Raw genomic sequence first — 57671 nt, forward strand, 5'->3', positions numbered from 1 at the left:
GCCACTGCGAGTCAGTAAGGGGTTGGTAGCCATCAACCATAATGCCCGTGGAAGCCTAGGAACTCCCCGCGCAACTTACTGACTCGTTTCTTTTTAGCCCCTACCTAATTCCCAAACACGCTCTAAGGGTTTTTTCATCGAAATGATGCAAAAAGGTGGATGGTATGTATTTGGGAGGAAAAAACGTTAGTATGAGAATTCTAAAATTAAGGCCGGATCATTGAAACTATTCAACTCAATGGCAAATAAATATGTCATTTCTGGCTGAATGTATCTTTTTTCCGGATGAAGGGGGCTATTTGCCGGATATAGAATAAAGTGAAAAATGGATGAAATCTTCATTCAGAAGGCTTCAGGCCAATAAATAGGTACAAGGTAGTCAGGGCACCCGAATGACGGCTACGGCCGCGTATGGGGCATTGGTGAGGGCCCCTTGAATTTTGCCTCCATCCAAGGGAGTCAGTACAATCCGGCGGCCATCTGTTAGTACGTACTCGAAAGTGAAGACAATTTCGTCCCGTTGCACGAAGAAATTGGGCTGAAACGGCACTTGGGTAGTTTGACCATTCGTAGTAACCGTGCGCGTCAGGTTCTGCAGCACCTCGGAGAAGGGAATGGTCAGGGTAGCAGGAAAGGAGGAAACCGTTTTGTACAGAATGCGGGGTTCCACGCTGGTACCACGCCGGAATGTTTTGTACACCTCAATGGAGGCCAACTGAATGTCGCGCTGGTTACCGGGGTCCAGAGTAAACTCGAATACCGGGTTAGCGCCACTCCTGACTTGGTTGTAGTCGTAAAATGACTTGCTGGCGGCAATAGAAGGAAAAATAACAGGCAGACTTTCTACCTCCGGATAGGGGTCCTTGTCATCGTTCCGGCAACCCGACACGAAAAGGAACCCGAAGAGAAGCAACAGAGCAGAGAAGTATTTCATGATGAACGTGTTGGCAGTGCTACAGATGAAGAGTGCCCCGGTTTAGTTGGGGTCCCAGAAGATACGGTCGGTGGCTACGTTCACCTGGGCCGGGGCATTGGGGTTGGCCAGCAGGTCCGACTGTCGGTAGGGTAGGCGCAACGGGAAGGGACCGGTGGCCACCGTCTGGGCATCGTTGTCGTCATCGGCACTTATGATAACCGGGGCGAGGTTGGTGCGGCGGTAGTCGGTGTACAGGTCCAACCCCGAGCCGAAGCTGGCAATGTACTTTTCCGTCATAATCTGCCGCAGCTTGTCGGTATCGGTGGCGGCGTTGGTGTAGCGGGTGAGGGCCGCCGTTACATAGGTACTGATGCTGGTGGCCGAAATAACGGGGCTGCCATCCGCCGTGGCAATGGCATTCACCTTGTCGAAGGCGGCTCGAATGCCCTCTTCGTAGGCTTGCCGCGCGGCCGTGGGGTTGCTCAGTACCATCAGCTGTAGCTCCGCCTCAATGAACTTGCGCGAGAAAAACGGTAGAAAACGCTGCGCTACTACCCCTTTGCCCGAAGACTGCGTGGCCAGGCCGCCCGCATTGTTGTCGTACTTGCCACCAATAGGGTACAGGCCCTGCAGGGTGCGCAGGCTGGAGTTGTTGGTGGCAGCATTGGGGCCTACACTGCCGAAGCGCGTGGAAATAAATTTTCCATCCTGAAAATCCACGGTTTGCGCCACCGTAGAGGTAACCTGATTGTAGAAGTAATACGGAATGCGCGGATCGGTTCGAGACTTCATCAGCTGAAAAAACCGCGGATTGATGCTGTTTTCCCGGCCGCTGTTGGCATAGTCGCCAATGAAGCCCAGGTTACGGTTGTCGGGCTGGGTGCTGGCCCCGTACCGGAACTCGAAGTCGCCCCCGCTGGGTAGCAGGTCGCCGGCTGTCAGTAGGGCAGCTACGGGCTGCTGCACGTTGCGCACCAGCCGCACCTGGTTGTACAGCTTCAGCTTAATCGTAGAGGCCAGCTGGCGCCACCGCGTGAGGTTGCCATTGTAAATCAGGTCGCCGCTGATGGTACTATTGGGGGCTTTGGCCAGGTTGGCAATACCTTCATCCAGCAGCCGAAACAGGTCGTCGTAAATCTGCGCGTCGTCGTCGTAGCGCGGGGCGCGGTTGGCGGCGCCCTGCAGAGCCTCTGAGTACGGAATGTCGCCCCACATATCCACCATCTGACTGAACATGTAGGCTTTCTGGATCTGGGCAATGCCTACGTAGGCCCACTGCTGGCTGGCCGTGCTCTGGCGGATGATTTGCTCGTTATTCGAAAGGGCGTCGGTATATAAGCCGGCCCATTCATTCTCGAACGACTGACCGGTGAGGGTGTAGGAGCCGATACGGGTGTTTACCAACTGCTGCATGATGGCCGAGGTAGGCTGGCTCAGCCCATTCACGCTCTGGCCCAGGTAGGTGCTCATGGCAGCCTGAGAGGCGGCCAGCAGTAAGGGGCTTTCTACCTGCGTGGGATTCAGCGGGTCGGTATTGACGTCCAAAAAATCGTTACAACCGGTGCCCAGCGCCAATAAGCCGAGCAGGCTTAAGGTGGGCAAAGTTTTGCGGAAAAGCATATGCAAGAAAGGAAGTCGGGGTTAGAAAGTAACGCGCAAGTTCATGCCATAGCGGCGGGCCGTGGGGGCATTGGTATACTCAAAGCCTTGGGCGTTGGAGTTGCTGAACGAGCTGGTTTCGGGGTCGAAGTTGGTGTACTTGGGCAGGTTGGGGGAGTACCAGTATAGGTTGCGGCCCGAGAAAGAAACCGTGAGGGCGCCAATTTTAGCCTTCTCTACCCACTTGGTGGGTACTGCAAAAGCCAGCGTTACTTCCCGCAGGCGCACCGTGGTGGCCTCAAAAATGGAGTACTCGTCGGGGCTGTTGAGGGCAATGGAGCCGCCGGCCGACTGGAAGTACAAATCGTTGACGGATATAGCCCGGTTGTTGGGAATGGTGCTGCCGTCGGAGTTACGCTGGGGTTGCTGCAGGTTGTTGGGGTCGGCCAGCACACCCTTAATTAGCACCAGCCGCTCCCGGTCCTCCGTGTCCTTGGTTACGCCCCGCCCAATCAACGACTGAATGGTGGTGGAATACAGGTCGCCGCCGTAGCGGTAGTCCACCACGGTGTTCAGCGTAATCCATTTCCAGCGGAAGGAGTTGGTAAAGCCCATCTGAAATTTAGGGTTCGGATTTCCGATTACCTTAAATTCGGTGGCTTCAATAAGGGCCCCGGTTTTGGGATTAATTAACAAGTTGCCATTGTCATCCCGGGCCGCTACCGAGCCATAAATCAGTCCGTACTGGTACTTCTTGCCATCTTTTGGGGCGAAGTGAATGGCCTGTGGCCCGCCGGCAAAAGCCGGAGCATTCAGAGGCAGCTGGTCCAAACCCGGTGCCAGTTCCTCAATCAGGTTAAGGTTGTGAGCAAAGGTTGTATAACTATTCCAGCCGAAGTTTTCCGTCTGTACCGGTACCAGCGTCAGGCCCAGCTCCACACCTTTATTGGAAACTTCCCCAAAGTTGGTGAGATACTGGCTGAAGCCGGTAGAAGTCGGAATCTGGATGGGCGAAATCTGATTGGTGGTATGCCGGTTATAGTACGTGGCTTCCAACGCAACGCGGTCCTTCAGGAAACCCAGGTCAAGCCCGACCTCCGTGCTGGTGGTAAATTCCGGCGTCAGGTTGGGGTTGCCAATAGTACCGGCAAAGCTGGCGCCCGGAGTGAGGAAGGATACGCCATCGGCCCGGAAGGGAAAATCCGTGCTGCCGGCGTTATTGCCGTAAGAGGGGTTGATGGTGTACTGGGTAGAAAGAGAATACGGGTCGGCGTCGTTACCAGTCCGGGAAATACTGGCGCGCACCTTGCCCAGGTTTAGCCAGTTGTATTTTAGGTCGAAGGCATCCGTAAATACAAACGACACCCCGGCGCTGGGATAAAAGAAGCTCCGGTTGCTGGTGGGTAGGGTAGAAGACCAGTCATTACGGCCCGTCAGGTTCAGATAGGCCCAGTCCTTATACCCCAGCGTCACGTCGCCCAATACCCCAAACAGTCGGCGCTTACTGTAGCCAGCACCGTTCGTGAATATTTCCTGGGTATTACTAATGTTGTCAATCCCGAATACGGTAATCTTGTTGCCGCTGAACGAGGTGCTTTCGTACTGACGCTGGTTGATGTTATGGCCCAGCACGGCCCGCAGCGAAATATCTTCGTTCAGGTTTCGGTCGGCCGTCAGCAGCAGCGTCTGCTCCAGCTCGGTGTTGCGGATGTTGTCCTCCAGAATGTTGCCCACGCCCCCAGCGCCCACCGAACCCGGCCGGATGGTCGTCCGGCGGGCTTCCGTGTACGTATTCACGCCCCCCACGTAACTCAGGCTCAGCCAGCTGTTGATATCGTAGCCCAACGACACGTTGCTGATAACCCGGTCAACCTGGGAAGTATAGCGGTTATTTTCTACCGACCACAGCGGATTGTCAGCCTGGCCCGTCAGCCAGCCGTACACCGAGCCTTTCGTAAGGGGGTTAGTCGTGGGCAGCCCCATCAAATCCATGTTGCGGGGCTGGAACAGAATGCGGGCGAAGGCCGAAGCATTGCCAATGGCATTATTGGCGCCCAGCTGTGGCCCCTGCTGGTTACTGTTTGTATAGGTAACGCTGCCCCCAATCCGGAGCTTGTTGAATTGAGAAGAGCCCCCGGCACTGATGCTGTTGCGGATAAAATTCGATTCCGGAATCATACCCTGCTGGTCGGCCCGCGACACCACGCTGGTAAAGGTGGCATTGTCCGTAGCACCCGTCAGCGTTATCGAGTTTTCGAATAGCCGGCCGGTATCGAAAAAGTCCTTGACGTTGTCGGGATAAGCCTTGTAGTCGTACGTCTGATCTACATACTCCGGAAAAGCGGTCTGCAGCTCAGGTAAGGTGGCCAGGGGGTGCTGCACCGGCGCAATAGTGCCGAACCGGGGGCCCCAGCTGCCGTTAGTGGTGCCATAGGCAAAGTTGGCTCCCGACCCGTACGAGTTCTGGTACTGGGGCAGGTTGGCAATTTTTTCCAAAGAGTACGCCGAGCTGTAATCCACTTTCACGCCTTTTTGCGCGCGTTTCTTACTGCCGGTTTTAGTGGTAATTACAATCACCCCGTTTGCCCCGCGTGAGCCGTACAATGCCGCCGCCGCGCCCCCTTTCAGCACGTTCATGCTTTCAATGTTGTTGGGGTCCAGATCGGCAGCCCGGTTCGAGTAGCCGGCTCCCCGCACCAAGGGGTTATCAGAGTTCAGCTGGTCATTGTTGAAGGGAATACCATCCACAATAAACAGCGGCTGGTTGTTGCGCTGCAACGAGGAGTTGCCCCGGATGGTAATTCGTGTGGAGGAGCCGGGTACCCCGCTGGCGCTGGTGATATTCACGCCCGGAATCTTGCCCTGCAGCGTCCGGAGCACATCCGGCTCCGACTTCTGCACCACCTGCTCATTCTTGATTTCACTAACGGCATAGCCCAATGCCCGCTTCTCGCGCTGGATACCGGCAGCCGTAACAATTACTTCGCTGAGCTGCTCCGTATTCACGGCCAGTGTAACGTCCAGCACGGCATTGCTGCCAATGCTGACTTCCTGCGTACTAAACCCCAGTTGCTTCACAACAAGCGTGGTGGCCGATGCCGGAATATTGAGCGTGTACTGGCCTTCGGCGTTAGTAGCAGTACCAATAGTAGAGCCCTTCACAATCACGCTGACGCCCGGCAAGCCCTCTTTGGTAGTTGCGTCCAGTACTCGGCCGCTAATAGTTCGCGTCTGCGCCTGCCCATGTCCCATAACGGACAAGGCCAGGAGCAGAGCCCCCAGCAAGTAGTGGTGTTTCATGAAAAAAAAGTAGAGTTAGGACAATAGGAAAGAAATGAGCGTGAGACCTGCGTAGCTAAAGTAGTTTTTTTGCACGGAATACTGGCATATATAGATTCTTATTGAAATTAGTAGGGGATAAAGGGCCAAACACTGGTCAAATCATCAAACCGGCAGCCTCTTAGCTAGGTGGTTACCACAGCTGGCTACTATTTAGTGTAGCAGGGCTGAGAAAACACAACCTGCCCTATCAGTAAGGGGCAGACCTCATGTGTTGGTGATAGGGACATACAGCCATTTGTTCTGTACTACTATTATATATGGCCCGAAATGAGGATGCGGAAGCCAAGGAGGCTACTGCAGGAATACGATTGTGTAGGCAACAACTACTACAATTGATAATGAACTAATTCAATATTGAATAGTACTAAAATGTTGGTATTTATTCCTAATATCTTATCAGCAACCCTATTGTAGTAGTTGTTGCAATAAATGTTCGAACAGTTGATTACTTTTAGCGAAGAATGAGAGCAGGGTTTAAAACTTTTCAGTTTTAGACATCAAATCCTAACTTGGAGCTCAGTTTAACTCACCAAACCTTTTTCACTCACATGCGGAAAATTTTATTGACGGCGGCTCTGGCCGCGCCCGTACTGTTGCAGCAGGCGGCCGCGCAGAACCGGCAAATCTCTGGGCGGGTTACCGACCGTTCGACTGGTCAAGGCCTTCCGGGAGTTACGGTACTCGTTAAGGGTACCACTATTGGTGTTTCCACCAATTCCGATGGTACCTATACCATTAGCGCACCTGCAACTGCTACCACCCTGTCGTTCACCTCTATCGGCTTCGTAGCCGTTGAGCGTACTATCGGTGATGCTTCCACAATTGACATTGGGCTGGCTACTGACTCCAAGCAACTGGGCGAAGTAATCGTAACGGCTCAGAACGTAGAGCGTACCCGCAACTCGCTGCCCTACTCGGCAACGCAGGTAGAGGGTGACAACATCACGAAGGCCCGTAACCCTAACTTTATCAACGGTCTGTCGGGTAAAGTAGCCGGTGTGCAGATCCGCCAGAGCAACACGCTCGGTGGTTCCACCAACGTGCTGATCCGGGGTACCAAGTCGCTGTTCGGGAACAACCAGCCTTTGTTCGTAGTAGACGGCGTTCCAATCAGCAACGCCAACACTAACTCTGCTGATCAGCAGACGGGTCGTGGTGGATACGACTACGGCAACGCTGCTGCTGACATCAACCCCGATGATATTGCTTCAACGACTATCCTGAAGGGTGCTGCCGCAACGGCCCTGTACGGGGAGCGTGCAGCCAACGGCGTAATCCTGATTACGACCAAGAAAGGCCGTAAGGGCCTGGGCGTAACTATTAACCTGGGTGCCACCGCCGGCCGCATCGACAAGAAAACCTTCATTAAGTATCAGAATGAGTACGGTGCTGGTTATGGCCGCTACTACGAAGATGCTTCCGGTTTCTTCCTGTCGCGTGACATCAACGGCGACGGTGTGGATGATCTGGTAACTCCTTTGTCGGAAGATGCTTCCTACGGTGCCAGATTCGATCCAAATCTGCGCGTCTACCAGTGGGATTCGTTTGATCCTACCTCGCCTACCTACAAGCAGGCCACACCCTGGGTAGCAGCTGAAAACGGTCCGGAGTCCTTCTTTAAGACGGCCTTCACCCTCAACAACAGCATTTCCATTGATGGTGGCAACGACAATGGCTACTTCAAGCTGGGCTACAACAACATCCGCGACAAGGGTGTGCTGGAGAACTCCGAAGTAAACAAGAACATTGTCAACTTCGCTGGATCCCTGAACCTGACGCCTAAGCTGACTACCACGGCGGCTATTAACTACACCCGCGTAGATGGCAAAGGCCGTTACGGTACAGGTTATGGTGATGGTAACGTCATGACCAACTTCCGTCAGTGGTGGCAGACCAACGTAGATCTGAAGCAGCAGAAAGCCGCTTTCGAGCGTACCGGCCGCAACGCTACCTGGAACTACTCTGACCCCAGCGACCTGTCGCCCATCTACTGGAACAACCCCTACTGGGTTCGGTACAAGAACTACGAAACCGACCAGCGTAACCGCTTCTTCGGCAACGTAGCTGCCACGTATAAAGTAACTGACTGGTTCAACATCCTGGGTCGCGTAACAGCTGACTCCTACGATGAGATTCAGGAGGAGCGGAACGCCGTGGGCAGCGTAGGTTTGTCCAGCTATGACCGCTACAACCGGACCTCGCGGGAGTATAACTACGACCTGATCGGTAACTTCTCGAAGAATGTTACCGACAATTTCAGCATCAAGGGGCTGATTGGCGCTAACCTGCGTCGTCAGTACATCAGCACTATTTCCGCTGGTACCAACGGTGGTCTGGTTGTGCCGGATCTGTACTCCTTGTCGAACTCGGCCAGCGACCCGCTGCCCCCGAATGAAAACGAACAAAAAATTGCTGTAGACGGTATTTTCGCCAGCGCTACGCTTGGTTTCCGTGAGATGCTCTTCCTGGATCTGACGGCCCGTCGTGACAAATCGACTACGCTGCCCAGCAAGAACAACACGTTTGTGTATCCTTCGGTAGCAGCTGGTTTTGTTTTCTCGGAGCTGATGAAGGATGTATCGTGGTTGTCCTACGGTAAAATCCGCGCTAACTACGCCGAGGTTGGCCAGGGTGCTTCGGCATTAGCAGTAAACGATATCTACTCGAAGATTTCGACTTTCAATGGCAACCCCCTGTTCTCGGTTCCAAGCACCAAGAACAACCCCGACCTGAAGCCTGAGCGCACGAAGAGCGCCGAAGGTGGTCTGGAAATGAATTTCCTCTCCAACCGGGTAGGCTTCGACTTCACGGTATACCAGCAGAACACGGTTAACCAGATCATTCCGGTTACCCTCTCGACGGCCACTGGCTACAGCAACCGCTTCGTAAACTCGGGTGAAGTGCGTAACCGTGGTATCGAGCTGACGGCTTTTGTAACGCCGGTTAAAACCGCTGATTTCTCCTGGACGCTGAACGCCAACTGGACGCGCAACCGCAACGAGGTTCTCTCGCTGTATCAGGATGTGCAGAACATTGTACTGGCTACCTACCAGGGCGGTGTTAGCTCCAACGCTACCGTAGGTGAGCCCTTCGGCTCAATCCGTGGCTCAAACTACGTGTACAAAGACGGGCAGAAAGTAGTTAGCGCTACAACTGGTTATTACCAGCAGTCGGCTACTTCGAACGAAGTAATCGGTAACCCCAACCCTGACTGGACCGGTGGTGTTTCCAACACCCTGAACTACAAAGGTCTGGCGCTGTACTTCCTGGTAGACATCCGCCAGGGTGGTGATATCTTCTCCCTGGACCGCTACTATGGTCTGGCAACCGGTATGACCCCAGAAACGGCTGGTTTGAATGACCTGGGTAACCCTTCGCGTAACACAATTGCCAATGGTGGTGGTGTTATCCTGCCCGGTGTGCTGGCTGATGGTACGCCAAACACCCGCCGCGTAAGCAACACCAACTACGGTCTGTATGGCTACCTGCGCAACCCTGCTGCCGGCTTCGTGTACGATGCCAGCTTCGTGAAGCTGCGCGAAGTATCCCTGACTTACTCGCTGCCAACCTCCATCACGTCGAAACTGGGTGGTGTGAAGGGTATCGACTTCTCCGTAGTAGGTCGTAACCTCTGGATTATCTCCAAGAATCTGCCGGATGCTGACCCTGAAGATGCACTGAGCTCAGGAAACTTGGGTCAGGGTTATTCTTCGGGATCTTTCCCTGCTGTTCGCACGTTTGGTGGTAACATCCGCTTAAGCTTCTAAGGAAAATTACAAATGAAAAAATCACTTCTCCTCATCCTGCCGGCGCTGGTACTTGCTACTTCCTGCGTTGACACCCTGGATGACTATAACATTGACCCAAAGCGCCCGAGCAGCGTTCCTGCCACCTCTCTGGTTTCGAATGCCGAGCTTAGCCTGACGCGCACCCTGGTTAGCCCCAGCGTAAACCTGAATCCTTTCCGTCTGTACGTTCAGCATTGGGCTGAAACCACGTACTACGATGAAAGTATTTACGACATCAGAACCCGTAACATCAACGGTGGCTTCTGGACTGCCATCTACCGTGACGTGCTGCGTGATTTGAAAGAAGCAAAAGCCATTATCACGGCTGATGGCACGCTGGATCCGGCCGTTAAGGCTAACCAGCTGGCTTCTATTGAGGTGCTGGAGGTGTATGCCTGGACGACGCTGGTAGACGTATTCGGTAACGTGCCGTACTCGCAAGCGCTGGACTTCAACAATCCGCAGCCGAAGTATGACGATGCCAAGACCATCTACACGGATCTGTTCGCACGTCTGAACGCGGCCATTGCTAAGTTTGACCCCACGGCCGAAGGCCTGGGCAGTGCCGACCTGATTTATGATGGTGACGTGGCGGAGTTTGCAAAGTTTGCCAACTCGCTGAAGCTGCGGATGGCCCTGACCATCTCCGACGACGACGCGGCCACTGCCAAAACGCAGGCAGAAGCCACCCGTGGTAAAACCATTGCTTCGAACAGCGAAAACGCTGATCTGGCTTTCCAGACCTCGAACCCCAACACCAATCCGTTGTTCGAGCAGTTGGTACAGAGCGGTCGTAACGACTTTGTTGCTGCCAACACGTTCGTTACGGTGCTGAACAACCTGAGCGACCCCCGCGCAACTCAATTCTTCAAGTTGAAGAATGGCGCTATCCGTGGTGGTGTATATGGTGCCAGCAACAACTACGCTTCCTTCTCGGCTCCTGGTGTTAACCAGGAAGATCCGACGCACCCTGGCGTACTGCTTTCCTATGCCCAAGTAGAGTTCCTGCTTGCTGAGGCGGTGGAGCGTGGTTTCAACGTGGGTGGTACGGCTAAGTCGCACTACGATGCCGGCGTTACAGCCTCCATCCAGCAGTGGGGTGGCTCGGCAACGGATGCCGCTGCGTACCTGTTGAAGCCTGCGGTTAACTACCTCACGGCTACGGGCAACTACAAGCAGAAAATCGGTACTCAGGCGTGGATTGCCCTGTACGACCAGCCCGTTGATGGCTATCGGGAATACCGTCGCCTGGACTACCCGGCTCTGGTGAAGCCTGCTCAGGCGCTGTCTAACATTCCGCGTCGTTTCTTCTACCCAGTAGTAGAGCAGAACCTCAACACAGCTAACAACAGCGCGGCTGCTACCGCTATTGGTGGCGACAACGTTGACACGCGAATCTTCTGGGACAAATTCTAATTTGTGCTGGAGTGATAAAAAAAGGGCCGCCAACTTGGCGGCCCTTTTTGTTTTCAGGGTTTGCAACAAACCCAGGTTGCTGTGCTGCGAGAGAGTAACATCTGCGTCCTTTGTTGTGACACAGGGTGCGCAGATAATTTTTTGTAAGAGTACTGTGCCGCTAGCTCTGCATCAGGAACCCCTTGATATATTCTTCCAGGTCACCATCCAGTACGTTTTGCACATCGGTTCGCTCGATACCCGTACGAAGGTCTTTTACGAGCTTATAGGGGTGTAACACGTAGTTGCGGATCTGGGAACCAAAGTCGATGCGCTTTTTGCCGGCTTCTACCACCGCCCGGGCTTCGTTACGCTTATCCAACTCCAACTGGTAGAGGCGGGATTTAAGCATCCGGAGGGCATGCTCCTTGTTCATGAGTTGGCTCCGCTCAATCTGGCACTCAATGACAATGCCGGAGGGAGCGTGCTTAAGCCGTACGGCCGTTTCTACCTTGTTCACGTTTTGTCCGCCGGCACCACCGGCCCGATACGTGTCCCAGGTAATATCGCCGGGGTTGATCTGGATGTCGATGGTATCGTCGACTACTGGGTAAGCAAAGACCGAAGCAAACGACGTATGCCGTCGGCCGCTGCTGTCAAAGGGGGAAATACGTACTAGCCGGTGTACTCCGATTTCACTTTTGAGGTAGCCATAAGCAAACTGCCCCTCTATTTCCAGGGATGCGGACTTGATGCCGGCCCCTTCGCCGGGCTGGTAGCTGACCTGCCGGACCGTGAAGCCCTGCTTTTCACCCCACATGATGTACATGCGCATGAGCATCTCGGCCCAATCCTGGCTTTCGGTGCCGCCGGCCCCGGGGTTTATTTCCAGGATAGCCGAAAGCTGGTCTTCTTCGTCGGAGAGCATTCGTTTGAACTCCAGGCGCTCCACTGCCTGCTGGGCAGCGGCAAACTCGCGCTGCATTTCGTCCTCGGCTACGTCGCCTTCCCGGTAGAAGTCATAGAGGACTTCCACGTCGCCGAGGCTTTTCTCCACGGCTTCGTAATCATCCGTCCAGACTTTTACAGCTTTGATTTCCTTCATGACAGCCTCCGCCTTTTTGGAATCATCCCAGAAGCCGGGGGTAGTGGTTTGCTGCTCAGTTTCTAGTACCTGGGCTTTGCGGGCATCGTAGTCAAAGATACCTCCTCAGGGCCTCAGCGCGGCCCTTCAACTCCTTCACCTGATCTTGGGTCATGGAAAAAAATGCGTGAATGAATAAAAAATGCGGGTTGGCTTCTGTCTGATTGCGCAGGTAAAGTGGCCCGAAGTTCGGGATAAATTAGCCAGCGGCCGAAAACAAATGCGGAGCGCATCCCGGCTGGGCACGCTCCGCACTGGTAAAGCAAAACAACTCGGTAGCTTACACCCGCACCATCCAATTGTGCGTATCAGCCGCCTCGCCACTCCGAATGGCGGTCAAGGCACCTGACACCCGGTTAGAGAAGGCATCGGTGGGCACAGTGGGCAGCGTGTAATCCTGACCTTGGTAGCCAATAACGGCAATGGGGGCAATGGTGGCGGCAGTGCCCACTCCAAATGCTTCCTGCAGCGTACCTTGAGCATGAGCGTCCAGAATTTCCAGCGCCGATACTTTACGCTCCTCCACAGGCATGCCCCAGTCGCGAGCTAGTTGTAGCACACTGCGGCGCGTGATGCCATCCAGAATAGAAGTGCTGAGCGCCGGCGTTACGAGGTGGCCGTTGATAACGAACATGGCGTTCATGGTGCCGGATTCCTCTACGTATTTATGCTCCGATGCATCGGTCCAGATAAGCTGGTTGTAGCCTTCCTGCTGGGCCAGCTTGGTGGGGTACATAGCGGCACCGTAGTTGCCGGCATTCTTGGCAAATCCGGCTCCCCCTTCAGCCGAGCGAACATACTTCTCCTCGAAGCGGACGCGCAACGGCTTGTTATAGTACAGGCCAACGGGGCAGGTGATAATCATGAAGCGGTACGAATCGGAGGGACGTACGCCCAGTAGACCATCGGTGGCAAACATGAAGGGGCGGATATAAAGGGCACTGCCGGTAAAGCTTGGTACCCACTCCGCGTCCAGCTGAATGAGCTGCCGCAGCCCTTGCATGAAGATTTCTTCCGGAATGCTGGGCATACACATCCGCTCGGCCGAGGCGTTGAGGCGGTGCAGGTTATCGGCGGGACGGAAGATGTAGATGTCGCCTTCCTTGTTTTTGTACGCTTTCATTCCCTCGAAAATAGCCTGTCCGTAGTGCAGGGCCGAGTTGGCCGGGCTAATGGACATGTCGCCGTAGGGTACGATTTGAGGCTCCTGCCACTCGCCGTCGTGGTAGTCGACTACCAGCATGTGGTCGGAGAACGTCTTGCCGAATTCCAAGTTATCAAAATCCACTTCGGGCAGGCGCGACGCCGCGGTGCGGGTGGCGGAAATGGTCAGCGTGTCAATCATGAGGAGTGGGGTGGGAGGGTAAAGGTGAAAGCACGCCAACGGTACCGCTGCCAGAGCCAAGCAGTGTACGCTAACTGTGCCGGGGTGGGTGGGAAAATGGGGGTGAACGAGAAGTAAAGGTGCGGAATTTCTTCCGAACACTTGTTAGTCTGGCTTGGTGCCAATCACTACATGCGGGGCTCCCACTTCACCTCTTCCGCCTGTAGCTCGTGGGCCATCTGGCGGCTAAGTACGAAGAGAAAATCGGAGAGGCGGTTCAGGTACATTACCACCAAATTAGCCACGAATGAGTCTTCCTGGAGCTGGATGACCAGCCGCTCGGCGCGGCGGCAGACACAGCGGGCCACATGGGCAAACGATACGGACTGGTGGCCCCCGGGCAGCACAAACACCCGCAGCTCCGGCAGGACCTCATTCATGCGGTCCATTTCCTGCTCCAACAAAGCAATATCCTCGGCGTGCAGGTCCGGAATCTTCATCTTCGACTTGTCAGGATCGGAGGCCAGGGAGGCGCCAACCGTGAACAGCCGGTCCTGGATTTCTTTCAGCAGCGGACGGCGGCTCGCATTTACCTCTTGGTCGCGCACTAAGCCGATGTAGGAATTCAGCTCATCTACGGTGCCGTAGCACTCGATACGCAGACTGGATTTTGGGACCCGGGTACCGCCGATAAGGGAGGTAAGGCCCTTATCACCAGTTTTGGTATAGATTTTCAAACGAATAGGCGAAAAAACGGTGGATGGCAAACTGGTAACCCGCAACCTCCGCAACTGTTGGTGCGGGCCGCTTAATGTCCGGCCAGCTGCGCGGCGGCAACACCCTGGTTTGCCACATCGGACTCAACGAGGCCGTCGCGCAGGCGGACGATGCGGTGCGCATGGCGGGCAATGTCCTCTTCGTGGGTAACCATGATGATGGTGTTGCCGCGCACATACAGGGCCTCAAACAGCTCCATAATCTCGTGGCTGGTGCGCGTGTCAAGGGCCCCGGTGGGCTCGTCGGCCAGAATGATGCTGGGGCTGTTGACGAGGGCCCGGGCAATGGCTACCCGTTGGCGCTGGCCCCCCGACAGCTCGTTGGGTTTGTGCAGGGCCCGCTCGCCCAGCCCTACGCTACGTAGTGCTTCCCGGGCCATTTCCTGCCGCTCACTTTTACCATAGCCGGCGTAAATCAGGGGCAGAGCTACATTATCGAGGGCGGTGGCCCGGGGCAGAAGGTTGAACGACTGGAAGACGAAGCCGATTTCTTTGTTGCGCACATCGGCCAGCTGATTGTCCGTCATGTTGCTGACGTCCTTGCCGTTGAGGATATACTGCCCGCCCGAGGGAGTATCGAGGCAGCCCACGATGTTCATGAGCGTGGATTTGCCGGAACCCGAAGGCCCCATAAAGGCCACATACTCGCCGCGCTGAATGGTAATGGATACGGATTGCAACGCATGAATTTCCTCCGTCCCCATCCGGTAGACTTTGGAAATATCTGTGGTTTGGATGACGGGAGGCAGCATAACCAGAGGGCCAGGGGTTAGTTCCAGGGGGCAGCAGCAGCAGCACGGGCCGCACGGCGCGCCTCGTACTCTGTACGAAAGGTAGCGTAATCTGCGGGGGAAAGCAATGTGCCCAGGCGGTAGAGCGGAGACTGGGCATATTCGGTAAGGCCGACGGGTACAGACGCCAGCACGTAGGCTTGCAGCAGCACCACCGAGCCGGGGTTGTACTCGACCCCGCGCAGGAGCACATTGTAGGCCTGCTCAAACTGGTTGCGGCGGGTATAGAAACGCGCTGCCGCCACCAGCCCGTTTTCGGCGAAAGGTGCCTCGCGGGCCACCTGCTGGTAAAGGCGGGCCGCCTCGGCGGGCTGGTTATCCGCTTCCGCCAAAGCTGCCCGGAAGTACAGCCGCTGAAACGTATCGAAACCCTCGAAGCGCCCGTTCCGCAGTAGCTGCCGCAACTCGGGCCACTGTTTGCCCCGGGTGTATACTTCACCCCGCAACACGTTCCAGGCCGAAGCATCGGGCGCATTGATGGCCGGAGCGGTTTGCCGGAGCGTTTGCTGCACCGCCGCCAACTCATTGTGCTGCAGAGCGCGCGGCAGCTGGGCCAGCAAGGCCACCCTCCGTAGCGCGGGGGAAGCAATGGTAGTTGCTGCCGACAGCGTTTCGGTGGTGGGCAGCTCGTCGCCGCGTACTACCAAGTACTGGGCTTTTACAGAATCCGACGCCGAGGCAAACTCTGTTCGGAAGTCGAGGTCGAGAACCGTAAGCAACTGCCGGGCTCCTGGCTGTAGCGGCTGTTCGGGGCCCATGAGGGCCCGCCGGGCCACCTGTCTGGCCGAATCGGGCTGGCTGGATAAAGCCAGGGCGTAGGCTTCGGGTAGAGCAGCAGCGGTAGCTCCGTTCTGGCGGGCTTCGTTGAGGCGGGTGGCCGCCGGAGCGGGCAGGCGCTGGTCCAGCAGCCACAGCCCCTGCAACTGCTGATAGTACGCCGTAGCCGCGCTGGAGCCGGTAGCCAAAGGCGTTATCGTTGCCTGAGCCGCTACCGGCCGGCCGCCGTAGTGCTGGGTGAAGGCCCGCAGAAACGTCAGCTGGTCCAGGTAGGCCGCGTTGGCGGGCCGGGCCAGCAGGCGGGGCAGCCGGACCAGCAGAGTGGTATCGTGCCGCAGCGCCAACTGCAAACCCTGGTGGTAGAGTCGAGCGAAAGAGGCGGGCGAAAGAACCGTAGTGGTATCCGGGGAAGCGCCAAGGCCGGCCGGCTTGCCGGTAAGCTGGGCAAGCAGCAAAGCATTGCTCTGGAGGGCATCATCGGGACTATTGGCGGTGGCAGCGGCCACGGTTTCGGCCTCCGCCCAGCGCTGTTGCCTGATGTAGTAGGCTAGCTCGTTGGCCAGCAAAATGGGGTTGTCGGGCGCGGCGGCCGTGGCACGGCTTTGGTATAGCGCCGCCGAATCGGAGAGGGTGGAGCGGGAGAAAAGCTGGGCCATGTCGCCGTTGAGGGCGGCGCTGCCGGGAGTAGCCTTCAGGGCGTCGCGCAACACGGCCAGCCGGTCAAAAAAGTCCGTGGGCTCGTTGTAAAGGGCTGCCAGTCGCAAGGAAATTTTCTCGGAAGGCCGCCGGGCCAGGGCGCGGCGCAGGATGTTGATTTCATTCTGCCGCTGCTGACGGAAGCGGTACAAAGCCGCCCGCCCAAGGCTGGCCTTGTGGTTATGCTGGTCGAGCACGTCGCTTTCGGCGTAATATCGCTCAGCCAGCAGGGCCTGGGCCATATCGTCGGGCCGGTACTCGCTTTCCAGTCGGGACAAGTCGCCCAGGTTGTTGAAGGTAGCGGCCTGGACCTGGTCGAGCAGGAAGAAGTTGTTGCGCATAGTAACAACTGCCACAGCCGCAATACCCAGGATGTACATAGCGTAGAACGGGAAGCGGCGCGGCTCATACACCACGCGGTACACGGGCAGCTTGCGGCGCAGCAGCGGCGCGAAGTTCAGCAGGACATACAGCAAGAAAGCCCCGCCTACCCCCAGAAACGCCAGTACCGTAAAGTCGCGGCCGGCTTGCAGCATGGGGTCGTTGGCAGTAGCCAGGGCGTAACCCAGTACCGCCGCGGCCAGCAGCACCAGTACCCCGTAAAGCACCCGCGCCGCCTCCGGATACGGAATCCAGTCCTGGAAGGTAGCGGCGCGGCGGTCCAGGCTCAGCCAGCCCGTCAGCACGGCCGGTACCAACAAAATGTAGGGGTCGAGGTGCAGGCCGGGCAGAACCAGCAGCTCACTCTGGTTGAGGTAGTACAGCAGCAGCATACCCAGATACAGGCCGCTGGCCAGCAGAAAAGCCCACAGCCCGTACCGGCCGCTGGGGGTATCAGCCTGGGTGTTGAGCCACAGCAGGCCGTGGATGTTCTCGAAAGCAACCCACAGCACCAGCAAGGCAAAAGCCACGGCGCCGCTGGTCGTGAAAAAGGCGCTGAGGTGCAGGGCCGTTACTTCGGCTGGGTTGGGATTGTGCAGAAACAGCACGGCCCCCAAAGCCGCCACCAGCGCCGCGAAAGTGCCCAGCCGCACCGGAAACGAAGTATCGGGCCGGAAAGCGTGGAAGTAGTAGGCCGGCAGCCCCAGGCCAGCCAGGGCCAGCAGCAGGAAATACTGTTGCTGCCCGTTGATAACGTCCAGCAGATCCGCATTCAGCGACATCAGCAGGAAAATCACCAGGGCCATGCCGGCCACAAACGCCGGGCGGACCAGGCTGCTCACGGCCGCCAGAAAGTACACCAGCGCTACGCCCAGCAGGGCAATCAGCACTTGAGCGGCGCCGGGCTGCAAAAACGGGCCCGCTACGTCGTAGGTCTGGGTGACGAGGTAGGTGTTGGCCTGCACCGGCACTTGCTGAACCCCCACTGCCACCCGGGCAACGGTAGTAGGAACGGGCGTAAGCTGGGTGACCGGCTGGATGGGCAGAACGGCATCGTCGGCGGTGGCGTAGTGCCAGCCAACCAGGGCCACGGTCAAGGCAACGCACAGGGCCAGAAATACCAAAGGCGCCCGCCAGTGAAGGGGGCGCGTGGAGGCAGCGGGGAGCAGGGGAGTGGGCACTAGGAGCTAGTCCAGTACTTTGGGTACGCGGAAATAATCGGAGTCCTTGCGGGGCGCATTGCTCAGGCCAGCCTGGTGGCTCACCGTGTTGTGGGCCTCGTCGGGGCGCAGCACGTTTATCTCCTGGGAGAGGTGCACCAGCGGCTCCACATCATCCGTATTCAGCTGCCGCAGCTGGTCAACCCAGTCCAGAATCTTATTCAGGTCGCCCAGCATCTGCTGCTCTTTGGTGGCGTCGAATTCGAGGCGGGCCAAGTGGGCCAGGCCCCGGAGGGTGTTCAGGTCGGTACTCACAATACAGAAAAATAGAGTCGGGAGAAAGGCAAAAGTACAAAGTCCGGGGCGGGAGTTATGGCTCAGGCCGACGTCCGCTCCCGAACGGGCGGAGGGGCGGCCGTTACGGGGGCGCGGCGCCAGGTGCTGGCTTCCGGAATACCGCCGGCTTCGGGCCGCAGGGCACTGGCAATTATATCGTAGGCCTGCTGTTTGAGCGCCGGCGCATCGGCCACCGTGAGGCCCGTGGTAAAGAGGGGCGCGTGGACAATAATGGCCAGGGGTGAATAGCGTACCCGCAGGCCTGGAACATCGGGCATGAAGCGGTGGTTCAGGGGCATCGTAATTGGCACAACCGGCACCCCGGTGGCAATGGCCAGCTGAAAAGCGCCCTCCTTGAACTCATCCAGCTGCTGGCCGGGGTGCTTGCCAATGCGGCCTTCCGGGAAAATAACCACCGAGCGGCCGGCTTCCAGCGTACGGCGGGCCTGCACCATAGCCCGGCCCCGGCTCACGGCACTGTCCCGGTCGACGGTGATGTACACGCTGCCGAAAATTGGTCCCCAGAGCGGCACCGTTGCCAGGGAGCTTTTGCCGATGATGTTCAACCAGCCGGGAATGGTACGGAACAGCAGCAGAATATCGATGTAGGAGCTGTGGTTGGCTACGTACACGCAGGGCTGCGGCGCGGGCAGCGGCTGGTGGCGCACCGTTTCGATGGGCACGCCCCATAGTAGCATCGAAAACCGGCTCCAGGCGCGGTTCAGGGCGTGCAGGTAGCGGTGCCGCTGCGGACGTTGGCTCAGAAACCACTGCAGCGGGTACGTAACTACGAAGGGCATCACAAACCAGAAGGTAGCCCAGGTAGTGTACAGCCGGTGACCGATATAGCGAAGCAGGCGCAACATAGGCACAAAAGTACAGGGTAATGAATGGAAACCAGTAAAGCCCGCTAATCTGCAGCCGGCCACGTGAGCAACGCATGAACCCGCCCGCTGGTCGGCCCGCCTGGTTCAGATACCGAGCAGGCGAGCCGCTTTCAGCAAGGCCGCCACGCTGATGGCGTCGGTGATGCGCCCTTCCATAACGAGCTGCACGGCCTGCTGCAGCGGCAGCTTCCAGAGGCGCAGGTCCTCGGTTTCTTCCGGCTCCACCTCGCCCTGCTCCAGTTCCTGGGCCAGAAACACGTAGCCTTCCTCATCGGTCACGGAGTTGGAGGTGTGCAGGCGCATGATGTTGGTCCAGCGGTGGGCCAGCAGGCCGGTTTCCTCCTTCAGCTCCCGTTGGGCCGACTGCAGAATATCCAGTTCCACGGGGCCGCCGCCCATCGGAATTTCCCAGCTGTACTCCTGAAGCGTGTAGCGGTACTGGCCCACCAGCCAGGTATTGCCGTCGGCATCCACCGGAATAATACCCAGGGCTTTGTTCTTCATGGAAACCACCCCGTAGATGCCCGGGTTGCCGGCCGGGTTGGTAATCTGGTCTTCGCGCACCCTGATCCAGGGGTTCTGGTACTTTAGCTCGGAGCTGTGCACCTGCCAGGGGTTGTAGCTCTCGTCGATTTCGGGGGCTGAGGAAGCGGCCATGGGTAAGGTAGAGAATGCTTGGGTAGGGGCCAAAGGTACAGCCCGACCAGATGTGACGGGCAACAGATAGTCCCTCGCCGGGCGGAATCTGCCGTTGGCCGGGCATGATATAGCGTTTATCAAATAAAACGACCAAGGCCTACGCAATATTCTACCTTTGACTTACTAATTATTCAGCGCGTGTAGGGTTTATGGAAAGGAAGGCTCTTACCGCGTAGTGTTGGCCCCCGGCAAAAGGAGTAGGGTGGATGAATGGAATTTTGCCAGCCAATGCGACGGAAAAGGCCGCTGCCTCGGGCAGCGGCTTTTTTATTGCGGGTAGGCCAATGCCTGACCCGCAGCTCGGCTCCTGGCCCAAATCCTGTAGGCGCCCGAACTCAACCCTGGGCAAAATGGGTGCGTACCATTCCTTTGCCAGTCGTTCACATCCCGGCTGCTGCTCTCTTTGTGTATGGCCAATCAACCTAAAAACCACAACGCATCCGCTCAACCCGGCGACCCGCTCTTCAACCTGAAACACGCCGAAGCTGAATCGGCCCTGGTGCAGAATACCGGGGGGCTGGGCCCTACCTCAAACGAATACATTACCACGGACGAAGACGAAGACTTGGACGAAGGTCCCCGCGACAAGCAGGGTTTCCGTCGGGGCGAATCCTCCTCGCCCGAAACCGGCTCCACGGCTGGTCGTCACTGATAACGAAGCGAGACAACACTAAATAAGCAGAGAGGGGAGACTGTCGTTCCAAGGCTACGTGCCGGAACGACAGTCTCCCGTCTTCGTTTGTTGACTCACTCTTTATAAGAAGTATTTTTGCCCCATGTTACGTGTTTCCCATACGGGTGAGCTCCTGGAGGCGGGCCTCGATGAAGCCGGGCGGGGGTGCCTGGCCGGACCGGTGTTTGCCGCGGCCGTTATACTGCCGCCCGATTTTGCCCCTCAGTACCTGAACGATTCCAAGCAAATGACGGCCCGGCGCCGGGAAGTGGTACGCGCCGAAATCTGCCGGGAGGCCGTGGCCTGGGCCGTGGCTGAAGCATCGCCCGAGGAAATTGCCAGCCTCAATATTGCGCAGGCCAGCTACCTGGCCATGCACCGGGCAGTGGCGCAGCTGGCCGTGCCGCCCACGCACCTGCTGGTAGATGGCAACCGGTTTCGGGCGCACGCCACACTGCCACATACCTGCATTATTGGAGGAGATGGGTTGTACCGAAGTATTGCCGCGGCCTCGGTGTTGGCCAAAACGTTCCGCGACGAACGAATGGCTGCCCTGGCCGCCGAGCACCCGCAGTACGGCTGGGAGCAGAATGCCGGCTACCCTACCGCCCGGCACCGCGCTGCCATCCGGGAGTATGGCCCCACCACCCATCACCGCTTGGGGTTCCGGCTGTTGTAGAATAGAGTAACTGAGTAAGACCGGCTGTTATGCTGAGCAGAGCGAAGGACCTTATTGCACTTGGACGAGTCGTTGTTACGGTAGTCGTTCAAGTGCAATAAGGTCCTTCGCTCTGCTCAGCATGACAACTGGTCTTACTCTTACTCGGTTACTCCTTCAGCCGCAGCAGGTCCAGAAACAGGCTGAATCCGTCGACGGAAGTGCCACCCTCCCCGAAGCTTTCAAAGCTAAGCGGCTTAATGATGTAGCCACTTACGGCCAGATCCTGGGCTTTTAGCCGGTCGGTTTCCAGGTCGGAGGTAGTGGTGATGAATACATTAAGACCCACAAAATCGGGGTCGGAACGCAGGATTTCCAGGAGTTCCAGGCCGTTCATGCGGGGCATATTCAGGTCGAGCATCACCACGCTGGGCTTCGGAATGCGCTCCTGGCCACTTTCGCCCCGCAGCATGTTGAGCGCCTCACGTCCGTTGCGGGCCACATGCAGAGGTACGGTCACGTTGTGCTTGCGCAGCTCCCGCTGCACGTTCATAATATCCATCTGGTCATCTTCAACCAGTAGAATGCTGGGTTGGTCCGCTTCAGAGTTCATAAGTGAGTACACAGGATAATGGCCGCCAGCGGCAGGAGTGTATACGGTAATTACCGTGTTGCGGCGGAACTGAGGGCCTTATTTACTTGCACATCGGTACGTCGGTGGGGCTCCTTGGGCCAGGTAAAGATAAAAGTAGCTCCCTGTCCCTCAGTAGATTCTACGTGAATGGCCCCACCCTGACGCTCCACAATTTTCTTCACAATAGCCAGGCCCACGCCGGTGCTTTCCAGGGTGTCGCGCTCCGTGAGCGTCTGGAAGATGACGAAAATTCGTTCGTGGTATTCGGGGGCAATGCCGGGACCATTATCGGCAACCGAGAAGGTATAAAACTTAGGGCCCTCCACGCAGCCAATCCGGACTACGCCGCTTTCCGGATGGTGGTGGTACTTAACGGCGTTGCTGATGAGGTTGGTAAACACCTGCTGCAACTGTACGCGGTTGGTATGAATGGTAGGCAGATAAAACGGCAGCTCTACCTCAAAACCCGCGGGCAGCTCCAGGGAGTCGATGATTTCGCGCAGCAGCTGGCGCACGAACACGGCCTCATCCGCCTGGAGGGTACGCCCCACGCGGGCCAGGTCCAGAATGCCCGTAATCAGGTTTTCCATGCGACTCACGCGGGTTCGCATCAGCAGCAGAAACTCCCGGATGTGTTCGGGCAGGCTCTGGTCCATATCTTCCTCTATCCAGCGCGAAGCGGTTTCGATTCCCCGGAGCGGTGCTTTCAGATCGTGCGACACCACGTAGGCAAACTGGTCGAGCTCCTGGTTGCGGCGCTCCAGCTGCCGGATGTTGGTATTGATGGTATCCGTCATAACGTTCAGCGACTCGGTGAGGGTAGTCAGCTCATCGTCGGCGGTATCGTGGGCCTGGGTGGAGTAGTCGCCGCCGGCAATGCGCTGGGCTTGCTGCACCATTCCGCTAATGCGCCGGGAAAACAGCCGTACCATATAGGCGGCATACAGCAGCCCCAGAAAAATAGTGGCCAGCGTAATACTCACCGACAAAATGCGCGTTTCCCGGATGCTGCTCTGGAGCTTGGTGCGCTGCTTGATGCGGATATCGGCTTCTTCCTGATCAAACACGGCAAACAGCACCCGAATCTGGTCCATGAGGATTTTGCCGGTTAGGTCGGTGGTGAGGTTGCGGTGCTCAAGGCCGTCCAGGCCGGTTTGGTTGGGGTTGCGGCGCATGGCCTCCCGCTTCTCGCCAATCAGTAAATGGGAGTACGCTGCCCACTGCTGAAACAGGTACTGGGCCCGCACCATACGCTCATACTGCGGAGTACCCAGTGTCAGCTCGTTGCGCAACTGCGCAAACCGGCCCAGCAGGTTCCGCTCCCCCTCGTAGTAAGGGTCCAGCACCACCTCGTTGCCAATGAGCAGGTAGCCCCGGAAGCCGGTTTCCATGTCAATGATATTGCGCATGAGGGTGGTTGCCTCGCCCGTAATGCGCTGGGAACGTTCCACCCGCTGGGAGTTGCGCAGCACCGCTCGGGAGAGTTGGTAGTTGATGGCCACCACCGCCGCAAACAGCACGGAAATCACCAGGAAGCCCGCGAATAATTTGGTAGAGAGCTTAAACTTCATGCAGAAACGGCGGCGGAATGGAAGCAGTTAGGTGCCACTACGCGCGGCGGCTTCTATCGTACGCAACAACTGCATAATCTGATCGGCCAGGCGGTTAATTTCTGTGAGACCAGCAATGGCGGCATCCTGCTGACCCTGCTGCGCCATGTCCATCAGGCGGTTAGCTTCCTGATGAATTTTTATATGTACGGCGTCCAGCTCCCGGCTCTCGGGCAAATGGCCATAGCGGGCCAGAGCATAGCCGGTAATCCACTGACCAAATGAGCAGAGTGTTGGGTCGCGGATGGGGGCTTCGTCGGTATTGCTGCCGTAGAGAAAGGAGCGAAGCTTGGATTTAAAATGCAGATGCTTAATGCGCGCGGCGTCAAACTCCTGTTTCAGGTCATCGGTCATACGAAGAAGTATACGCCCACTGGTGCAAAAATGGCAGTAAAAAGGTCCGCCGGGGCCAGCCTGTAGCTCGACAGTTGCCGCAAAGATAACCCCGGATTGGGGTGATAGGCCGGGCATTATTGGCTACTTTCGCCCGGCCATTGCCGCTGCTTTACCGGTGGCACTTGGTTGTTCAACCTTCCCATTCTCACTCCACCCATGTCCGAGTCGCTCAAAACCGTTCCGCTCAATGATGTGCACCAGCAGCTCGGTGCCAAAATGGTACCCTTTGCCGGCTACAATATGCCCGTGCGCTACTCCTCCGACCTGGAAGAGCATCACACCGTGCGCCGGGCCGTGGGTATTTTCGACGTATCGCACATGGGTGAGTTTCGGGTGCGCGGGCCCCAGGCCCTGCCCCTCATTCAGCGCGTAACCAGCAACGACGCCAGCAAGCTCACGCCCGGCAAGGCCCAGTACAGCTGCCTGCCCAACCAGCAAGGCGGTATTGTGGATGATTTGCTGGTGTACATGCTGGCCGATGAGGACTACCTGCTGGTGGTCAACGCCTCCAACATCGACAAGGACTGGGCCTGGATTCAGCAGTTTAACACTGAGGGCGCCGAGCTGCAGAACGTGTCGGAGGAGATGAGCCTGTTTGCCGTGCAGGGCCCCAAAGCCACGGCCGCCCTGCAGGGCCTCACCAACGCCGACCTGAGCGCCATTCCCTACTACTCCTTCGTGCAGGGCACCTTTGCCGGCGCGCCCGACGTCATCATTTCGGCCACGGGCTACACCGGCGCGGGCGGGTTTGAGCTGTACGTGCCCAACCAGTACGCCCAGCAGGTATGGGAAGCCGTAATGACGGCCGGCCAGCCCTACGGCCTCAAGCCCATCGGCCTGGGGGCCCGCGACACGCTGCGTCTGGAAATGGGCTACTGCCTCTACGGCAACGACATCACCGACACCACCTCGCCCCTGGAGGCGGGCCTGGGCTGGATTACCAAGTTCACCAAAGACTTCACCAACTCTGAGGGCCTCAAAGCTCAAAAAGATGCCGGCGTAACGCGCAAGCTGGTGGGTTTCCTGATGGACGGCCCGGGTATTCCGCGCAGCCATTACCCGCTGGTAAACGAGGCCGGGGAGGTGATTGGGGAGGTAACCAGCGGCACCCAGTCGCCGAGCCTGAGCAAGGGCGTGGGCCTGGGCTACGTGCAAACCGAGCTGAGCAAGCCCGGTAGTCAGATTTTCGTGCAGGTACGCGGCAAAAACCTGCCCGCCACCGTTACCAAGCTGCCCTTCGTGCCTGGCACTGAGGAGGCGTAATACTTAACTCACCTGTCATCCTGAGCTTGCGAAGGACCTTATCACGTCAGCACGACCATCGGTTATACGACTCGTGCTGACGTAATAAGGTCCTTCGCAAGCTCAGGATGACAGCTTTTTGCTTGAATATGACCAATCAACTCCCCACGCTCGACGTGTGCTTCTCGCCCGAGCTGCTGCCGCTGTACGACCTGCGCGGTAAGGTGGCCGTGGTGGTGGACGTGCTGCGGGCCACCAGCAGCATCGTCACGGCGCTGGCCCAGGGCGTCACACATCTGATACCGTTCAGTGAGCTGGAGGCGTGTCGGGCACAGGCCACGGCCGGCTACCTCACCGCCGCCGAGCGGGACGGCCGCCAAGCCGAGGGCGTGGACCTGGGGAACTCGCCTTTTGGTTACCTGGATGGGGTGGTGCCAGTGCGGGACCGGGCGGTGGCCATTACTACCACCAACGGCACCCGGGCCCTGCACCTATCTGCGGCTGCCGATGAAATTGTGGTGGGGGCCTTTCTGAACCTCGGGGCCGTGGCTGACCACCTGCGCCAACTGCAGAAGGACGTGGTAGTAGTGTGCGCCGGCTGGAAAGGCAAGTTCTGCCTCGAAGACACCTTGTTCGGCGGGGCACTGGCCGCCCGTCTGCAAGCCGATTTCGACACCACCGGCTCCGATGCCACTCTGGCCGCCCTCGACCTGTGGCGCGCCGCCGAACCCGACCTGACCGGCTACCTGCTGAAGTCCTCCCACGTACGCCGCCTCAACAGCCTCGAAGCCCACAAAGACATGGAGTTCTGCATCCGCCAAGACGAGTACCAGCTGGTGCCTATCTTCGACGGCTCACGAATTACCGCGGATTTGCATTGATTTCCACGGATTTAGTGGCCGATTGTGGCACATGCTTTAGCTTGTGCCGTACCCCGAATCCTGCTCAGAAATAGTGCTATCAACAAAAGAGACTTGCCACACGGCAAGCCTCTTTTATTATCATTCGGATCTACTTTGTGGTACACTGCACAAGCTAAAGCATGTGCCACAATCGGCCACTAAATCCGTGAAATCCGAAAAATCCGGCTAAATCCGTGATTAGTGGTTGAACTGGGCTTCCTCGGTGCTACCGATTAGGGCGGCAGTGCTGGCCTGGCCGCTGGTTACCACGTTCTGCACGGCGTCGAAGTAGCCGGTACCTACAAAGGCCTGGTGCTTTACGGCCCGGAAGCCCTGCTGCTGCAGGGCAAACTCCCGCTGCTGCAGCTCGGAGTAGCCGGCCATGCCCCGCTCCCGGTAGGCCGTGGCCAGCTCGAACATGCTGGTGTTGAGGGCATGGAAGCCGGCCAGGGTAATGAACTGAAACTTGTAGCCCATAGCCGCCAGCTCCTCCCGGAACGTGCTCATTTCCTGCGGGCTCAGCTTGGCAGCCCAGTTGAACGAAGGCGAGCAGTTGTAGGCCAGCAGCTTGCCGGGAAACTGCGCGTGGATGCCCTCGGCAAACTGGCGGGCCTGCTCCAGGTCGGGGTGGGAGGTTTCCATCCAGATGAGGTCGGCGTAGGGAGCGTAGGCTAGGCCGCGGGCAATGCCAGCCTCCACGCCGCAGCGCACCCGGAAAAAGCCTTCGGAGGTTCGCTCGGCTTCCTGCAGCACGAAGGGCTGGTCGCGCGGGTCCACGTCGGAGGTGAGCAGGTCGGCGGCGTCGGCGTCGGTGCGGGCTACTACCAGCGTGGGTACGCCCAGTACATCGGCGGCTAGGCGGGCGGCTACCAGCTTGTTGATGGCTTCCTGGGTAGGCACCAGCACCTTGCCGCCCAGGTGCCCGCACTTCTTGGCCGAGGATAGTTGGTCTTCGAAATGCACTCCGGCGGCCCCGGCCTCTATCATCATCTTCATCAGCTCAAAGGCGTTCAGGTTACCCCCAAACCCGGCCTCGGCATCGGCCACAATGGGCACCAGCCAGTGTACCTCCCCCTCGCCCGACACGCTCTGGATCTGGTCGGCGCGGAGCAGGGCGTTGTTGATGCGGCGCACCACGTTGGGCACCGAGTCGGCGGGGTAAAGGCTTTGGTCGGGGTACATGTGGCCGGCCCCGTTGGCGTCGGCCGCCACCTGCCAGCCGCTCAGGTAGATGGCCTTCAGCCCCGCCTGCACTTCCTGAATGGCCTGGTTACCCGTAAGCGCGCCCAGGCCGGCCACATATTCCTCGGAAAGCAACTGCTGCCAGAGCCGTTCGGCCCCGCGCCGGGCCAGTGTGTACTCCACCTGCACCGAGCCGCGTAGCTTCAGCACATCCGCTGCCGAATACGGCCGCTCAATTCCTTTCCAGCGCGGGTTGCTGGCCCAATCCTGTTGTATGGCGGCAATTTGTTCCTGCTTGTTCATGGCGGTAAATGGGTTAGGGAAATAGGGAAAAGTGAAGGCAAAGAGGTAGCTGCCCGCTGCAAAAAGCGGGTTGCGAAAGGCAAAAGCAGAGGGATACGACTAAGGCCCCAGGGCTTCAGCCCTGGGGGCCGGGCTAATTGAGCTGCTCGTAGGCGGGCACCGTCAGAAACTCAACGAACTGCTCACTCATCACCATCCGGTCGAAGAGGCGGGCCGCTTCCAGGTAGCGGCCGGCTTCGTAAGGCTCGGGCCCTACCTGGGCTTTGATGTGGGCCAGCACCTCTGGCACTAAGCTACGGTAGAGCTCCACCGTCACGGGGCGGCCATCGGCCAGGGTGGTGCCGGGCGTGTGCAGCCACTGCCACACCTGGGCCCGGCTGATTTCGGCGGTGGCGGCGTCTTCCATCAGGTTATAAATCGGCACGCAGCCGTTGCCCCGCAGCCAGGATTCCAGGTACTGCACTGCCACATCAATGTTCAGCCGCAGGCCGGCCTCGGTGATGGGGCCCTCGGGGGCCCGCACCAAATCCTGCGCCGCTACCTGCACGTCCTCACGCTTATTGGTAATCTGGTTGGGCTGGGGCATCAACTCATTGAACACATCCAGGGCTACCGGCACCAGGCCGGGGTGGGCTACCCAGGTACCATCGTGGCCGTTGCGGGCCTCCCGAATTTTGTCCTGGCGTACTTTCTCCAGGGCGGCCTCATTGGCTTCCGGGTCGTGTTTGATGGGAATCTGGGCGGCCATACCGCCCATGGCGTGCACACCCCGGCGGTGGCAGGTCTGGATAACCAGCTGGGAGTACGCCGCCATAAACGGCACCGTCATGGTTACGTCGGCGCGGTTGGGCAGGCGGAACTCCGGCCGCAGCCCCAGCCGCTTGATGTAGCTGAAGATATAGTCCCACCGCCCGCAGTTCAGGCCCGCCGAGTGTTCCCGCAGTTCCCACAGAATTTCGTTCAGCTCAAAAGCGGCCGGCAGGGTTTCAATAAGTACCGTGGCTTTGATGGTGCATTTCGGCATCTTCATCGACCACTGCGCAAATCCAAACACGTCGTTCCAGAGGCGGGCTTCCAGGTGGCTTTCCAGTTTGGGGAGGTAGAAATAAGGCCCACTACCCCGGGCGCACAGCTCATGGGCATTGTGGAAGTAGTACAGCCCAAAGTCGAACAACGCGGCGCTGATGGGCTCCCCGTCCACCAGCACATGCTTTTCCACCAAGTGCCAGCCCCGGGGCCGCACCATCAGCACGGCCGTTTTCTCATTCAGGCGGTACTCTTTGGCGGGTGTGCTCAGGGAAATCGTGCCCCGTACGGCGTCGCGCAGGTTGCGCTGGCCCTCCACCACGTTGGCCCAGGTAGGGGAGTTGGAGTCCTCAAAATCGGCCATGAACACCTTGGCTCCCGAGTTGAGGGCATTGATAATCATTTTGCGCTCCACCGGGCCGGTAATTTCCACCCGCCGGTCCAGTAAGTCGGCAGGCAGCGGAGCCACCGTCCAGGGCTTCTCCCGGATCAGGCGGGTTTCGGGCAGAAAATCGGGGAGCTTGCCGGCATCCAACTCCTGCTGCCGCTCCTCACGCCGCTTTAGCAGAGCCCGGCGCGTAGCATCGAAGCGCCGATGCAGCTCGGCTACGAAGGCCAGGGCCGAGGGCGTCAGTATCTCAGCGTACTCTGCTGTGTATGCGCCAAGCACTTTCACCCGCTCGGGTGTGAGGTAAGTGGGGGACAGCATGGTTTGCGGTTCGGCGAAGAGCGACATAAGCAAAGCGGATTTAGGAGTGACAGAAGATGAGCAGGTGTTCAGACTGAACAGACCAAACATAGTGAAGCGAATTTTATCAAACAAGCGAAAATTCGCTAATTTTTTAGAACCGGCTCAGAAGCGTAGATTTGCAGGTTTTCCAAGTAGAAGTGGCTGAGCCTGTAGGGCATCAGCCGCTTTCCGTCAGTAGTAGACTAGCTATGTTGAGTCACGGTCAGGTGGTCCGGTTGATTTTTGGGTTGAAGCTGCGCGAGTTGCGGCAGGAGCGAGGCTTTACGCCCGCCGAGCTGGCCCGTGCCTGCGACGTATCAGTGTCGTACCTCAATGAGATTGAGAAGGGCAAGAAGTACCCCAAAGCGGATAAAATTCTGAGCTTGAGCAAGGTGCTGGGGGTTAGCTACGACCAGCTAACCTCACTCACCCTCAGCCGCCGCCTCGAGCCCATTTCCGAACTGTTGCAGTCGGATTTGCTGAAGGAGTTTCCCCTGGATATGTTCGGGCTGGACCCCTTGCGCATTGTGGAGCTCATTGCCGACGCGCCGGCCAAGATGAATGCCTTCATCAGCACGCTCTTCGAAATAGCCCGCAACTATGAGATGCGTCAGGAAAACTTCTTCTTGGCCGCGCTCCGCTCCTTCCAGGAGATGCACGACAATTATTTCGAGGAGTTGGAGCAGGATGTGCGCACGTTTCTGGTGGAGCACAAGCTCAACGCTGCTGCTCCCTTCGACCGGTTGCAACTAGAGCGGGTGCTGGGCCACAAATACGGGTACACCGTTGACCGCACCGGCCTGGATGAGTACGTGCACCTGGGGCGCCTGCGCTCCGTGTTCCAGCCAAAGTCGCGGCGGCTGCTGCTGCGCCAGGGCCTGAGTGGTGCCCAGGAAGGCTTTGTACTAGGGCGGGAGGTAGCCTTCAACTACGTGGGCCTGAAAGAGCGGCCCTACGTGAATGCCTCTTTTCCGGTGCGCTCATTTGAGGAGGTGCTCAACAACTTCAAGGCCAGCTATTTTGCCGGGGCCCTGCTAATGGAAGAGGAAGCCCTGGTGCGGGACCTCACGCGCTTCTTCAACGCCAAAAAGTGGGAGCCCACGCTGCTGCTGGATCTGCTCACGAAGTATGCCGTGTCGCCTGAAATGTTCATGCAGCGCATTACCAACCTGCTGCCGCGCCACTTCGGCATTCAGAGCCTGTTCTTTCTGCGCTTCGACCAAGCCAATTCCTCGGCGGCCTACAAGCTTACCAAGGAGCTACACCTTTCGCGCCTGCACAATCCCCACGGCAACGAGCTGCATGAGCACTACTGCCGCCGCTGGATTTCCCTGCGCCTGATTGCTGAACTGCGCCAGCAACCTGCCACTCATGCCCCTAACTATACGCTGGGGGCCCAACGCTCCTTGTACCCTAACGGCGACGAGTACCTGTGCCTGACGCTGGCCCGGGCGGGTTCCGCTACCGAGCCCGCCGTAAGCGTAACCGTAGGCCTGCTCTGCGACGACAACCTGCGCCAGAAAATCCGCTTTCTTGACGACTCGGCCATTGTATTGAAAGAAGTGAACGAGACCTGTGAGCGGTGCACCATCCCGAACTGCGAAGTACGCGCCGCCGCCCCCATTGAAATTGAGCGCCGCCAGCGCCAGCAGGAGCTGGAAGCCGCCGTGGCGGCCCTGGTGAATCAGTAATATGTGAATTATGAATGTTGGATTATGAGTTATGAGAGAGGGGGTTATTCAGGTAAAATCGTATGACTTTGCTTCACGTATTGTAAAGGCGTATCGGTATCTGACGGCTGAGCAAAAGGAATTTGTGCTCTCCAAGCAACTGTTGCGAAGCGGGACTTCTATTGGGGCTAACGTGGAGGAAGCAATGGCCGGTAGTTCCCGGGCTGACTTTGCCAATAAGCTGGCTATTGCCGCGAAAGAGGCCCGGGAAACTCGCTATTGGCTTCGTCTTTTGCACGACAATGCGTATTTGCCGGAATCCGCATTTGCTTCCCTGGAAGCACAATGCTCGGAGTTGATCAAAATACTGAACAGTATTCTGCTGACCACTAAAAACGGCAAACCCAGTCAGGATTCGCCGTCCGATCCGGCGGTATAGTTGCTGGTGTAGTATCCGTGTGGCTAGTATGTTTCACCGGCCCGCACCTGCTGAAAGTGTCGCCCTTAATTCATCATGCATAACTCATCATTCATAATTTGACGACTTCCCGTCGCTTCTGGCTGATTTTTCTGCTGACTCTGAGCCTGACCGTGTTGGCGGGGCTGGGTGCGGCGTGGTACGTGCTCTGGAAGCCTAACGTGCGGTACTCAGCGTTTGGGCCGGCTTACCTGTACATCCGCACGGGCACCGGCTACGAGGCCGTGCTGGACTCCTTGCGCAAGTATGAGTTGCTGCACGATGAGGCCACGTTTGATAGGGTAGCTCGCTGGCAGAATTACCCGGCGCGGGTACAGCCGGGGCGCTACTTGCTGCGGCCGGGTCTGGGCAACCGGGCCCTGGTGGAACTGCTGAGCCGGGGTGAGCAGGACACGGTGGCTTTCACTCTCGACGCCTTCAAGTACAAGCCGCAGCTGGCCCGGCAAGTTGCCCGCCAGCTCGAAACGGATTCGGTAAGCCTGCGCCGGCTGTTGCAGGATAACGCCGACTTGCAGCGCCGCTACCAGCTCGATACAACCTCTATTCTGACCCTGTTTTTACCGGGGGCTTACCGTTTGCTCTGGAACACCTCGGCCCGGCAGTTCCTGGATTCGGCCGCCGCTACCCACCGCCGCTTCTGGACGCCGGAGCGCCGCCGCCGCGCCGATTCGCTGGGCCTGAGCCCTGCTGAGGTGCACGTGTTGGCCAGCATCGTGCAGCGCGAAACCGCTCAGAAAACCGATAAGCCGCTCATTGCCGGGGCTTACCTCAACCGCCTGCGCCGCGGAATGCGCCTCCAGGCCGACCCCACGCTGCTCTGGGCCATCGGCAATTTTGGGGTGAAACGGGTGTTGAACAAGGACAAGCTGGTGGATTCGCCCTACAACACCTACAAGCACAAGGGGCTGCCGCCCGGTCCCATCACTTCGGCTAACCGCCAGAGTCTCGACGCGGTGCTGAAGCCGGCCCGGCACAACTACGTGTTTTTCTGCGCCCGCCCCGGCGGCAGCGGCTTTTCTGACTTCGCCGAAACCTTCGCGGAGCACAAGAAAAACGCCCGCCGCTACCAGCACTGGCTCGACAGCCTGGGAGTGAAGCGGTGATGAGATGATGGCGGGATTAGGTGACAGGTAGCAAGTGAACCGTCAGGCAGAAGTAGGCAGCGCATCAAGCCAGGAGCTGAAGCAACTTGCATACTGAGGTTGGAATACTCTGGCGCCATCAGCACGTGAAATTCCTCGGCTCCGCTCCGCATGACCTGTTGCCTGTTCCCTCATACTTTTATCACCCCTCACCTCGTCCTCAATTCCCTCAACATTCAGCTGAATTCCAGCTACCTTTGCAGCCTATTATCCGAAAAACTGCCTGCATGACGCGACGTTTCCTCTCCGTTGGTTTTTTATTTCTTTCCAGTGCAGCCCTGGCGGGCGGGTTCCAGAACGGCCCCCAAAGCGCCCGGCTGGTGGGCCTGGGCGGTGCCGCTACTGCCTATGCCCGCGATGCGTCGGCCATTTTTTATAATCCCGGCATTCTGGGGCATCTGGATTCGCTTACGCACCTGAGCTTTGGTGGGCTGGGCACGGCCCGCACCACCTCGTTTCTGGGAGCCGATTCGCGCCGGCAGACGGTACAGGACTTTACCATTCAGCCGGGAGGCTACTTCTACGCCACCCACCCGGTTTCCGACCGGTTTAAGGTGGGCCTGAGCATCAACACTCCCTTCGGCTATGATACCCGCTGGCCCGATCAGTGGGAGGGTAGTAGCCTGGTGCGCTCGGCCAGCCTCCGCACGGTGTACGTGCAGCCTACGGCAGCCTTCAAAGTCAACGAGAACTTCAGCCTGGGAGCCGGCTTCATCTACGCCTACGGGAAACTGAAGCGGGAGCGGGGCCTGGGCCAGTACGACGACCTGGGGGCTACGGCCCGTTACGAGGCCAGCGGCAGCGGCATTGGCTATAGCGTGGGCATGTACGGCCGCACCGGCGACGACCTGTCGTTTGGCATTAGCTACCGGGGGCCGGTTGCGCTGAAAATGGACAACGGCACGGCCGAGTATACCAACATTCCGGCTCTGGATGCCAGCCGCTACCCGGCTAGCTCCAGCTTCGCTACCCGCCTGAAGCTGCCCTCCGGGCTAGCTGTGGGCCTGGCCGACCAGATGACGAAAAATCTGCTGGTTACCTTCGATTTTACGCTTACCGGCTGGAGCAGCTACGACTCACTCAACTTCCGCACCGAGGCCGGCCCGCACGTGCGAACCGGCCGCCGCTATGAAGATGCCATGTCGTTTCGGGTGGGCGGGGAGTATACAGTTTCCAACGACTTGCTGCTGCGGGCAGGTGTGAGCTACGACGAAACGCCCATCCGCGACGAATACATTTCGCCGGAGCTGCCCGATGGCAACCGGCTGGGCGGCTCGCTGGGCGCCAGCCTACGCCTGAACCGGCTGCTGCTGGACCTGGGCTACGGACTGGATGTAACCGGCAAGCGCACCGCCCGCGTGAATCGCACCCAATATCAGTCGCCGAACATTGCGGGTACCTACCGCACCCTGGTACACACATTGTCGGCCGGGGTTTCCTACTCGTTTGGCTCCAAGAACTAACTGCTCCGGCCTTTTCTCATGCACCTGCACCGTTTTTCTCTGCGTTCCGCCGTACTGCCACTGGCTTTCGGCACTTTGCTCGCTGGCTGCACCCCCGACCAATCGGAGCCCACGCCAAACGCGGGTACTCTGGATGTGGCCAAGTACCTGGCCGTGGGCGACGGCTATACCGCCGGCCTCAGCGACGGGGGCCTGACAGCTACCAGCCAGGAATACGCCTACCCAGCCCTGATTGCCCGGCAGATTATCCGCCTCAACCCGGAGGCCAGCTTCACACAGGGGCTGCTGCCGGCGGGTACTGGCACCGGCTACCTCACGCTACGGGGTATTGATGACCGGGGCCTGCCGCAAACCAGCCGCGTAACGCGCGGCCGGGCCGTGCGCGGCAGCTTCTTTGCCAACCCTACGGCCTGTGGCGGACCTGATACTACGTTTCTGTACGCTCAAGCGGCTTCGTCGCCGCTCAGCCAGAACCTGGGCGTGCCGGGCCTGGGCCTCACCCAGATAGAAGTAGCTGGCCTAGGCAACACGGCCAACCAGAGCCGTACGGGCTCCTTCAACCCCTACTTCGAGCGGCTGCTGCCTGCCAACGACAACCGCACTTATCTGCAGGCAGTAACTGATGCCTCCGCTTCGGCTTCGTTCTTCACCTTCTTTATGGGGTTGGGTGATGCCCTGCCGTACGTACTGAGCGGGGGCGAATGTGGGAGCTTTCCGAATACGACCACGCTGAACGCCAACGCGAAAAAGGTGCTGGACCGCCTCACCAGCAACAGCCGTAAGGGCGTAATTGCGCTGCTGCCCACGCTCCAGAACCTGCCGGTACTGCGCCTGGGCGGCAAAGACGGCATCCGGAGGACGCTTACGCAGGGTGCCAGCCCCGATTCCATCTATGTGCGCTCGGCCCCGGCCAACGTGGTGCGCGCCATTGATGCCGGCGACTTTATTCTGCCGGCTGGTCTGGCCCGCCTGGGGGCGGCCGAGCAGATAACGCTGCCCAACGGCACCACCGTAACAGCCCGCTATGGCCTGAGCAAACGCAACCCCCTGGTGCGCCGCGACGTGCTGGATTACTTTGAGTTCAGCCGGGTAAACTCACCGCTGGTTGCGCTGAATACGGAGCTGGACCGGCTGGCCAAAACTGTGTACAAGCTGCCCACCGTAAACCTGGACGATGAGCTGTTTACCCAGGTGAACCGCCGTATTTCAGTAAACGGGGTGGAATATTCCTCGGAGCCGGTGCGGGGTAATTTCTACTCGCTGGATTTGTACTCTCTCACTCCCCGCGGTAATGCCTTGCTGGCCAACACTTTCATCAAGGTCATCAACGCAAATTATCAGGCAAATATCCCGTTCGTGGACCCTAACTCACTGCCGACTACGGCCCGCCCGCAGTAGGTTCTCAACCGACGAACAGTAGCAAGGCCCTGCTTCGGTGGGGCCTTGTTGCGTTTTTGGCAACCCCAACGTTGCCGAAGCGGCGTACTACAGCGGCAACAGGCGTAGCTGAAGCGAATCGTGGGCGGCGGTTTGTTGCCGCTGCAGCGTTTCGGCGTAGCCCAGGCCGGTAAACTCCGAATGCTCCAGGAACAGCAGGGGGGAAGTCAGCATCGGCTCCGGCCAGGCGGCCACGGGCTGTTGCTGCCGGAGTTTCTGGAACCGTGGCACATTGGCTACCCGCCAGTAGCTGTCCAGCAGCACGTAGCGGAAGCCCTGGCGCTCTAGGTCTTGCAACTGCTGTTCGTCGTTTACTGCCCTGACCGTGTGAGCGGGCATCCAGAAAGGCGCAAACCCCAGCCCCACGGTGCTGGCAACCGGACTTGCGCCGTTGCCTTTCAGCCAAGCCGCCAACGCCGGGTAGTTGGTGGGCGAGTAGGCGTAGATTTCGCGCTGAATCCGGTGCATATTCAGGCCGATGGCCGCCAGCAGCAGCCCGGCCAGCAGGGGCGCCGGCAGCCGCCGCAGTTGCAGCAGGGCCAGCGCGTACCACAGCCCGTAGGCCCACAGCAGCCCCCGCGGCGCTTTCACCAGCAACGACATGCCGGCCAGCAGGCACCAACCCCAGCTGGCCAGATACAGCTCGGGCGGTAGGGCCATTCCGCGCCGGGTCCGCCGCAGCTGCCAGAGCGGCCCCAGCAGCCCCACCCACACCAGTCCCGATTCAAAATCCTGGAGGTAGCGCAGGTAGTACAGAAAATCGGGGTGGAGCGTGGCGGCCCGGCCGGCGGCATTGGCGGCATCGGGGAAAGCAATTTTGTAGTAGATGGCCGGCCACAGGTACCAAGGCAAGCCAGCGGCAACGCCCACGGCCCCGAGCACCATGTAGGGTAGCATCAGCAGCGCCAGCACCTGCCACCACGTGCCCCTGCGCCGCCAGAGCCCGTCGGCCTGCCACCACTCCAGCACCGCCAGAATGGGCAATGTGAGCAGGAATTTATAGTTGAAGCAGAGCCCCAGCACCAGCCAACCTACGGCGCGGTACAGAGTGCGGGCCGCGGGCTGCTGCAGGCGCCGGTAGTAGGCCTCCAGCAACCCGGCAAAGCACACCAGGCTCCAGGAACTCATGGTAAAATCCCGGCCCGAGAAAGTCAGAAATACGCTGGTACCCATGAGCAGCACCAGCAAGCCGGTTTGCCAGCCGGGCAGGCGGAAGGTACGGGCCACAAAGCCGGCCAACATGCCCAGGGCCACCACGGCCACCAAGGCGTTAAGGTGCTGAAATACCCGGTAGTTGGTGGTGAGCCAGGCCACCGGCGCGTACACCAGCGCAAACAACGGGCTGCCGTGATGAAACAGGTGCTGGAGCTGCCCCTGGGCTACTTCCTGCACAATCTGCCAGTTCCGCACCGAGTCGTAATCGGGCAGGGCGGCGGCGGCCAGGCCGTACAAACGTACGGGTACCAGCAACGCCAGGGCCGCCAGCAGCCAGAGCCGCTGCGAATACGCCGAAAAGGAGGGGAGAGACGGTGGCAACAGTAGCAGCGGAAAACAGCCGGAGCAGCCGGCAGTGGGGTATGTAGCCCCCGAATATTGCCGATTCCGACCAATTCCAGCGTACTTGCACCCTAGTTTAAGCTCCTAAGTGCCCATACCTCTTTCCCTTTTGTTGTTTATGCGTGTTGTTGTGCAGCGTGTGCGGGAAGCCCGCGTAACCGTGGAGGGCCGCGTAACCGGCCAGATTGGGGCGGGGCTGCTGGTGCTGGCCGGTTTTGCCCCTACCGATACCCCCGCTGACCTCGACTGGATGGCCCGCAAGCTGGTGCAGATGCGGATTTTTTCGGATGAAAAGGGTAAAATGAACCGCTCGGTGCAGGATGTTGAGGGGGAAATACTGGTGGTAAGCCAGTTCACCCTACTCGCTGACGCCCGCAAAGGCAACCGACCCAGCTACACCGGGGCCGCGCCGCCGCCTGTTGCCATTCCGCTCTACCAGCAGTTCGTGCAGCAGATAGGCCACCTGCTGGGGCGGCCGGCAGCCACCGGCGAGTTCGGGGCCGACATGCAGGTGGAACTCCTCAACGACGGACCGGTTACAATTGTGCTGGACTCGGTTTGATGGGTGGTTGTTGGTTGTTCTGGACTTGCGCAGGAAGTGTTGACGAGTAACCAGCTGACGCCAACGCGACTTCTGCCCACCTCCGCAAAACCCTCTGCGCCTGCGGCGGTGAACCATTTGAATGGAGGCGTTTAACCATCCAGAAAGCCCTCCGCACTGTTCAGGACAACAAAACAACCCCAAATCAACAATCCACCATGACCATCGAAGAAGCCCAGCAAACCGTCGACCACTGGATCCGGACCACCGGGGTGCGGTATTTCAATGAGCTGACCAATATGGCCATGCTCACCGAGGAAGTCGGGGAGGTGGCCCGCATCATTGCCCGCCAGTACGGGGAGCAATCCTTCAAGGAATCCGACAAAGACAAGGTGCTGGCTGATGAGCTGGCCGATGTGCTATTTGTGGTGATTTGCCTGGCCAACCAGACCGGCGTAAACCTCACGGAAGCCTTACAGCGCAACCTCACCAAGAAAACCCAGCGCGACGCCACCCGGCACCAGAAAAACGAAAAGCTGCACTGAATCTACAGATGCCCGCCGATGTGGTGGATGACGCAGGTTTATTCGGCACAGACAGCCCGGCTTGTCCTAGAGCGTGTGGATCATCACACAGCTTAGTCAGGTAGCACTGTTTAGCCGCAGGTCAGAGAGTGTAAATACAGCAGGCCGCCCATTATGGGCGGCCTGCTGTATTAGGAATAGCATCAACAGAAAAAAATCTGCGTTATCCCTTCATCTGTGATTCAGAAGGGCTGGGCAATCAGCTGAAAATCCAGGTTGTGCTTGTGGGCCGTTTCCAGCAGCAGCGCCCGTTGCCAGGGCCGCAACGACTGGTCGGCACCCAACTCCACGATGTCGGCAATAAGCCGGTTGCTGAGTACCAGGTTGGCCATAATTGGGCTGTGGTCTTCGGCCAGGTGGGTTTTCAGGGCCATCAGCAGCGCCTCGCGGGCGTCGGCCTGGGCGGCTTTGGCTCCGGTCAGGCGGCGCCGGAATGGGAAGCGCCTCTGCTCAGCGGGCGTAGCGGGTTCCGGGGCCCGGTCCTCGGTGGCCAGGTTCACCAGGCGCTCGGCAAAGGGGCTGCGCTTGAGTTCCGGGTGCAGACCCGGGGCATTGCGCAAGTGGCCGGAGCTGGTAACCGGCAGGCGCGTAAGTTCGGCCAGCCGGTCGTTGCTGGCTACCATGTACGTTGGCCGGTCGATGTAGCGGGCTACTTCATCGCGCAGCAAAAACAGGTCCCGGAACATCGGCAGCTCCTGGGGCTGAATCCGGTATTTGCCGGCCAGACGCAGGTAAGGCCGCTCGTCGCGGGTGTAGCGCACTTCCTCCAGGGCTTCGTTTTCCTGCGCGGCCCAGGCGGTGCGGCCCAGGGCAGCCAGCTTAGCCTCCAGCCGGTCCGTCAGCTCAAACAGGTACAATACGTCGTTGGCGGCGTACTGCATCTGAGCCTCCGTGAGGGGGCGTTTCAACCAGTTGGATTTTTGTTCGCCTTTGTCTACCTCAAGGCCCAGCTCCTGCTGAATCAGGCGGCCCAGGGAGATATTGTTGTCGGCCTCGGCCAGTAGAGTATACTGCACGCTGGTATCTACAATATTGCGCACGTGCACGTTGTAGAGCTCATCCAGCAGCAGAATATCGGACTTGCAGCTGTGGAATACCTTGGCCACCGCCGGGTCGCGCAGGATGGTCCAGAGGGGTTCCAACTCCTGGGCTGGGTTGGTGAGGGCCAGCGGGTCGATGAGGTATACTAAATGACCATCAAAGAGTTGGATCAGGGCCAGATTGCGCCCGTAGCGGTGGCGCATGTCATCAAACTCCAGGTCGATGGCGACGCGGGGCTGCGCTTGAAGAGCTTGTACGGCCTGTAGAACGGCAGCGGCATCGGTGATATACTGGATATCAGGCATTAAATACAGGCGGTCGAAAAGTGAAATGCTGAAAAGAGGGCAGCAAGTTGAGGTAAAGGTAGGAAGCGGGTACTTCTGAAACCAGCCAGCCAGCCCATGAGGCCAGGTACCAGCCGGGCGGCCAGAAGTAGGTTTTGCTCCCGGGTGGGTTATTCGTCTTCCTCGGTGAGGTGGCTGAAATCCAGCGTGGGAGCCAGCCGTAGCGCCTCCCGAATCACGTCGTCCATCAGCGGCTGGGAGTCGGCATCCAGGGTCCGCTCGAAGAGGTGCAGCAGCTGTTCCCCTTCCTCATTCACGTACAAATCGGCGTAGAGGCGCTCAAACGTAGCCGCATCTTTCTGAATGGTACTGTCGATGGCGCTAACCGAAGGCGCTTTCAGGGCCCGGTGCAGCACGTCCAGCACAGTGCGGGCCTCCTCCAGGTCGCCAAGGTCGGAGAGAAGCTTCATCAGGGCCAGGGCTACGCCCAGGCGCACCCGCTCGAAGCGGAAGGCAATATCGGCGGGGTCGGCCTGCTCGAACGCCCGGTACGCTGCCAGGGTTGTGGCAGAGAGGTAGCGGGTGGCATCGGCCGGCTGGGGAAAGGCCAGCTGCAAGAGCCGCTGGTAAGGAGGAACAAGCATAGGGAGCACCTAAAGGCCAACTTTACAGCGGTTGGCAAAATATAATTGGGGCCTTCTGTAACCCCACAGCACAAAGGTACGATTGTGTAAGGTGAAGCCGTTAAACAAGCTCTCTTGTCGGACGGTTTGTGCCTTACTTTTCATCTCTCTCCCCACAATGATGACGCACAAGGAAAAATGGTTGGTTTTTGCCCCGACGGGGTTGGTTGTGATTGGACTAGGTAGCTGCCTGATACAATGGGCTGCCGACAAAAAACGCAACGGCCACCCGACTGCCGAATGGGTGGCAGCCGGTACAGCCGCCCTCACCATCTTCAATGCCGGTATCAGCCTGTTTGGTCGCGGGGTAGTGGAGAAAGTGAAGTATGATCTATATGAGAAAACCAAAGACCTGGATTATGCCAACGTGGCCCGGCTGTAGCTTGGCAAGGGCTGCATAAGCGAGGTTAGCGGAGAGTCTGCGGATCATTTCAGAAAGCCGAAGCCGCTTTTGGGCAGCAGTAACTGCAGATGGGGAAAGGACCCTGACTGGGTGAGGTAGTGGTAAAGGATATTTCAAACTGGCCCGGCTGTTCCTTACTGCCGGGTTTTCCGCTTTCTTTGGTTTCCAGTTTCTGCACCGCCTGCTGTGTCGGGCCAACCCGCTTTTCGCTCGTGCTACCTACTCCTCGTTTTACCAGTGTTGCCTGGCTGTTTTTGTTGTTGTTGTTGTGGGCGCCGTGTGCCGCTGCTCAATCTGATACCCCTGCCGATGGGCCGCTGCTGACGCCCCGCCAGTTTTTGGGCTACGAGTTGGGCACCCGTTTCACCCCGCACGCCGAACTGCTGCGCTACGTAGCGCACGTGGTGCAGCACAGCCCCGGCCGCCTGAAACAGCAGCGCTATGGCCGCACCTACGAAAACCGGCCGCTGGAGCTGGTGTACGTGGCCACCCCCGAAAACATGGCCAAGCTGGAGGATATCCGCCGCAACAACCTGCGCCTGGCTAGTCTGGAAGATGGCTCGGCGGCTACCAACCAGCCCGCTGTGGTGTGGCTGAGCTACAATGTGCACGGCAACGAGGCAGTATCCTCGGAGGCCGTGATGCAGGTGCTCTACGACCTGGCCGACCCGCAAAACCAGCAGGTACAGCAGTGGCTGCAGAACCTGGTCGTCATCGTGGACCCCTGCGTGAACCCCGACGGGCGCGACCGGTACGCGCAGTGGTACAACCGCGTGGCCAACCAGCGGCCCAATGCTTCGCCCCTGGGCTGGGAGCACCATGAGCCCTGGCCCGGTGGCCGCTACAACCATTATTACTTCGACCTGAACCGGGACTGGGCCTGGCAAACCCAGCAGGAAAGCCGGCAGCGCATTGTAGTGTATAACCAATGGCTGCCGCAGGTACACGCCGACTTCCACGAAATGGGGCCCAACAACCCCTACTACTTCTCGCCGGCCGCCAAGCCCTTTCATGCCGACCTGACCGAGTGGCAGCGCAAGTTTCAGAACATTATCGGCGACTATAACCGCCGCGTGTTTGATAAGAATAACTGGCTCTACTTCACCCGCGAAACCTACGACCTGTTTGCTCCCTTCTACGGCGACACCTGGCCCAGCTTCAACGGGGCCATTGGCATGACTTATGAGCAGGGTGGGGGCGGCCCGGCTGGCCTCAGCTACCTGAAAGCCGACGGCGACACGCTCACCCTGGCCCAGCGCATCGAGCACCACCACGCCACCAGCCTGGCCACCATGCAGGCCGCCGCCGAACGACACAAGGAGCTGGTGCGGGAGTTTCAGAAGTTTTACACCGATGCCCGCACCAAGCCCCGGGGCGAGTACAAAGCTTACGTGCTGGCCGGCTCCTCCGACCCTGGCCAAGTGCGCGCCCTTACCCAGTACCTCGACCGGCAGCAGATCAGCTACGGCTTTGCCACCAAGCGCAGCCGGCAGCCGGGCTATAACTACACTACCGGCAAAACGGAAAACGTGCAAGTTGAGCCCCGCGACGTGGTCATTAGCATGTATCAGCCCAAATCGACGCTGGTAAAGGTGCTGTTTGAGCCCCAGGCCCAATTGGAAGACTCGCTCACCTACGACCTTACGGCCTGGTCCCTGCCCTACGCCTTCGGGTTGAAAGGCTATGCTCTGAAAAACCAGGTACAAACCACCAGCTCCCGGCCCGCCGTGGCTACGGTGGTGGAGAAAGGCGGCAAGCTGGCTCCAGCTCTCCCAAGCCAACAACCAACAACCAACAACCAACAACCCAACACGCCCTACGCCTACCTGGCCCGCTGGAACAACCTGCAGGATGTACGCTTTCTGAGCCGGCTGCTGCAACAGGGGGTGAAAATTCGGGTGGCTGAGGAGCCGTTTGAAACCGAGGGCCAGAAATACCAGCGGGGTACCCTCATTATTCCGCGTACCGGCAACGAGCGGCTAGGAACCCGCTTCGACCAATTGGTACACGCTCAGGCCGACTCGGCCGGCGTACTGGTGCAGGCCGTGCAGTCGGGCCTTTCCACCACGGGCGGCGACCTGGGTTCCCGCTCGGTACGGCCCCTGAGAATGCCTAACGTGGCTATTCTGGCGGGTACTGGGGTGGATGCCACTGCCTTCGGCGAGGTCTGGCACTTCTTCGAGCAGCAGGTAGGCTACCCGGTTACCGTGCTAGGTACCGATTACTTCAACAGCGTGCCGCTCAGCAAATTCGATGTGCTCATTCTGCCCGACGGCCGCTACGATGAAGTACTTACGGACCGGGGGCTGGAAAACGTGAAGGCCTGGGTGCGGGGCGGGGGCCGCCTGATTGCGCTGGAAGGAGCCGCGCGCTTTCTGGCTGGCTCCAAAGATTTTCTGCTCAAGCCCAAGCCCGCCGACTCAGCCGCCATTAGCCGTAAAGCCAGCCCCTACACCGCCCTGCGCCGCTACGCCGATGCTGAGCGAGAGGAAATAGGAGAGCGGGTGCAGGGCAGCGTATACCGGGTGCAGTTGGATAACACCCACCCATTGGCCTTCGGGTACGGCGACACGTACTACGCCCTGCTGCGCGACGTGCCCAACTACCGTTTTCTGCCCAAAGGTGGCTGGAACGTAGGTGTGTTGAAGAAAGACAGCTACGCCGCCGGCTTTGCCGGCCGCAAGGCCCAGCGTGCCCTCACCGACAGCTTCGTACTGGGTACTCAGGACCTGGGCCGGGGCCAGGTAGTCTACCTCGGCGACAACCCCCTGTTCCGGGCGTTCTGGCAGGGTGGCAAGCTGCTGTTCGGCAACGCCGTATTCCTGGTGGGCCAATAAAACCACTGCTTCCACGGATTTTCCGCGGATTTCGTGGCCGTTTTGTTTTTGCACAAAAAAGGCTTGCTACAGAGCAAGCCTTTTTTGTGCAGATTATCGGACTGAGTATACCGTAGCTGGTAACCGTCCACAGAATCCGTGAATTCCGTAGAAGCAGTGGTCTTAGTCGACTACGTCCTCTGCTTTATTTTTCACGGCTTTAGCGCCTTTTTTTACTACCTGGCCAGTCTTTTTGGCGCCTTTCTCAACAGCAGTGCCGGTTTTCTTGCCAGCATACTTTACATCTTGCTTCGTGTTGTAGGCCTTCTGGCCGGCTTTAGTGCGGCCCGAGCGAGACTCTACTTTCACGGTACCGTTGTCGCGCTCCGTAACGGTGGTTTTGGCACCGGTGGTTTCGTCGCGGACGGTTGTCTTATCGCCTTGGGCGAAGGCGGCCGTCGAGAAAACTACGGCGGCAGCCAGAAGCAGTATCTTTTTCATAAGGGGAGTCAGATTGAACTTGAAATCTGATGTCCTTATACGGGGCAGCTAAAAATAGTTGTGCAGTGGGCCGCTAACTGCTTCTGCTAACTACCTTGTGGCAAAAGCAAGGAAGAGTCGCCGTAGCTCAGAAACCGATAGTCGTGGCGCAAGGCATGGTCATACACCCGCTGCCAATCGGGCCCAATGAGGGCTGCTACCAGCAGCAGCAACGTGCTTTCGGGCTGATGAAAATTGGTGATGAGTCCCTGTACCAGCCGGAACTGGTAGCCCGGCGCAATCAACAGTTGAGTAGTGGCAGTCAGGCTTTCTTCACCAGTAGTCTCCAGTTGGTGCAGTAGGGCCCGGAGCGCATCGGCAACGGGTACTGCGGGCTGGTCTTCGTAGGGTTGCCATTGGCTTACATGCCAGGTTGGGGCCAGATGCGGCTCCTGCACCAGGCGTGCGCCCAGCCAGTACAGGCTTTCCAGTGTACGCAGACTAGTAGTACCTACCGGAATAACAGGGTGCGGCAAATGAGCCAGCAGTTGGCGCAGCGTGGCCGCCGTTACGCTAATGGCCTCCCCGTGCATAGAATGCCCCTGCATGGAGGCAGCTTTTACGGGCTGAAACGTACCGGCCCCCACGTGCAGCGTTACCCGCACCGACTCCAGCCGACGGGCGGCCAGGTCGGCCAGGACGGCATCGGAGAAGTGCAAACCCGCCGTAGGGGCTGCCACTGCGCCCTCGTGCGCCGCGTACACCGTTTGGTACCGGATGGCATCCACATCCGTATCGGTGCGGTTCAGGTAGGGGGGAAGGGGAAGGTGGCCCGCCCCGCGCAGTACTTCGGCAAAAGGTAGCTCGGCCGGCTCCCAGCTGAAACGAATCAGCGCGTACCCTTCACCTTGCTCTATGCGCTCAGCTGAGAGCAAGGCCGGTTGGTTCTGTGCGTTGAATTCCAGTGTAACAGGCCCTTCTTTCCACCGCTTGCCGTTACCAACCAAGCACTTCCACACGCAATTGCCGGTTTGCTGCATAGCAGGCTCAATGGCGCGCTGCGGTGCAACCGGCTCCAGGCAAAACAGCTCAACTATACCTCCCGTTGGCCGCCGGGCAAACAGCCGGGCCCGTACCACTTTTGTATCGTTGAATACCAACAGACTGCGCGGTGGCAGCAGCGCCGGCAACTCCCGGAATGACTGGTCCCGGATGACGCCTTGGTGGTACAGGAGTAGTTTGGACTGGTCGCGGGCTGGCAAGGGCTCCGGGGCAATACGTTCCGGGGGCAGCTGGTAAGTAAAATCGTGAATGGAAAGCTGGCGGGGGTCGGGAGCAGAAGCTGACATAGGCCCGCAAAGGTACATGCTTCGGCCTCAGCTGTCATTCCGAGCAGCACGAGGAATCTGGGTGAATTCTAGTCATGACTAACCCAGATTCCTCCCGTTAGTTGAAATGACAGAGCGGCTTTTCGGAAGGGCAACACGGCTTTACTGACGCCGAAAAATGAGCAGGTGCTGCTGCGGCAACGATTCAACGGAATCGGTGAGGCGCAGGCCAATAGCCGCCATTTCGCGCCGGGCCTGAGCTATACTCATTTTGTGAATGCGCTTGATGGGGACCTTTGGGTCCTCGGCGCGATACTCCACCAAGGCAACCCGACCGGTGGGCGTAAGCGAGTTGCGGATGGCCCGCATCATTTCCCGTGGGTGGTCGAATTCGTGGTAGGCGTCCACTATCAGCACTACATCTACCGCCTTTTCGGGCAGGTTAGGGTTGCTGGTGGTACCCCGCACGGGTACCACGTTGTGGGCCTGCAGGCGGTCTTTGGTTTCGCGCAGGGCCGTCAGCATTTCCGGCTGAATATCCACGGCCAGCACCTTGCCCTGGGGCACTAAAGGACTCAGACGAAAGGTGAAAAAGCCCGTGCCTGCCCCAATATCGGCTACCACATCGGTGGGTCTGAGCTTCAACTCCCGCAGCAGAATGTCCGTTCCTTCTTCTTGCTGGCGGTCAGAGCGCTCCAGCCAGGCGGCGCCTTCGTGGCCCATTACGTGCGCAATCTGCCGGCCCAGGTAGTACTTGCCAATGCCGTTCAGGTCCTGCGGGGCCCGGCGCTCATAGCCACTGGAGTCGGGCAGCGCCTGCCGCCGCGCTTCGGTAAGCTGAGCTGCGGTGCTCTCGGTAAGCGGTTGCGTGCAAGCCAAAGGGCTTACCAGCAACCCGGCTGCACTAATCTGCAGCAACGACTTTTTGGAAAAGGGCATATGCACGATGCAAAGTAATGGTGCTGCTTCAACATTCGGCAGGGCAGAAGCGTTCGGCGGGGTGCGGCCTAGTGCGTAGTAGCAGAGAATTTGTTTTTTGCGCTACGTAAGTGGCAGAAAGTCAGTAATACATAGTGAAAAGCCATTTTTTTGTTGTCTTTCTTCTACATTCGTCCGTACAAGGCCTGTTTTCATTCTCTTCACCAAACTCTTTTCCCTATGAAACACCTGTCCGGAATCCTGCACAAGCTCACGGCCGTTGCTGCCGTAGCTGTGGCCCTGACCAGCTGCAACCGTGCCGAATACGCCATGCTGCCCAAAACGTCGTCGGCTTACCATGGCACCCAGCGTGCTGTTACGGTAGCCCCAGCCGCCAATGAAATAGCAGTTGCCACGCCTGCCACACCCCCAACCGAAGCAGTAGCTGCTGCCCCGGCCGCCACACCTGCCGCTGCTCCCGCTCCTGTAACCACCGAGAATGCCGCCGTTGCTGCCGCTCCTGCCAAAGCCGAGAAGACTGCGCCGGTAGCGAAAGCACCCAAAATGAATTTTGCTCAGAAGGCGCTGGTAGCCAAGCTGACGAAAAAGGCAAATAAGCTGGCCGCCAAAACTCAGGTTAGCAAGAAATCAGAAGCCGCTTCGGCAGACGAGGCTAACGCCATCAGCCGCAACATCAAGCTGGGCATCATTCTGTTGCTGATTGGTATCCTGGTCGGTTTACTGATTCCGATTCTGGGTACTGTTATTGCCATCATCGGTATTGTCTTCATTGTACTTGGCTTGCTCGACGAGGTATAGGCTATCTGAGACCTGCTCTTTCCTATAAAAGATGCCCTGGTGTATATCAGGGCATTTTTTTATGACTAAAAATCTATATTGCTGGATCAATAATAAGTCCAACTAGATTCTATACAACGCTACTCGCTCTGATGGATACGCTCCGATTATTGATTGTGCTATTATGCAGCCTGTGCCTGAGTGCCTGCCAGAGTGCTCGACTGCCCCTATTTCTGCCTGCCGTGCAACATCAAGCATTACAGGTTGTTGCACCACCGCATTCCAACACTGCCGCTGCTAAGCCTGAGCCAGTGTCTTCACGTGCAAAATCTATCCGGGTACCAGCGCCGCGCAAGCCAGCCAACCTGCTGGCCGATACGTCTCGCACCGCCGCTAAAAAACCAAAAAAACCACTGCCCACGCTGGTAATATCAGGTACCGATACGTTAGTCGGTTACCCTGTGAATAGTAAGCTGCCTTCGGGCGGCGTTCCGCCCGATCCTGCAACCACCGCCATAAATGTTGCCGGGGGAGCTACCATACTTGGTAGCCTCGTTACACTTGCGGTGCTTTCAGACAGAGAGGAAAGAAGTGGCACCGATTGGTCAGGGCTTATGCTGAGCCTGATGGCTTTCACCATTCTACCAGTAGGTGTGGCAATGCTGTTTTTTCAGGGCCCAAACGGCCGTCAGAGGGCAAAGCGTGAAGCAAGACGAAAAGGCAGTGCTATTGCCGCGCCAACTAATGCCACGCCCTCTGATAAGCAGCTGAGTAATCCGCCCCTACGCAAACTGGGCATAGGGATTTTGTTAGCAGGCGCATTGTTGATGCTGGGAGGGGCGCTTCTGGGTGCGTATGGCCTCTTGTTCTTTGGGCTGCCCGGACTCGTATTGCTGCTTATTGGTCTGGTCCTCGGAGTAGCGGCAACTTGAGTTTCGCAGTGCTACATCGGGTCCACGTCGGCAGCCAGGCGCACCTGCTTGAATTCCTTCTGGTCGCGCACTACGTTCATAGCCTCCAGAATATCAGCTTTAGCGGCGCGTAAGACGGTGTGCTCCCGGCTGAGTTTGATGGTAATTTCCTGCAGGTAGAAGTTACGGATCCGGAAGATGTATGGCGCTTCGGGACCCAGCACGGCCTCCCGTCCTAACCGGTCCACCAACTCCTGCGTGAGTAAAATGGCGGCTCGTTCGCCTACCACGGCATCCATGTGCTTTACCGTGAGGCGGATGATACGCACGAAAGGTGGATAGCCATGCTCCCGCCGCTGCAGAATCTCGTACTCGTAGAACTCCAGGTAGTCGTTGCGGATTACCTTGTCGAAAATCACCTGTTCCGGGTCTCCGGTCTGGATGATGACGCGGCCCTTTTTACCCTTGCGGCCCGCCCGCCCGCTCACTTGCACAAACATCTGAAAGGCCCGCTCGTGCGCCCGGAAATCGGGGTAGTGAATGATACTGTCGGCGTTGATGATGCCCACTAGGCTCACGTTGGCAAAGTCCAGGCCCTTGGTCACCATCTGCGTCCCTACCAGAATGTTGGTGTTCTGCTTCTCGAAATCAGCTATGATTTGTTGATAGGCATTTTTGGCCCGGGTAGTGTCCAGGTCCATGCGCTGCACGTTGGCCTGGGGCAGCATCACTTTCAGGTCGTCCTCCAGCTTCTCGGTACCGAAGCCCACCGTTTTTACGTTGCGCGAGCCACAGGCCGGGCACTGCGTGTACATCCGCTCGTGGTAGCCGCAGTAGTGGCAGCGCAGCTCGTGGCTGTGCTTGTGGTAGCTTAGGCTCACGGCGCAGCTCTGGCACTTAGGTATCCAGCCGCAGTCAAGGCAGTTGATGAAGGGCGCATAGCCGCGGCGGTTCTGAAACAGAATTACCTGCTCCTGCTGGGCCAGCTTACTTTCCATGGCTTGCATCAGCTCCGGCGTGAAGTGATTGAGCATGGTTTTCTGCTCCCGGCTCTTGCGGGTGTCTACCAGCTCTACCTCCGGCAAACCGGCTTCCCCAAACCGCTTGGTCAGGGAAACCAGGCCGTAGCGGCCGGCGCGTGCCTGGTAATAGGTTTCCACGGCGGGCGTGGCCGACCCCAGCAGGGTTTTAGCCCCCTGAAAGTTGGCCATCATCAGGGCTACTTCGCGGGCATTGTAGCGCGGGGCCGGGTCGTACTGCTTGTAGCTGGATTCGTGCTCCTCATCCACAATAACCAGCGCCAGATTATCGAAGGGCAGGAACACGGCCGAGCGGACCCCAATTACCACCTGAAACCGCCCCGACAGCACCCCGTTCCACACTTCCACCCGCTCGTTGTCAGAAAACTTGGAGTGGTACACGCCCAGGCGGGAGCCGAATACGCGCATCAGCCGGGTCACAATCTGGGCCGTGAGGGCAATTTCGGGTAACAGATACAGCACCTGCCCGCCCCCGTCCAGGGCCTGCTTAATCAAGTCGATATAGATTTCCGTTTTCCCCGCGCCCGTCACGCCATGCAGCAGCACAATATCCTTGTCCTGAAACTGACGCATGATGTCCTGCCGGGCTTCCTGCTGCGTTTCACTGAGGGTAAAATGGATTTTAGCCTCCGCATCGTCCTCGTCCAGTGGAAAGCGCGACACAATCTGATCAAACTGCTCCAGCACCCCATTTTTGATAAGGGTATTCACGGCTGAAGGCGAGAGGTGGGGTGCCGCAGTGAGGTAGGCCTTTTCAATACCCCGATGGTTGGCGTGCTCATTCTGATACACCGGCACCTTCTGCAGGTAGCGCATCAGCACGTCCAGCTGCTTGGCTTTGGTGGCCAGCTGCCCAAACAGCTGCTCCAGGGCCGCTTCGGCAATGTAGGCGTGGGCCAGCCGCACCTTCTTCACCACTTTCGGCGAATATTTGTCCTGTAGATGCTCGAATAAAAACACCACGTCCTTCTGCATCAGGGACTTGATGTACTTATGAAAGGAGGCAATGCCCAGCAGCTCACCCACCTCCGTAAACGTCAGGGACTTGCCTTCTTCACCGGTACTTAGTGCATCCACCACTTTCTGCTCCTGCTCGCTTAGCGGGTAGGGGTTGGTGTCAGCCTCAAACGCCGGATGCAGCTGCACGCGGCTCTCTGAGCTGAGCTTGAGGGCCGAAGGCAAGGCCGCATTAATGACTTCCCCTAGCGTGCAGAGGTAGTAGTCGGCTATCCAGCGAAACAGCTTCAGCTGGGGCTGGGTCACGACTGGGGCATCATCAATGAACTCCAGAATGTATTTGGCCTGGTACTCCTTGGGCGGATTCTCGTGCACGGCGGCCACAATGCAGCTCAGGGTTTTCTTGGCCCCGAACTGCACAATTACGCGCCCCCCAATCACCACCTGGTCGTTTAGCTCGAAGGGGACGCGGTAGGTATATAGCTTGGGCAGCGGCAGAGGCAGAATCACGTCCGCAAACAGCGTTACGCGGTCAGCGGCCGGTTCGGGCTGGGGCTGCACAAAGTCAAACGTCAGGCTCAAAGGCAGAAAAGAAGAAGCCAGCGCTTCTCCCGATTTAAAGCAATAAAAATCAGACCCGGGGCTGAAAACTCATTTCCGTACAGCTGCCCGGCAAACATCCGGACCCGGTCGGTAAAGATACGGGGCCACTGTTCTTCCTGCGCACACGATGTGCCCAGTAAACAAGAAACCCGGCTACAGGGGGCCGGGTTTCTGCTTAATTGTTTTCGGGGGCTGGAGCATCCGTGGCCGGCTTGCGGCGCGGAGGGCGGGGCTTGCGTTTGGGTGCTGCACTAACTGCCTCCTCCGTAGCCGCAGGCACCTCTGGTACCGGGGTAACGGCTTCCGTTGCGGCCGGTTTGCGAGGAGCCCGTTTACGAGTTGGGCCTTTTGCTGCCGGGGCGGCGGGCAAGGGCGCAACTTCGACCGGTGGTGCCGGATCAGGAGCGGGTAAGGCTGCTTTGGCCGGCTTGCGGCGCGGACGGGCCTTGGGAGCCGCAACCGGTGCATCTGCTTCCGGCGGCGTGGCCGCAGCTACCGGCGCAGCTATAGGTTCTGCCACGGGCAAAGGCGTCGCCGCTACTTCAACCGGCGTGGGCGTTGCTTTCTTTCCGGCCCGGCTACGACTGGCAGAAGTACGCTTGGGGCGAGAAGCAGAGGCTGAAGCCTCGGTAGCTGGCTGAGGCTCCGGTAGCGGCATGGGCTGTACGGGCTCGGGTACAGCGGTGGGCTGGGGCTCGGGTTGGGAAGAAACGGCTGCTGGCACCCCGTTCGGCTCTGTAGGCGCACTGCCAGCCGCATCAGTCTGCGGACTGTATAGCGGCGGCCGGCCCGAGCGAGGTTCCGTGCGGGGTGGTCGTTCCCGCTTGTTGCGGCGGTTGTTACGGTTACGGCGCGGCGCTTCCTCTGGGGTAAATTCGGTGGTATCGTCTGGAGTTTGAGCTTCGGGAGCCAGTACGGGAGCTGACTGGCGCAGGTCCTCTTCCCGGATGTACACAATAGCCGGGGTGGCTGCCGGTTCCTCTAGTTCCAGGTCTGGGGCGGACTCCGGGGCAGGCGCAGCAACGGTAACCGTTGATTCGGCGGGTTCAACAGTAGCAGCAGCTTCGGCAGCCAAACGGGCATGCTTGCGTTTGGTGCGCTTAGCGCCTCCGCGGGAGCGGCGCTTCTTCCGGCGCACCGGGTCTTCCCCGGTTTCTTCTCCGGCTACTTCGCTCCCCTCTTCTTTGTTATCTTCTTCATCAGCCAGCCCGGCCGCGTAGGCATGGTCGTAGGCTGCTTCCGGGGTACCAAAATCCTGAGCCGGTTCTTCATCGTCGTCGTTATCGGCTTCCAGTAATACACCTTGGCCGTGGCGGGTTAAAGTAGCCTGGGCCGACGATGCATTGGCGTCATCACCAATATCAATACGCTCCTCGTCGTCCTCTTCCTCTGGTTCCGGCTCGGGCGGGGTAGGTGACAGAGGAAGGGCGGCAATTTCCCGCTCCAGGTGCAGTACTTCCATGCGCACATCGGCCTGCTTATCCAGGCGGTGTAGGCGCTCCAGGGTACTTTCCAGAAACTGCCGGTGCTCTGGGGCCGCAGCGTGCAGAGGGCGGTGGCCCAGGGCTAGCCGGATGCTTTCCCATTCTTTTTTGAACCGCCCGAAAGCGGCATCAAAGTAGGTGCGCGTAAACCGTTCCCAAATGTAGTTTTCGGCTACTTCGGAGGGGTGCAGCATATCGGCCGCATAGAAGCGGTAATCCCGCAAATCATCCAGCAGCAGCTCGTAAGCCGGGAAGTAGGTAACGTCGGGCAGCAGCTCGCTGAGGTAGTGGCAGGCCACCCGCAACATGGATTTACTGGCCGAATTCAGTACCAGCGTGTCCTTCAGGTGCCGAACCGGGCTTACCGTCAGAATAAACCGCAGCCGCGGATTGATGCGCCGCAGATAGGCATGGGTTTCGGCCACCGCCGCAATAATATCATCGGCCGTCAATAGCTCTTTGTCGAACTTTTCGGCCGGTACTTTATGGCAGTTGCTGATAATTTCGTCGGTTTCACGCAGCCGGTAGGCAAAGGCCGAACCGAGCGTTAGCACCACTGCGTCAGCCGTGGCCAGAAACACGCCCACTTCCCGCGTCAGCGTTTGGATATGCTGGAGCAGCTCCACCGGAGACTCCGCCCCGATTTCAGCGTGCAGGTCATAGCTCTGCCAGCGGCCCCGGGCCTCCACCACGTGCTGCTGCCAGTCCATGTCCTCTCCAGCGGCGGCCCGCAGGAGCCGGCACAGGGAAATAGGGTTAAAAACTGTCCCAAACGGATTAACGAGCGTGGCCACCTTGAACTCCCGCAGGCGGGAGCCGATGGAATCCGAAAAGCAAGAGCCTATCGTCAGCACCCGGGCCGAATGCGGCAGCTGTTGGGGATGAGGCGTAAGCGGTAGTTCAGTACGAAACATTGGACGTAATACGGCCCGCAACGGGCCAACGGACGGGCAACCTACTCAACATCCCGCAGCCAGCCAAACACGGCTGCTCATTGGGCGCGCGCCCACGACGCGAAGTAGATGCCGCCGAAAATACAAGATCAGACGATACAACTGGCGGGCTGCAGGTGCAGCTAGCGTGTACGCGCAAAGGTCCGGAATAGTCGTGAGCTTCTTTGCAAACGGGTGTAAGCAAAGCGCCCGGCTGCAGGAGCAACCGGGCGCTGTAGAATGTACTGTTCGCCGACAGCAGCCTACTCAGCTACCACATTGAAACGTACTTTGTGCTTCACCTCGCGGTGCAGGTCGGCCGTGGCGGTGTATTCGCCTACGGAGCCGGGCTCTGAGTCGAACGACAGACGCTTGCGGTCTACTTCAACACCTTTGGCTTTCAGGGCATCGGCCAGCTGCAGGGTGGTTACCCGGCCGAAGATCTTGCCGCTTTCCCCCACTTTTGCCGGAATTTCCAGCACCAGGTCGCCAATCTTGTCGGCAATAGCCTGTGCGTCGCCCTTAATTTTGTCAGCCTTGTGAGCTGCCTGGCGTACGTTTTCAGCTACGATTTTCTTGTTGGTCTTGTCGGCCAATACGGCCAGACCCTGCGGGAGCAGGTAGTTGCGACCGTAGCCCGGCTTCACCGTTACGGTGTCGTTCTTATAGCCCAGGCCTTTAACGTCGTCTTTCAGAATTACTTCCATGTCGAAAATTAGTTTCTGGTTTCTGGTTTCTGGTTTTTAGTTACCGGCATAATGTCCGTGGGCATCAACCAGTAACTAGCAACCAGCAACTAGAAACTTATTTCAGAGAGTCGGTTACGTAGGGCATCAGGGCCAGGTGGCGCGCTTTGGCTACGGCCTGAGCTACCTTGCGCTGAAACTTCAGGCTGGTGCCGGTAATACGACGGGGCAGGATGCGACCCTGCTCGTTCACAAACTTCAGCAGGAAGTTTGGGTCTTTGTAATCAACGTACTTGATACCGTTCTTCTGAAAACGGCAGTACTTCTTGCGGGTATCCTGCTTGTGGATCTTTTCGTTGGCGAGGCTCATGGTACTTATTGGGCTACGGCTTCCGATTGTTTAACTTTCTGCTGGTTCATTTCGCCTTTACGACGACGCTCACCGTAAGCTACGGCATGCTTGTCCAGTACAGTAGTGAGGAAACGGATAACCCGCTCGTCACGACGGAACGCCAGCTCCAGCGTGTCAACCACGTTACCTTCACCGGTGAACTCCACAAGGAAGTAATAACCAGTGTTTTTCTTCTGAATTGGGTACGCCAGCTTCTTGAGGCCCCAAGCTTCAGTGTTGATGATGTCGGCGCTATTTTCCTTAAGCACCTGCGAGAACTTCTCGACCGTCTCTTGCACTTGGCTCTCGTTCAGCACGGGAGTCAGAATGAAGACCGTCTCGTAATTTCTTACTGCCATTACGACGGGGTGAAAATTGTGTGAAAAACTAAATGAGGGGGCAAAGATAACAGAATTTATTGCACCTGCTACTGGCCGTACGGTCTTTTTCCAGGAAATACCTTGCGGTAAGAAATTGAGTATCAAACCCAAAACTTATCGGTCAGCCGATTGTCTGTATCCTGTGAGGAGGTAAGCCTGGGCCCGAAACCTTAGTATATAGGTTGCGGGCAGATGGGGAACTTACAGGCGAAACCGACCGTCCCGATTGGTATTCTTTCCTGTTGACCACGGCTTTTTAGAATAGTTCTAAGCTTCTGGGATAGGGCGAAAATTAGCCGGGGCTGGTTTGTTCTCTGGGTTTCCCGACCTACATTTGTGGCCTTGAAGCACCCCCGCGTTTCTTTTTTCCAGTCAAATTGTGCTATGGATAGCATCCGACTACGACCCCTTTCCCGCCTCTTTCTCGTTCTGTCACTGTGGATTGTCAGTGTAGGTTCTTCCTTCGCGCAAGGCACGGCAGCTGATCCGAGCAAAGCAGGCGTGGCACCCGGCGCTACGGCGGCCGCTGCCCCTGCCGCCGCTGCTGGCGCCCCCACCGGTGACGCTGCCGCTATTGCCGCCGGCGACGCCCTTTTCAAAGGCAATTGCGCCCAATGCCACGCTGTAAACGAGGTGGTAGTTGGTCCGGCCCTGGCTGGCATCACCAAGCGTCGCCCCATGTCCTGGATTATTCCATGGGTGAAAAACTCCAGCAAGCTGGTAGCCAGCGGCGACGAGTACGCCGTGAAAATCTTCAATCAGTATCAGAAGCAGCAAATGCCCAGCTTCCAGCTGTCAGATGCTGAAATTACGTCAATTATTGCCTATACTACCTCGCAGGAAGGCGTAAAAGGTAAAGAGCCTAGCAACGATAACAGCCCTAAAGCTGAAGGTGATCCTACTGCTACTTCAGGTGGCGATGCTGCCGACGGTGGCAAGGCGATGAATATCCTGCTGATTGTGTTGGTGGTGGTGCTGATTGTGCTAGTGGTGACGCTGGTTATCATTGCCAACATCATGAAAGACGTGCTACGGGGCCGTAAGGACCTCGACGGCCGCGACATGGAGGTAATCGATCAGCGCTTCGACTTCTCGAAAATCTACAAATCGACGGCAGTACGCGGTATTGTGGGAACGGTGTTCGTGCTGGCCGTATTATATGAAACCATTCAGGGAGCCATGGGGGTAGGTCTGCAGCAAGGCTACCAGCCCACGCAGCCCATTGCCTTTTCGCACAAGCTGCACGCGGGTGAGCACCAGATCAACTGTGCTTACTGTCACACTTCGGTGTATAAGAGCAAATCGGCCAATATTCCCTCGCCGAACATTTGCATGAACTGCCACTCGCAGATCAAAACCGAGTCGCCTGAAATCAAGAAAATCTACCGCGCCATTGAGCGCAAGCAGCCGATTCAGTGGGTGCGCATCCACAATTTGCCCGATCTGGCTTACTTCAACCACTCTCAGCACACGCAGGTGGGTGGCATTGAGTGCCAGACCTGCCACGGCCCCATCCAGAACATGGAAGTTGTATATCAGTACTCGCCCCTCACCATGGGCTGGTGCATCAACTGCCACCGCGAGACTCCGCTCAACACCAAGGGCAACGGCTACTACGACAACCTCGTGAAGTTGCACGACTCGGAGAATGGCGCTGTGCCGTTCACCGTATCGTCGAACGGCGGCACGGAGTGCTCGAAATGCCACTACTAGTATGCTAGGGCCTTGGGCGCCTCAGTTTCTGTAAACAATCCGGAAACCAAGGCGCTCAAGGCCCCACCTACCTTTACAAAACAGCCTGCTTAGCGACTTACCGGACCGAAAATCCAAGTCCCTAAGTCTCTAAGACCCTAAGTTCCAAAAACACGATGCAAGAGTCGCCTAAGTACTGGAAGGGAATTGAGGAACTGGAGAACTCGCCGGAGTTCGTGAAGAATGCACTCACTGAGTTTGCAGACTTCCTGCCGGTGAAGGAATCCCATGGCACCTCGGATGCCACGGTGGCCCCGCGCCGCGACTTCCTTAAGCTCATGGGCTTCGGCTTGGCCGCAGCCACCCTCGCCAGCTGCGAGACCCCCATTAAGAAGGCTATTCCCTACCTCAACAAGCCAGAAGAGGTAGATCCAGGCATTGCCAACTTTTACGCTTCTACCTACTTCAACGGTCAGGATTACAACAGCGTATTGGTAAAAACCCGCGAGGGTCGTCCCATCAAGCTGGAAGGTAATCCGGAGTCGCCTATCACCCGCGGTGGTTTGTCGGCCCGTGCCCAGGCTGCCGTACTGAGCCTGTACGATGGTGGCCGACTGCAGCACTTCGCTAAGAAGGGCGCTAAGATTGATAAAGACCAGCTGGATCAGGAAGTGCGCAATGCCTTGGCCGGAGCTGGCCGCATTGCCATTGTATCGCACACCATCATCAGCCCCTCCACCAAAAAGGTAATTGCTGAATTTGCCGGCCGCTTCGCGGGTACCGAGCATGTGATGTATGACGTGAATTCGGCCTCGGGCCTGCTGCGCGCCAACGGGGGGGTATTGCCCGCCTACGACTTCAGCAAAGCCGATACCATTGTTAGCTTCGACGCCGACTTCCTGGGTACTTGGTTGTCGCCGGTGGAGTTTGCCCGCCAGTACGTAACCAACCGTAAGGTTTCGAGCGAGAAGCGCAGCATGTCTCGTCACTATCAGTTCGAGACTAACCTGTCGCTGACCGGCTCCAACGCCGACGTGCGCGAGCCGCTAAAGCCCTCGGAATTGGGCGAAGCCGTGCTAGCCGTGTACAACGCGGTAGTGGGTGGTGGCAGCGCTTCGGCCTATACTGATAAATCGAAGAAAGTTGCTGCCGCCGCGGCTGCGCTCCAGAAAGCTGGTTCGCGGGGCCTTGTGGTTTCAGGTTCCAATGATCCGGCCATCCAGACGCTGGTGGCTGCCATAAACCAGAAGCTGGGTTCGGCGGCAGTTGATGTAGCGGCTCCCTCCATGATCCGGCAGGGTGATGATGCCAAAATGAGCAGCTTGCTCAAGGCCATCGGTGCAGGACAAGTTGGGGCAGTTATCTTCTACAACGCTAACCCCGTATTCGACCACCCGATGGGGGCCGATCTGGCGGCAGCGCTGAAAGCTGGCAAAGTTCGCACGACCATTTCCCTGAACGACCGGCTGGATGAAACCGGTGAGCTGTGCACCTACGCTGCTCCTGACCATCACTTCCTGGAATCGTGGAATGACTACGAGCCCAAGCGTGGCTACCTGAGCCTGGCGCAGCCGGTTATTACACCGCTGTTTGCCACGCGCCAAG

General features: G+C 58.3%; 46 protein-coding genes (1 of these 46 running past the window's edge). 19 read left to right on the plus strand and 27 right to left on the minus strand.

What is annotated here, in order from left to right; genetic code table 11:
- Positions 1–379 precede the first annotated feature (379 nt).
- Genes EI290_RS19910 through EI290_RS19920 form a run of 3 tightly spaced genes read right to left on the minus strand, consistent with a single transcriptional unit; the run spans position 380 to position 5815 of the window.
- Positions 380–934 carry a hypothetical protein gene (locus tag EI290_RS19910; RefSeq protein ID WP_125433403.1) on the minus strand — a complete coding sequence of 185 codons (555 nt, stop codon included), beginning with the start codon at positions 932–934 and terminating at the stop codon, positions 380–382.
- Between the two features lie 42 nt (positions 935–976).
- On the minus strand, positions 977–2536 hold the full coding sequence (locus EI290_RS19915) for a SusD/RagB family nutrient-binding outer membrane lipoprotein (protein WP_125433404.1): 1560 nt from the start codon (positions 2534–2536) through the stop codon (positions 977–979).
- Positions 2537–2557: 21 nt separating this feature from the next.
- A complete protein-coding gene (locus EI290_RS19920; protein ID WP_125433405.1) occupies positions 2558–5815 on the minus strand; it encodes a SusC/RagA family TonB-linked outer membrane protein in 3258 nt (1085 codons plus the stop codon).
- Between the two features lie 590 nt (positions 5816–6405).
- Here EI290_RS19920 and EI290_RS19925 point away from each other — a divergent pair.
- Both EI290_RS19925 and EI290_RS19930 read left to right on the plus strand, forming a co-directional pair.
- On the plus strand, positions 6406–9624 hold the full coding sequence (locus EI290_RS19925; RefSeq protein WP_125433406.1) for a SusC/RagA family TonB-linked outer membrane protein: 3219 nt from the start codon (positions 6406–6408) through the stop codon (positions 9622–9624).
- A gap of 12 nt (positions 9625–9636) precedes the next feature.
- The gene (locus EI290_RS19930; RefSeq protein WP_125433407.1) at positions 9637–11061 is read left to right on the plus strand and encodes a SusD/RagB family nutrient-binding outer membrane lipoprotein; all 1425 of its coding nucleotides are present in this window, start codon (positions 9637–9639) and stop codon (positions 11059–11061) included.
- 160 nt (positions 11062–11221) lie between these two features.
- Here EI290_RS19930 and prfB read toward each other — a convergent pair.
- The 8 genes from prfB to EI290_RS19970 all read right to left on the minus strand — a co-directional run bounded on the left by prfB (position 11222) and on the right by EI290_RS19970 (position 19969).
- Positions 11222–12299 (minus strand): peptide chain release factor 2 gene (gene prfB, locus EI290_RS19935; protein ID WP_125433408.1). Its coding sequence is split into 2 segments (ribosomal slippage): positions 11222–12238 and positions 12240–12299, totalling 1077 coding nucleotides; the frame shifts between segments, so codons are not numbered across the junction.
- A gap of 165 nt (positions 12300–12464) precedes the next feature.
- Positions 12465–13529, minus strand: a complete 1065-nt coding sequence (locus EI290_RS19940; protein WP_125433409.1) for a branched-chain amino acid aminotransferase — start codon at positions 13527–13529, stop codon at positions 12465–12467.
- Positions 13530–13696: 167 nt separating this feature from the next.
- Positions 13697–14245, minus strand: a complete 549-nt coding sequence (locus EI290_RS19945; RefSeq protein ID WP_125433410.1) for a cob(I)yrinic acid a,c-diamide adenosyltransferase — start codon at positions 14243–14245, stop codon at positions 13697–13699.
- A 71-nt stretch (positions 14246–14316) separates the two neighbouring features.
- Entirely contained in the window at positions 14317–15036 is a 720-nt protein-coding gene (locus tag EI290_RS19950; RefSeq protein ID WP_125433411.1) for an ABC transporter ATP-binding protein, read from the minus strand.
- A 17-nt stretch (positions 15037–15053) separates the two neighbouring features.
- Positions 15054–18110, minus strand: coding sequence for a hypothetical protein (locus EI290_RS19955; protein ID WP_125433412.1), 3057 nt, complete (start codon positions 18108–18110; stop codon positions 15054–15056).
- Between the two features lie 6 nt (positions 18111–18116).
- Positions 18117–18404 carry an Asp-tRNA(Asn)/Glu-tRNA(Gln) amidotransferase subunit GatC gene (gene gatC / locus EI290_RS19960; RefSeq protein ID WP_125433413.1) on the minus strand — a complete coding sequence of 96 codons (288 nt, stop codon included), beginning with the start codon at positions 18402–18404 and terminating at the stop codon, positions 18117–18119.
- A 62-nt stretch (positions 18405–18466) separates the two neighbouring features.
- A complete protein-coding gene (locus EI290_RS19965; RefSeq protein ID WP_125433414.1) occupies positions 18467–19291 on the minus strand; it encodes a lysophospholipid acyltransferase family protein in 825 nt (274 codons plus the stop codon).
- Between the two features lie 105 nt (positions 19292–19396).
- Complete coding sequence (locus tag EI290_RS19970; RefSeq protein ID WP_185817085.1) at positions 19397–19969, minus strand: NUDIX domain-containing protein; 573 nt, start codon at positions 19967–19969, stop codon at positions 19397–19399.
- 451 nt (positions 19970–20420) lie between these two features.
- Between EI290_RS19970 and EI290_RS19975 the strand changes: the two genes are divergently transcribed.
- On the plus strand, positions 20421–20663 hold the full coding sequence (locus tag EI290_RS19975) for a hypothetical protein (protein ID WP_125433415.1): 243 nt from the start codon (positions 20421–20423) through the stop codon (positions 20661–20663).
- Between the two features lie 124 nt (positions 20664–20787).
- Positions 20788–21363 (plus strand): ribonuclease HII, encoded by a 576-nt coding sequence (locus EI290_RS19980; RefSeq protein WP_125433416.1) that lies wholly within the window; start codon positions 20788–20790, stop codon positions 21361–21363.
- A 148-nt stretch (positions 21364–21511) separates the two neighbouring features.
- Here EI290_RS19980 and EI290_RS19985 read toward each other — a convergent pair whose 3' ends face one another.
- From EI290_RS19985 to EI290_RS19995, 3 genes are read right to left on the minus strand one after another with little or no spacing between them, the layout of a single operon-like run.
- Positions 21512–21955 (minus strand): response regulator, encoded by a 444-nt coding sequence (locus tag EI290_RS19985; protein ID WP_125433417.1) that lies wholly within the window; start codon positions 21953–21955, stop codon positions 21512–21514.
- Positions 21956–22005: 50 nt separating this feature from the next.
- Positions 22006–23547 carry a sensor histidine kinase gene (locus EI290_RS19990; RefSeq protein WP_125433418.1) on the minus strand — a complete coding sequence of 514 codons (1542 nt, stop codon included), beginning with the start codon at positions 23545–23547 and terminating at the stop codon, positions 22006–22008.
- A gap of 27 nt (positions 23548–23574) precedes the next feature.
- Entirely contained in the window at positions 23575–23940 is a 366-nt protein-coding gene (locus tag EI290_RS19995) for a CZB domain-containing protein (RefSeq protein ID WP_185817086.1), read from the minus strand.
- A gap of 198 nt (positions 23941–24138) precedes the next feature.
- Here EI290_RS19995 and gcvT point away from each other — a divergent pair, with 198 nt between their 5' ends.
- Complete coding sequence (gcvT, locus tag EI290_RS20000; protein WP_125433420.1) at positions 24139–25245, plus strand: glycine cleavage system aminomethyltransferase GcvT; 1107 nt, start codon at positions 24139–24141, stop codon at positions 25243–25245.
- Positions 25246–25373: 128 nt separating this feature from the next.
- A complete protein-coding gene (locus tag EI290_RS20005; protein WP_125433421.1) occupies positions 25374–26105 on the plus strand; it encodes a 2-phosphosulfolactate phosphatase in 732 nt (243 codons plus the stop codon).
- Between the two features lie 219 nt (positions 26106–26324).
- On the opposite strand, the gene aceA is transcribed toward EI290_RS20005, so the two are convergent.
- Both aceA and aceB read right to left on the minus strand, forming a co-directional pair.
- On the minus strand, positions 26325–27611 hold the full coding sequence (gene aceA, locus EI290_RS20010) for an isocitrate lyase (RefSeq protein ID WP_125433422.1): 1287 nt from the start codon (positions 27609–27611) through the stop codon (positions 26325–26327).
- A gap of 133 nt (positions 27612–27744) precedes the next feature.
- The gene (gene aceB, locus EI290_RS20015; RefSeq protein WP_125433423.1) at positions 27745–29373 is read right to left on the minus strand and encodes a malate synthase A; all 1629 of its coding nucleotides are present in this window, start codon (positions 29371–29373) and stop codon (positions 27745–27747) included.
- A gap of 203 nt (positions 29374–29576) precedes the next feature.
- Here aceB and EI290_RS20020 point away from each other — a divergent pair, with 203 nt between their 5' ends.
- The 5 genes from EI290_RS20020 (at position 29577) to EI290_RS20040 (ending at position 35518) form a co-directional block, all read left to right on the plus strand.
- On the plus strand, positions 29577–31058 hold the full coding sequence (locus EI290_RS20020) for a helix-turn-helix domain-containing protein (protein WP_125433424.1): 1482 nt from the start codon (positions 29577–29579) through the stop codon (positions 31056–31058).
- 31 nt (positions 31059–31089) lie between these two features.
- Positions 31090–31476 (plus strand): four helix bundle protein, encoded by a 387-nt coding sequence (locus EI290_RS20025; protein WP_125433425.1) that lies wholly within the window; start codon positions 31090–31092, stop codon positions 31474–31476.
- Between the two features lie 98 nt (positions 31477–31574).
- Positions 31575–32618, plus strand: a complete 1044-nt coding sequence (mltG, locus tag EI290_RS20030; protein ID WP_185817087.1) for an endolytic transglycosylase MltG — start codon at positions 31575–31577, stop codon at positions 32616–32618.
- Positions 32619–32884: 266 nt separating this feature from the next.
- A complete protein-coding gene (locus EI290_RS20035; RefSeq protein ID WP_125433427.1) occupies positions 32885–34120 on the plus strand; it encodes an OmpP1/FadL family transporter in 1236 nt (411 codons plus the stop codon).
- Between the two features lie 18 nt (positions 34121–34138).
- A complete protein-coding gene (locus EI290_RS20040; protein WP_125433428.1) occupies positions 34139–35518 on the plus strand; it encodes a hypothetical protein in 1380 nt (459 codons plus the stop codon).
- An 87-nt stretch (positions 35519–35605) separates the two neighbouring features.
- Here EI290_RS20040 and EI290_RS20045 read toward each other — a convergent pair whose 3' ends face one another.
- On the minus strand, positions 35606–37093 hold the full coding sequence (locus tag EI290_RS20045; protein ID WP_125433429.1) for an ArnT family glycosyltransferase: 1488 nt from the start codon (positions 37091–37093) through the stop codon (positions 35606–35608).
- A gap of 139 nt (positions 37094–37232) precedes the next feature.
- Between EI290_RS20045 and dtd the strand changes: the two genes are divergently transcribed.
- Entirely contained in the window at positions 37233–37676 is a 444-nt protein-coding gene (gene dtd / locus EI290_RS20050; RefSeq protein ID WP_125433430.1) for a D-aminoacyl-tRNA deacylase, read from the plus strand.
- Positions 37677–37873: 197 nt separating this feature from the next.
- Complete coding sequence (locus tag EI290_RS20055; RefSeq protein ID WP_125433431.1) at positions 37874–38200, plus strand: nucleotide pyrophosphohydrolase; 327 nt, start codon at positions 37874–37876, stop codon at positions 38198–38200.
- 221 nt (positions 38201–38421) lie between these two features.
- Here EI290_RS20055 and EI290_RS20060 read toward each other — a convergent pair whose 3' ends face one another.
- The gene (locus EI290_RS20060; protein ID WP_125433432.1) at positions 38422–39585 is read right to left on the minus strand and encodes a ribonuclease D; all 1164 of its coding nucleotides are present in this window, start codon (positions 39583–39585) and stop codon (positions 38422–38424) included.
- A 149-nt stretch (positions 39586–39734) separates the two neighbouring features.
- A complete protein-coding gene (locus tag EI290_RS20065) occupies positions 39735–40208 on the minus strand; it encodes a hypothetical protein (RefSeq protein WP_125433433.1) in 474 nt (157 codons plus the stop codon).
- Between the two features lie 157 nt (positions 40209–40365).
- Between EI290_RS20065 and EI290_RS20070 the strand changes: the two genes are divergently transcribed.
- Together EI290_RS20070 and EI290_RS20075 are read left to right on the plus strand one after the other, a co-directional pair.
- On the plus strand, positions 40366–40629 hold the full coding sequence (locus EI290_RS20070; protein ID WP_125433434.1) for a hypothetical protein: 264 nt from the start codon (positions 40366–40368) through the stop codon (positions 40627–40629).
- Between the two features lie 233 nt (positions 40630–40862).
- A complete protein-coding gene (locus EI290_RS20075) occupies positions 40863–43487 on the plus strand; it encodes a M14 family metallopeptidase (protein ID WP_125433435.1) in 2625 nt (874 codons plus the stop codon).
- A 162-nt stretch (positions 43488–43649) separates the two neighbouring features.
- Here EI290_RS20075 and EI290_RS20080 read toward each other — a convergent pair whose 3' ends face one another.
- The 3 genes from EI290_RS20080 to EI290_RS20090 form a co-directional block, all read right to left on the minus strand.
- Positions 43650–43967 carry a hypothetical protein gene (locus EI290_RS20080; protein WP_125433436.1) on the minus strand — a complete coding sequence of 106 codons (318 nt, stop codon included), beginning with the start codon at positions 43965–43967 and terminating at the stop codon, positions 43650–43652.
- A gap of 86 nt (positions 43968–44053) precedes the next feature.
- Positions 44054–45295: an S-adenosylmethionine:tRNA ribosyltransferase-isomerase gene (locus EI290_RS20085; protein WP_125433437.1), complete on the minus strand. Its 1242-nt coding sequence runs from the start codon at positions 45293–45295 to the stop codon at positions 44054–44056.
- 141 nt (positions 45296–45436) lie between these two features.
- The gene (locus EI290_RS20090; RefSeq protein ID WP_125433438.1) at positions 45437–46213 is read right to left on the minus strand and encodes a class I SAM-dependent methyltransferase; all 777 of its coding nucleotides are present in this window, start codon (positions 46211–46213) and stop codon (positions 45437–45439) included.
- Between the two features lie 219 nt (positions 46214–46432).
- On the opposite strand from EI290_RS20090, the gene EI290_RS20095 reads away from it, so the two are divergent.
- Positions 46433–47011, plus strand: coding sequence for a hypothetical protein (locus EI290_RS20095; RefSeq protein ID WP_125433439.1), 579 nt, complete (start codon positions 46433–46435; stop codon positions 47009–47011).
- A gap of 131 nt (positions 47012–47142) precedes the next feature.
- On the plus strand, positions 47143–47922 hold the full coding sequence (locus tag EI290_RS20100) for a hypothetical protein (RefSeq protein ID WP_125433440.1): 780 nt from the start codon (positions 47143–47145) through the stop codon (positions 47920–47922).
- Between the two features lie 11 nt (positions 47923–47933).
- On the opposite strand, the gene priA is transcribed toward EI290_RS20100, so the two are convergent.
- From priA to rpsF, 5 genes are all read right to left on the minus strand, one after another.
- Positions 47934–50480, minus strand: coding sequence for a replication restart helicase PriA (priA, locus tag EI290_RS20105; RefSeq protein WP_185817088.1), 2547 nt, complete (start codon positions 50478–50480; stop codon positions 47934–47936).
- Positions 50481–50676: 196 nt separating this feature from the next.
- Entirely contained in the window at positions 50677–52899 is a 2223-nt protein-coding gene (locus tag EI290_RS20110) for a GSCFA domain-containing protein (RefSeq protein WP_125433441.1), read from the minus strand.
- A 281-nt stretch (positions 52900–53180) separates the two neighbouring features.
- Entirely contained in the window at positions 53181–53624 is a 444-nt protein-coding gene (rplI, locus tag EI290_RS20115) for a 50S ribosomal protein L9 (protein WP_125433442.1), read from the minus strand.
- 97 nt (positions 53625–53721) lie between these two features.
- Positions 53722–53973 (minus strand): 30S ribosomal protein S18, encoded by a 252-nt coding sequence (gene rpsR / locus EI290_RS20120; protein ID WP_044002832.1) that lies wholly within the window; start codon positions 53971–53973, stop codon positions 53722–53724.
- Between the two features lie 5 nt (positions 53974–53978).
- The gene (rpsF, locus tag EI290_RS20125) at positions 53979–54353 is read right to left on the minus strand and encodes a 30S ribosomal protein S6 (protein WP_125433489.1); all 375 of its coding nucleotides are present in this window, start codon (positions 54351–54353) and stop codon (positions 53979–53981) included.
- Positions 54354–54758: 405 nt separating this feature from the next.
- On the opposite strand from rpsF, the gene EI290_RS20130 reads away from it, so the two are divergent.
- Together EI290_RS20130 and EI290_RS20135 are read left to right on the plus strand one after the other, a co-directional pair.
- A complete protein-coding gene (locus tag EI290_RS20130) occupies positions 54759–56087 on the plus strand; it encodes a cytochrome c3 family protein (protein WP_125433443.1) in 1329 nt (442 codons plus the stop codon).
- Between the two features lie 155 nt (positions 56088–56242).
- Positions 56243–57671: the start of a TAT-variant-translocated molybdopterin oxidoreductase gene (locus EI290_RS20135; RefSeq protein ID WP_125433444.1), read on the plus strand. It continues 1613 nt past the right edge of the window; only the first 1429 of its 3042 coding nucleotides appear in the window; its start codon is at positions 56243–56245; the stop codon falls past the right edge of the window.

Source organism: Hymenobacter metallilatus (genome assembly GCF_003944705.1).
Taxonomy (GTDB): domain Bacteria; phylum Bacteroidota; class Bacteroidia; order Cytophagales; family Hymenobacteraceae; genus Hymenobacter; species Hymenobacter metallilatus.

Coding starts and splice junctions, on each gene's coding strand:
- gcvT (WP_125433420.1), top strand. CDS start 24,139: ATGTCCGAGTCGCTCAAAACCGTTCCGCTCAATGATGTGCACCAGCAG.
- EI290_RS19975 (WP_125433415.1), top strand. CDS start 20,421: ATGGCCAATCAACCTAAAAACCACAACGCATCCGCTCAACCCGGCGAC.
- EI290_RS20065 (WP_125433433.1), bottom strand. CDS start 40,208: ATGCTTGTTCCTCCTTACCAGCGGCTCTTGCAGCTGGCCTTTCCCCAG.
- EI290_RS19990 (WP_125433418.1), bottom strand. CDS start 23,547: ATGAAGTTTAAGCTCTCTACCAAATTATTCGCGGGCTTCCTGGTGATT.
- EI290_RS20020 (WP_125433424.1), top strand. CDS start 29,577: ATGTTGAGTCACGGTCAGGTGGTCCGGTTGATTTTTGGGTTGAAGCTG.
- EI290_RS20040 (WP_125433428.1), top strand. CDS start 34,139: ATGCACCTGCACCGTTTTTCTCTGCGTTCCGCCGTACTGCCACTGGCT.
- EI290_RS20060 (WP_125433432.1), bottom strand. CDS start 39,585: ATGCCTGATATCCAGTATATCACCGATGCCGCTGCCGTTCTACAGGCC.
- EI290_RS20055 (WP_125433431.1), top strand. CDS start 37,874: ATGACCATCGAAGAAGCCCAGCAAACCGTCGACCACTGGATCCGGACC.
- EI290_RS19915 (WP_125433404.1), bottom strand. CDS start 2,536: ATGCTTTTCCGCAAAACTTTGCCCACCTTAAGCCTGCTCGGCTTATTG.
- EI290_RS20130 (WP_125433443.1), top strand. CDS start 54,759: ATGGATAGCATCCGACTACGACCCCTTTCCCGCCTCTTTCTCGTTCTG.
- EI290_RS20005 (WP_125433421.1), top strand. CDS start 25,374: ATGACCAATCAACTCCCCACGCTCGACGTGTGCTTCTCGCCCGAGCTG.
- EI290_RS19970 (WP_185817085.1), bottom strand. CDS start 19,969: ATGGCCGCTTCCTCAGCCCCCGAAATCGACGAGAGCTACAACCCCTGG.
- EI290_RS20090 (WP_125433438.1), bottom strand. CDS start 46,213: ATGCCCTTTTCCAAAAAGTCGTTGCTGCAGATTAGTGCAGCCGGGTTG.
- rpsR (WP_044002832.1), bottom strand. CDS start 53,973: ATGAGCCTCGCCAACGAAAAGATCCACAAGCAGGATACCCGCAAGAAG.
- EI290_RS19920 (WP_125433405.1), bottom strand. CDS start 5,815: ATGAAACACCACTACTTGCTGGGGGCTCTGCTCCTGGCCTTGTCCGTT.
- EI290_RS19930 (WP_125433407.1), top strand. CDS start 9,637: ATGAAAAAATCACTTCTCCTCATCCTGCCGGCGCTGGTACTTGCTACT.
- EI290_RS19910 (WP_125433403.1), bottom strand. CDS start 934: ATGAAATACTTCTCTGCTCTGTTGCTTCTCTTCGGGTTCCTTTTCGTG.
- EI290_RS19965 (WP_125433414.1), bottom strand. CDS start 19,291: ATGTTGCGCCTGCTTCGCTATATCGGTCACCGGCTGTACACTACCTGG.
- rpsF (WP_125433489.1), bottom strand. CDS start 54,353: ATGGCAGTAAGAAATTACGAGACGGTCTTCATTCTGACTCCCGTGCTG.
- EI290_RS19950 (WP_125433411.1), bottom strand. CDS start 15,036: ATGCTGCCTCCCGTCATCCAAACCACAGATATTTCCAAAGTCTACCGG.
- EI290_RS19940 (WP_125433409.1), bottom strand. CDS start 13,529: ATGATTGACACGCTGACCATTTCCGCCACCCGCACCGCGGCGTCGCGC.
- EI290_RS20085 (WP_125433437.1), bottom strand. CDS start 45,295: ATGTCAGCTTCTGCTCCCGACCCCCGCCAGCTTTCCATTCACGATTTT.
- rplI (WP_125433442.1), bottom strand. CDS start 53,624: ATGGAAGTAATTCTGAAAGACGACGTTAAAGGCCTGGGCTATAAGAAC.
- EI290_RS19980 (WP_125433416.1), top strand. CDS start 20,788: ATGTTACGTGTTTCCCATACGGGTGAGCTCCTGGAGGCGGGCCTCGAT.
- EI290_RS20025 (WP_125433425.1), top strand. CDS start 31,090: ATGAGAGAGGGGGTTATTCAGGTAAAATCGTATGACTTTGCTTCACGT.
- EI290_RS20095 (WP_125433439.1), top strand. CDS start 46,433: ATGAAACACCTGTCCGGAATCCTGCACAAGCTCACGGCCGTTGCTGCC.
- EI290_RS20035 (WP_125433427.1), top strand. CDS start 32,885: ATGACGCGACGTTTCCTCTCCGTTGGTTTTTTATTTCTTTCCAGTGCA.
- EI290_RS20100 (WP_125433440.1), top strand. CDS start 47,143: ATGGATACGCTCCGATTATTGATTGTGCTATTATGCAGCCTGTGCCTG.
- aceA (WP_125433422.1), bottom strand. CDS start 27,611: ATGAACAAGCAGGAACAAATTGCCGCCATACAACAGGATTGGGCCAGC.
- EI290_RS20080 (WP_125433436.1), bottom strand. CDS start 43,967: ATGAAAAAGATACTGCTTCTGGCTGCCGCCGTAGTTTTCTCGACGGCC.
- EI290_RS19985 (WP_125433417.1), bottom strand. CDS start 21,955: ATGAACTCTGAAGCGGACCAACCCAGCATTCTACTGGTTGAAGATGAC.
- aceB (WP_125433423.1), bottom strand. CDS start 29,373: ATGTCGCTCTTCGCCGAACCGCAAACCATGCTGTCCCCCACTTACCTC.
- EI290_RS19995 (WP_185817086.1), bottom strand. CDS start 23,940: ATGACCGATGACCTGAAACAGGAGTTTGACGCCGCGCGCATTAAGCAT.
- EI290_RS19925 (WP_125433406.1), top strand. CDS start 6,406: ATGCGGAAAATTTTATTGACGGCGGCTCTGGCCGCGCCCGTACTGTTG.
- dtd (WP_125433430.1), top strand. CDS start 37,233: ATGCGTGTTGTTGTGCAGCGTGTGCGGGAAGCCCGCGTAACCGTGGAG.
- EI290_RS20070 (WP_125433434.1), top strand. CDS start 40,366: ATGATGACGCACAAGGAAAAATGGTTGGTTTTTGCCCCGACGGGGTTG.
- EI290_RS20110 (WP_125433441.1), bottom strand. CDS start 52,899: ATGTTTCGTACTGAACTACCGCTTACGCCTCATCCCCAACAGCTGCCG.